Annotated in this window: 34 protein-coding genes (1 of these 34 running past the window's edge); 18 read left to right on the top strand and 16 right to left on the bottom strand. The window is 36.0% G+C overall.

Features of this window, described 5'->3' with window-relative positions:
- The 3 genes from ACQKCJ_RS16785 to ACQKCJ_RS16775 form a co-directional block, all read left to right on the top strand.
- Positions 1–1,394, top strand: the end of a protein-coding gene (locus tag ACQKCJ_RS16785) for a SusC/RagA family TonB-linked outer membrane protein (RefSeq protein WP_271335911.1). It extends 1,711 nt beyond the left edge of the window; 1,394 of the gene's 3,105 nt are visible here — the last part of the coding sequence; the start codon falls outside the window, past its left edge; the stop codon is at positions 1,392–1,394.
- A 21-nt stretch (positions 1,395–1,415) separates the two neighbouring features.
- The gene (locus ACQKCJ_RS16780; protein ID WP_427402486.1) at positions 1,416–3,107 is read left to right on the top strand and encodes a RagB/SusD family nutrient uptake outer membrane protein; all 1,692 of its coding nucleotides are present in this window, start codon (positions 1,416–1,418) and stop codon (positions 3,105–3,107) included.
- A 187-nt stretch (positions 3,108–3,294) separates the two neighbouring features.
- On the top strand, positions 3,295–4,197 hold the full coding sequence (locus ACQKCJ_RS16775; protein ID WP_271335913.1) for a carbohydrate kinase family protein: 903 nt from the start codon (positions 3,295–3,297) through the stop codon (positions 4,195–4,197).
- Between the two features lie 89 nt (positions 4,198–4,286).
- Here the strand turns inward: ACQKCJ_RS16775 and ACQKCJ_RS16770 are convergent, their stop codons facing one another.
- Positions 4,287–4,685, bottom strand: coding sequence for a winged helix-turn-helix transcriptional regulator (locus tag ACQKCJ_RS16770; RefSeq protein WP_271335914.1), 399 nt, complete (start codon positions 4,683–4,685; stop codon positions 4,287–4,289).
- A 207-nt stretch (positions 4,686–4,892) separates the two neighbouring features.
- Between ACQKCJ_RS16770 and ACQKCJ_RS16765 the strand changes: the two genes are divergently transcribed.
- From ACQKCJ_RS16765 to ACQKCJ_RS16715, 11 genes are all read left to right on the top strand, one after another.
- A complete protein-coding gene (locus ACQKCJ_RS16765) occupies positions 4,893–6,080 on the top strand; it encodes an MFS transporter (RefSeq protein ID WP_427402485.1) in 1,188 nt (395 codons plus the stop codon).
- A gap of 402 nt (positions 6,081–6,482) precedes the next feature.
- Positions 6,483–9,038 (top strand): adenosylcobalamin-dependent ribonucleoside-diphosphate reductase, encoded by a 2,556-nt coding sequence (locus ACQKCJ_RS16760; RefSeq protein ID WP_427402484.1) that lies wholly within the window; start codon positions 6,483–6,485, stop codon positions 9,036–9,038.
- Between the two features lie 555 nt (positions 9,039–9,593).
- Positions 9,594–13,637, top strand: a complete 4,044-nt coding sequence (locus tag ACQKCJ_RS16755; RefSeq protein ID WP_427402483.1) for a two-component regulator propeller domain-containing protein — start codon at positions 9,594–9,596, stop codon at positions 13,635–13,637.
- A 1,107-nt stretch (positions 13,638–14,744) separates the two neighbouring features.
- Positions 14,745–16,139, top strand: a complete 1,395-nt coding sequence (locus ACQKCJ_RS16750) for a hypothetical protein (protein ID WP_271335919.1) — start codon at positions 14,745–14,747, stop codon at positions 16,137–16,139.
- A 41-nt stretch (positions 16,140–16,180) separates the two neighbouring features.
- The gene (locus ACQKCJ_RS16745; protein WP_427402482.1) at positions 16,181–19,213 is read left to right on the top strand and encodes a SusC/RagA family TonB-linked outer membrane protein; all 3,033 of its coding nucleotides are present in this window, start codon (positions 16,181–16,183) and stop codon (positions 19,211–19,213) included.
- 11 nt (positions 19,214–19,224) lie between these two features.
- Positions 19,225–20,826 (top strand): RagB/SusD family nutrient uptake outer membrane protein, encoded by a 1,602-nt coding sequence (locus ACQKCJ_RS16740; protein WP_271335921.1) that lies wholly within the window; start codon positions 19,225–19,227, stop codon positions 20,824–20,826.
- A gap of 1 nt (position 20,827) precedes the next feature.
- Complete coding sequence (locus tag ACQKCJ_RS16735) at positions 20,828–22,465, top strand: glycoside hydrolase (protein WP_427402481.1); 1,638 nt, start codon at positions 20,828–20,830, stop codon at positions 22,463–22,465.
- A gap of 119 nt (positions 22,466–22,584) precedes the next feature.
- Positions 22,585–24,171 (top strand): glycoside hydrolase, encoded by a 1,587-nt coding sequence (locus tag ACQKCJ_RS16730; RefSeq protein ID WP_271335923.1) that lies wholly within the window; start codon positions 22,585–22,587, stop codon positions 24,169–24,171.
- Between the two features lie 98 nt (positions 24,172–24,269).
- Positions 24,270–26,690: a sugar-binding domain-containing protein gene (locus ACQKCJ_RS16725; protein WP_427402480.1), complete on the top strand. Its 2,421-nt coding sequence runs from the start codon at positions 24,270–24,272 to the stop codon at positions 26,688–26,690.
- Positions 26,691–26,862: 172 nt separating this feature from the next.
- On the top strand, positions 26,863–28,233 hold the full coding sequence (locus ACQKCJ_RS16720; RefSeq protein ID WP_271335925.1) for a glycoside hydrolase family 27 protein: 1,371 nt from the start codon (positions 26,863–26,865) through the stop codon (positions 28,231–28,233).
- Positions 28,233–30,167, top strand: coding sequence for a family 43 glycosylhydrolase (locus ACQKCJ_RS16715; protein WP_271335926.1), 1,935 nt, complete (start codon positions 28,233–28,235; stop codon positions 30,165–30,167). Before ACQKCJ_RS16720 ends, ACQKCJ_RS16715 begins: the two co-directional genes overlap by 1 nt.
- 72 nt (positions 30,168–30,239) lie before the next feature.
- Here the strand turns inward: ACQKCJ_RS16715 and ACQKCJ_RS16710 are convergent, their stop codons facing one another.
- The gene (locus tag ACQKCJ_RS16710) at positions 30,240–30,572 is read right to left on the bottom strand and encodes a YegP family protein (protein ID WP_271335927.1); all 333 of its coding nucleotides are present in this window, start codon (positions 30,570–30,572) and stop codon (positions 30,240–30,242) included.
- A 249-nt stretch (positions 30,573–30,821) separates the two neighbouring features.
- Here ACQKCJ_RS16710 and ACQKCJ_RS16705 point away from each other — a divergent pair, with 249 nt between their 5' ends.
- Positions 30,822–31,307 (top strand): copper resistance protein NlpE, encoded by a 486-nt coding sequence (locus ACQKCJ_RS16705; protein ID WP_271335928.1) that lies wholly within the window; start codon positions 30,822–30,824, stop codon positions 31,305–31,307.
- 245 nt (positions 31,308–31,552) lie between these two features.
- Positions 31,553–32,005 (top strand): Hsp20/alpha crystallin family protein, encoded by a 453-nt coding sequence (locus ACQKCJ_RS16700; RefSeq protein WP_427402479.1) that lies wholly within the window; start codon positions 31,553–31,555, stop codon positions 32,003–32,005.
- Positions 32,006–32,095: 90 nt separating this feature from the next.
- On the opposite strand, the gene ACQKCJ_RS16695 is transcribed toward ACQKCJ_RS16700, so the two are convergent.
- Positions 32,096–32,851, bottom strand: a complete 756-nt coding sequence (locus tag ACQKCJ_RS16695; RefSeq protein WP_427402478.1) for a DUF1349 domain-containing protein — start codon at positions 32,849–32,851, stop codon at positions 32,096–32,098.
- 104 nt (positions 32,852–32,955) lie between these two features.
- Between ACQKCJ_RS16695 and ACQKCJ_RS16690 the strand changes: the two genes are divergently transcribed.
- Positions 32,956–33,729, top strand: a complete 774-nt coding sequence (locus tag ACQKCJ_RS16690; protein WP_271335931.1) for a response regulator transcription factor — start codon at positions 32,956–32,958, stop codon at positions 33,727–33,729.
- A gap of 86 nt (positions 33,730–33,815) precedes the next feature.
- Here the strand turns inward: ACQKCJ_RS16690 and ACQKCJ_RS16685 are convergent, their stop codons facing one another.
- The 13 genes from ACQKCJ_RS16685 to ACQKCJ_RS16625 all read right to left on the bottom strand — a co-directional run bounded on the left by ACQKCJ_RS16685 (position 33,816) and on the right by ACQKCJ_RS16625 (position 55,908).
- Positions 33,816–34,379 (bottom strand): DUF2911 domain-containing protein, encoded by a 564-nt coding sequence (locus ACQKCJ_RS16685; RefSeq protein ID WP_271335932.1) that lies wholly within the window; start codon positions 34,377–34,379, stop codon positions 33,816–33,818.
- 107 nt (positions 34,380–34,486) lie between these two features.
- Positions 34,487–36,295: a glycoside hydrolase family 2 protein gene (locus ACQKCJ_RS16680; RefSeq protein ID WP_427402477.1), complete on the bottom strand. Its 1,809-nt coding sequence runs from the start codon at positions 36,293–36,295 to the stop codon at positions 34,487–34,489.
- A 40-nt stretch (positions 36,296–36,335) separates the two neighbouring features.
- The gene (locus ACQKCJ_RS16675; protein ID WP_427402476.1) at positions 36,336–37,223 is read right to left on the bottom strand and encodes a T9SS type A sorting domain-containing protein; all 888 of its coding nucleotides are present in this window, start codon (positions 37,221–37,223) and stop codon (positions 36,336–36,338) included.
- A 285-nt stretch (positions 37,224–37,508) separates the two neighbouring features.
- The gene (locus ACQKCJ_RS16670; protein WP_427402475.1) at positions 37,509–39,926 is read right to left on the bottom strand and encodes a glycoside hydrolase family 2 protein; all 2,418 of its coding nucleotides are present in this window, start codon (positions 39,924–39,926) and stop codon (positions 37,509–37,511) included.
- A gap of 96 nt (positions 39,927–40,022) precedes the next feature.
- Positions 40,023–41,201 carry a glycoside hydrolase family 88 protein gene (locus ACQKCJ_RS16665; protein WP_427402474.1) on the bottom strand — a complete coding sequence of 393 codons (1,179 nt, stop codon included), beginning with the start codon at positions 41,199–41,201 and terminating at the stop codon, positions 40,023–40,025.
- Positions 41,202–41,380: 179 nt separating this feature from the next.
- Positions 41,381–42,898, bottom strand: a complete 1,518-nt coding sequence (locus ACQKCJ_RS16660; RefSeq protein ID WP_271335937.1) for a RagB/SusD family nutrient uptake outer membrane protein — start codon at positions 42,896–42,898, stop codon at positions 41,381–41,383.
- Positions 42,899–42,914: 16 nt separating this feature from the next.
- On the bottom strand, positions 42,915–45,917 hold the full coding sequence (locus ACQKCJ_RS16655; protein ID WP_427402473.1) for a SusC/RagA family TonB-linked outer membrane protein: 3,003 nt from the start codon (positions 45,915–45,917) through the stop codon (positions 42,915–42,917).
- Between the two features lie 213 nt (positions 45,918–46,130).
- On the bottom strand, positions 46,131–50,222 hold the full coding sequence (locus ACQKCJ_RS16650; protein WP_427402472.1) for a two-component regulator propeller domain-containing protein: 4,092 nt from the start codon (positions 50,220–50,222) through the stop codon (positions 46,131–46,133).
- A 278-nt stretch (positions 50,223–50,500) separates the two neighbouring features.
- Positions 50,501–52,138, bottom strand: a complete 1,638-nt coding sequence (locus ACQKCJ_RS16645; protein WP_427402471.1) for a hypothetical protein — start codon at positions 52,136–52,138, stop codon at positions 50,501–50,503.
- Between the two features lie 353 nt (positions 52,139–52,491).
- Entirely contained in the window at positions 52,492–53,676 is a 1,185-nt protein-coding gene (uxuA, locus tag ACQKCJ_RS16640; RefSeq protein WP_427402470.1) for a mannonate dehydratase, read from the bottom strand.
- A gap of 179 nt (positions 53,677–53,855) precedes the next feature.
- Entirely contained in the window at positions 53,856–54,668 is an 813-nt protein-coding gene (locus ACQKCJ_RS16635) for an SDR family oxidoreductase (RefSeq protein ID WP_427402469.1), read from the bottom strand.
- 123 nt (positions 54,669–54,791) lie between these two features.
- Positions 54,792–55,454, bottom strand: coding sequence for a bifunctional 4-hydroxy-2-oxoglutarate aldolase/2-dehydro-3-deoxy-phosphogluconate aldolase (locus tag ACQKCJ_RS16630; RefSeq protein WP_271335943.1), 663 nt, complete (start codon positions 55,452–55,454; stop codon positions 54,792–54,794).
- Between the two features lie 4 nt (positions 55,455–55,458).
- Positions 55,459–55,908, bottom strand: coding sequence for a YhcH/YjgK/YiaL family protein (locus ACQKCJ_RS16625; RefSeq protein ID WP_427402468.1), 450 nt, complete (start codon positions 55,906–55,908; stop codon positions 55,459–55,461).
- A gap of 492 nt (positions 55,909–56,400) precedes the next feature.
- Between ACQKCJ_RS16625 and ACQKCJ_RS16620 the strand changes: the two genes are divergently transcribed.
- The gene (locus tag ACQKCJ_RS16620) at positions 56,401–57,495 is read left to right on the top strand and encodes a LacI family DNA-binding transcriptional regulator (protein WP_427402514.1); all 1,095 of its coding nucleotides are present in this window, start codon (positions 56,401–56,403) and stop codon (positions 57,493–57,495) included.
- Positions 57,496–57,671: the final 176 nt, after the last annotated feature.

The following is a 57,671-nucleotide window of genomic DNA, read 5'->3' as shown; positions in this document are numbered from 1 at the left end:
CCTATTCTTTGCTGTCATATTTTGGAAAAGTAGATTATGAGTTTGATAACCGTTATTTACTTTCAGGTACGATTCGTCGTGACGGATCATCCCGTTTTGGAAAAAACAATCAATTTGGAACCTTTCCAGCAGTTTCGGCAGGATGGAGAATCAGCAATGAAAATTTCATTAAAAATAATGCGCCTGTTTTCTCTGATTTAAAACTAAGAGCAGGTTGGGGACAAACCGGAAATCAGGAAATCAGTAATACTGCGGTTTACAGTTTGTATTTGGCAAGTTATGCAGGCGGAAGTCCAACTTGGGCTACTTCTTACGGTACAGCTTATGATATTGCAGGAAACGGAAACGGTTTGCTTCCGTCTGGTTTTATTGCCACTCAGTCAGGAAATGATAATTTAAAATGGGAAACCACTACGCAAACCAACATAGGTTTAGATTTTGGATTATTCAAACAAAAATTAAGCGGTTCTGTAGATTATTACATCAAAAAAACAGATGATATTCTGGTTTTACCACCTTATTTAGGTGTAATTGGCGAAGGCGGAAATCGTTGGGTAAACGGTGCTTCGATGCAGAATGAAGGCTGGGAAGTTAGTTTAGGATACCATGACGAAACCTCATTTGGACTTAAATATGATATTTCGGCGAATGTTTCAGCCAATAAAAACAAGATTACAAAATTGCCTGATGAAGTACGAAATAGCTACGGAGGAGATGGACTTGACGATAATATCTTAGGTCGTCCAATTAACTCAATGTACGGTTATGTAGCTGACGGACTCTTTAAAAGTCAGGGCGAAGTAGATAACTCGGCCACTCAGGAAGGAAAAGGCCTAGGAAGAATTCGTTACAAAGATTTAAACGAAGACGGAGTTATTACAGATAAAGACCGTACCTGGATAGGAAATCCAAATCCGGGATTGACGTATGGTTTTAATTTGGGATTAGGGTATAAAAACTGGGATTTTACCACTTTCTGGGAAGGAGCAAGTGATGTTGATGTCATAAATAATACAAAATACCAAACTGATTTCTGGAGCGTAGATGACGTAGGTTCTAATAAAGGAACACGTTTATTAAACGCCTGGTCTGTTGATAATCCTAATTCTACTATTCCTGCCTTAACTACTGTAGACAGGAATGCAGAATCAAGATTTTCGACTTATTATGTAGAAAACGGAAACTATCTTAAACTTCGTGTCTTGCAGGTAGGATACAGTTTACCAAAAGATCTGTTGAAAAAAATGAATTTCGATAGCTTTAGATTGTACATCAGCGGTCAAAATTTACTGATCATTGATGCCAAAAGTTTTACTGGTGTAGATCCTGAAAATGCAGGATTTGGATATCCGCAGCCAACGACTTTTACGGCTGGTCTTAATTTTACTTTATAATAAAAGCTTAAATCAAAAAACATGAAAAAATTAGTATATATAACTGCTTTTTTAGTACTTGGAATGTTGGGTTCCTGTTCTGATTTTCTGGAGAATGACCCTCGTGGCGTACTTTCAGAAGAAGATATTGTGACACCGCAATCAGTAGAAGGATTTATGAATGCGGCCTATGCACAATTAGGAAATGATCATTATGATTCGCCTTATAGTTTATGGCCTTTTGGGAATGTGCGTTCTGATGATGCTTACAAAGGCGGAAGCGGAACTAATGATCTTCAGGATTTTCACTTTTTCGAAGTGTCTAATAATATCCGACCTGATTTTGGTGAATTAGACAATTTCTGGTACATCAGTTATGTTGGGGTTTCCAGAACGAATAAAGCCTTGAAAGCATTAGAACAAATATCAGAAGCTGATTTTCCGTTGAAAAAAACACGTATGGCTGAAATGCGTTTCTTGAGAGGCCATTTTTATTTTATGCTGAAAATTATGTTCAGGAATGTTCCTTATATTACAGAAGATATTGCGGTCGAAAATTACAAAACGATCTCCAACAAAGCACTTTCAAACGAAGAACTTTGGAACAAAATTGCCGAAGATTTTCAGGCTGCAGCCGACGCTTTGCCGGAAACACAGCCACAAGTAGGTCGTGCGACTCAAAAAGCAGCTTATGCCTATTTAGCCAAAACACGTTTGTATCAGGCGTATACACAAGATGAAACGTATAAAGTTACCGGAATCAACCAACAACATTTACAGGAAGTAATTACAGCTACGGATAAAGTAATTGGAAAAGCAAGTTTAGAACCTGATTTTGCCAATAACTTCTTGCCTGGTAATTTTGAAAACGGAGCAGAATCGATCTTCTCAATTCAGTTTTCAGACAACGACGGAACTTTATACGGAAGATTAAATTTCTCCGATGTACTTTCAACTCCACAAGGTTTAGGATGCTGCGATTTTCATAAGCCAAGTCAAAACTTAGTAAACGCCTTTAAAACCCGAGCAAATGGTTTACCTGAATTTGATACTTATAACGATCAGGATTTTGATTATAAAAACAGAGATGCCAATACGGTTGATCCAAGATTGTATCATACTGTTGCGATGCCGGGATTGCCTTATAAATACGATCCTGAATTTCTTTATGTTGAAGCCTGGGTTAGATCTCCGGGAACGTATGGTTATTTTGCCTCATTAAAAGAAAATGTAGCACCAAGCTGTAGTTGTGTGGTGAATATTGATCCGTTTTATGGAAACTCGAAAAACAGAATTCAGATTCGTTATGCCGATGTGATTTTAATGCGCGCCGAAGCTTTGATTGAATTAGGAAGACAATCAGAAGCCTTGCCATTAATTAATCAGATCAGAGAACGTGCAGCGCAAAGTACAGGACGATTGCCGTATGCAAAAAACTTTAAAATCAATACTTACGTTGACGGAAACAATTGCAACTGGACACAGGATTTTGCCCGAAAAGCATTGCGTTGGGAGCGCCGTTTAGAATTGGCTATGGAAGGAAATCGTTTCTTCGATTTAGTTCGCTGGGGTGTAACTGATGAAGTGATGAATAAATTTTATACCGAAGAAAAAACAAAGCGCACCTATTATCAGGATGCCTTTTTTGATGCGCATAAAGAGGAATATTGCCCAATTCCGTTGAAGCAAATTAATTTTAGCCAGGGAGTATACAAACAAAATCCAGGTTATTAATTTTTTGTGAAACAATAAAGAGGTTGAAAAGTATTATTGTATCTTACAATAACGTAAAAATGAATTTAAAAAATCGCATTTGCGAAAGATACAAAAGTAGATTGTAGTAATCTGAAGGTTAGTTTTTACTGTCTCTAGCCTTGAGATTACACACTCGGAATAACAATAATGTAAAAATAGTTTTAGAATGAATAACGGAAAAAAACTTAAAGCTGTAGCTTATGGAGAAGTACTTTGGGATGTTTTTGATCATGTAAAAAAGATTGGAGGTGCACCATTAAACGTAGCTTTACGAATGAAAACTTTAGGTTGCGAGGTAGCCATGATTAGTTGTGTAGGTAATGATCAAGACGGAGACGCCATAATAGATCAGGTAAAAAGCATGGGACTTGAAACCAATGCGATTATGCAATCAGAAAATTTCCCGACAGGATTAGTAAATGTAACATTAAACGAGCGTGGTTCTGCTACCTATGAAATTGCTTATCCATCTGCCTGGGATAAAATTGTGCTGAATGATTTTGCAAAAAAAGTCGTTGCTGATGCTGATGTTTTAATTTACGGAAGTTTGGTCTGCAGAGACGAAGTCTCCAGGGAATCTCTGGAAGAATTGTTGCAAACAGATGTGTACAAGGTTTTTGATGTGAATTTAAGAAAACCCCATTATTCCTATGAAACCTTAGACCAGTTAATGCATTCGGCTAATTTTATAAAGTTCAATGATGAAGAATTGTTGGAAATAGCCGCAGCTATGCATTCTCCTTTTACCAGTTTGGAAGAGAACATGCATTTTGTTGCAGACAAAACAAAAGCTACTGGGATATGTGTAACCAAAGGAAAACACGGGGCTTTGTTATTGTGGGAAGGTAAACTCTATGATAACGAAGGTTATCCTGTAGAAGTGGCCGATACAGTAGGAGCAGGCGACTCATTTTTGGCGGCATTAACCAGCTGGTTACTTACAGGAAAAGATCCTCAGTCCTCCATTGATTTTGCTTGCGCAATAGGCGCTTTAGTAGCTTCGTCTCCGGGCGCAAATCCGATAATTTCAGCATCTAAAATTGAAGAATTAATGGCTAAAGTTTCATAACTATTTTAGCCTTTATTGCTTTTTGAAGAACAAAGAAGTAAAAGCCACTCTTTTTAGAGTGGTTTTTTTATTATAGAGATTCGCTTCTTTTATTGCTGTTCTATTAAGTTTTCTGCTTCGGCAGTATTTTTTTGAAGCATCGTTTCTCTGTGTTCGGCTCCCCAATTGCTTATTAAGCCCCAGATTGGTACTAGTTTCAGGCTAATTTCAGTAAGTTCGTATTCTACTCTGGGCGGTACTTCGGCATAAACAGTACGTTTTACCATTCCGTCTCGTTCTAATTCGCGCAATTGCAAAGTAAGCATGCGCTCTGTAATGTTGCATATTTGGTTTCTTAATTCTCCAAATCTCAATTTTCCTTTTTCAAGTTTGCATAATATCAACAGTTTCCATCGCCCGCCCACAAGGCAAACTGCATAAGTCAGGTCGCAGGAGGTGATATAGTTTCTGTTCTCTGTATTTGTAGATGTTTCTTTTCTTTTTGCCATTACTTACTTTTTTGTTAGTACCCTACATTGGGATGTATGCGGTACAAAATTAGGCTACTCAATGTAGTTTTGCAACCCTAATCAAAATAGTTACAAATATGTTTAAATACCCGTTCTCTCTTATTATAGTAAAAGCAACAATAGAAATACCCATTCAGCAACAAAAAATCAAAAACGCGATTTATTCATTTCTAAATTCTGGAAGTAATGAAGCTAAATAAAAAAATTGCATACGTGGGTTGCCTTGGGATGATAGGCATCATAACGACTGAATTTGGAATAATTGGAATTTTGCCGCAAATTGCCGTTTATTACGAAATTACAATCGATAAGGCAGCGTATCTGTTAAGTGCTTTTGCACTTGTTATTGCGCTTACCGGTCCGTTTATGACCTTGCTATTTTCGGGTTTTGACAGAAAAAAGATCATGCTCACCACTATTTTTATCTTTTTGCTATCAACTGTCGTTTCTGCGTTTTCACCGCCTTTTTGGCTTTTGATGATTGTTCGAATGTTACCTGCCTTTCTGCAGCCGGTTTATATCGCCACTGCAATTGCCGCCGCCGTAGCGTCTGGAGAAAAAAGCCAGGAGAATCAGTTAATGGGAATTGTTCTTGGCGGAATCGCATTGGCAATGGTTACAACCGTGCCGTTTGCTACCTATCTAGCAAGTATTTTTACGTGGCAGATTTCATTTTTTGTTCAGGCGCTCGTAAGTGTACTAGCATTATTTACAATTTTCAGGATTATGCCTGGGGGAGAAATACCAGAGAAAAAAACATACGGAAGCCAGGTTAAAATTCTAAAAGATAAATCCTTTGTTTTAAGTACTGCAATGAATTTTTTCATGATTGCATCGTGGTTTTCTACTTATAGTTATTTTGCTGATTATTTGATAAAAACCAGAGAAGTAGACATGGCGGCCATTAGTTATCTTTTGCTTTTGTTTGGCGTTGTTGGCGTTTTCTCTAATTGGCTCTCCGGAAAAATGCTAACGAGAAGTATAACAAAAACAGTTGCCTTTTTTCTTTTGGGAACTGTAATTATTCCGGTAATACTTATTTATTCCGCAGACAGCGTCTGGATAACTATACTTGTTGTTGCTCTTTGGGGATTTTTTTATGCGCCATGTTTTTTAAACGCATCGGCTTATATGATTTCGGCGGCACCAAAATCTCTTGAGTTTGCGAATAGTCTGGCAACCTCATTTGGAAATCTCGGTGTATTTCTTGGTACAGCCGTTGGAGGCTGGATTATTTCGAAAAGTACGATTAGTAATATTCCCTGGGCAGGAATGGGGTTCGGTATGATATCATTGTTGATGGTTGCCTTTAGAAGCATTTTAGAAAATCGGAATAAAAAGACAGTACTCATTAATACTGGAAGTAATTTATAAAATACCTTCCGTTACATTTAGAATTACCCTCAAAAAGTTACGTACTATTTGAGGGTATTTTAATTACTTGAAAATGTATAATATGAAAAAAGAAAGGTATGATTTACTAAAACTCTTAATTATAAAACAATGGTTTAAAATAAGTAAGAAATTTTGTCTTTTAATGTTTTTGTTTAACGCATTGATTGCGTTTTTATTATTCAATGATTTTTGTCATATTTTCTGTTAATGTTTTTACATAAATATATTTATTTGTTAACTTTTGTGTGTTTGTAAAATTTTAATTAATTGATATTTAAGGTTTTAATGTATATTTTTTGTAAACTTTTTTTATTTTATTTTTTTTAGAGTTTATTTGGTTTTAAATTTACCACTCATAAAAACTTCAAAAACATCGTAATCATGGATGCATTATTAGCTACAAACAATACAACAACAATTTATACCCAAGATGAAGCCATTCAGGCCTCTTTAGAATACTTTAAAGGAGATAGTCTTGCGGCTACAGTTTGGGTAAGCAAATATGCTCTTAAAGATTCTCAAGGTAATATTTTTGAAAAATCACCTAATGACATGCACCGTCGTATTGCATCAGAAATTGCACGCGTTGAAAATAAATATCCAAATCCGCTAAGTGAAGAAGAAGTTTTCGATCTTATCAAAGATTTTAAATACCTCGTCCCTCAGGGAAGTCCAATGACAGGTATTGGTAATCCGTTTCAGGTTGCATCTTTATCGAATTGTTTTGTGATTGGTAACGATAATTCTGATTCGTATGGCGGAATCATGAAAACAGATCAGGAACAAGTTCAGCTCATGAAACGCAGAGGAGGAGTAGGACATGATTTGTCGCACATTCGCCCAAAAGGTTCACCCGTCAAAAATTCGGCATTGACCTCTACAGGATTAGTCCCTTTTATGGAACGTTACTCAAATTCGACCCGCGAAGTGGCTCAGGACGGCCGTCGTGGAGCGTTAATGCTTTCAGTATCCATAAATCATCCTGATGCTGCGGATTTTATTGATGCCAAAATGGAGCAGGGAAAAGTTACCGGAGCCAATGTATCGGTTCGAATTGACGATTTGTTTATGAAGGCAGTAAAAGCAGATACTTTATACGAACAGAAATATCCCATATTTAGCGATAATCCTTTGTATTCGAAAGAAATTAAAGCAAGAGAACTTTGGAATAAAATTATTCATAACGCCTGGAAATCGGCAGAACCCGGAATTTTATTTTGGGATACGATTATCAACGAATCTTTGCCGGATTGTTATGCTGATCTGGGATATAAAACCTTATCGACAAACCCATGTGGAGAAATCCCGCTTTGTGCTTACGATTCTTGTCGTTTATTGGCCATAAACCTGTTTTCCTATGTTAATGATCCGTTTACTAAAAAAGCATCTTTTGACTTTGAGCTTTTCAAAAAACACGTTGCGGCAGCCCAAAGAATAATGGATGATATTATTGATCTCGAACTGGAAAAGATTGATGCGATTTTAGAAAAAATAAATCAGGATCCGGAAAGTGAAGAAGTAAAATCAGTCGAGAAAAATCTTTGGTTAAACATCAAACATAAAGCAAATGAAGGACGCCGTACCGGAATTGGGATTACTGCCGAAGGAGATATGCTGGCAGCACTAGGTTTGCGTTACGGAAGTGATGAAGGTGTTTTGTTTGCTGAAAAAATACAAAAGACACTCGCAATAGAAGCCTACCGTGGGTCTGTGAATTTGGCTAAACAACGGGGAATGTTTGCTATTTATGATGCTAAAAGAGAAAAAAATAATCCGTTTTTACTTCGATTAAAAGAAGCTGATACTGAGCTGTATAATGAAATGCAGCAGTACGGACGCCGAAATATTGCTTTATTAACAATTGCGCCAACGGGTACAACAAGTTTAATGACCCAGACGACCTCAGGTATAGAACCAGTTTTTCTGCCGGTTTACAAACGCAGAAGAAAAGTAAACCCAAATGATAGAGATGCACGCGTTGATTTTGTAGACGAAGTAGGAGACAGTTGGGAAGAATATGTGGTATTTCATCACAGATTTAAGGAGTGGATGCTTATTAACGGATATGATACTTCGAGAAATTACAGTCAGCAAGAAATTGATGTATTGGTAGAAAAATCACCTTATTATAAAGCAACAAGTAATGATATTGATTGGCTGAGCAAAGTAAGAATGCAGGGCAAAATCCAGAAATGGGTCGATCACTCTATTTCGGTTACTATTAATGTTCCGAATGAAACTCCTGAAGAAATGGTGAATAAGTTGTATATGGAAGCATGGGAGGCAGGATGTAAAGGCGTTACTGTTTATCGTGATGGTTCACGCTCCGGGGTTTTGATTGCCAATACAGAAAAGAAAGAAGAAACTTCAGAAATACAAACAAGTGTTTTTTCTGCCAAGCGTCCTCAGGTATTAGAGGCTGATGTCGTTCGTTTTCAAAATAGTAAAGACAAATGGATCGCTTTTATTGGATTACTGGAAGGCAGGCCTTATGAAATTTTTACAGGTTTGGTAGATGATGAAGACGGTATTTTGATTCCGCGTTGGGTTACTGAGGGACTAATTATCAAGAATAAAAATGAAGACGGAAATACCCGTTACGATTTTCAATATAAAAATACCCGAGGTTATAAAACCACTATCGAAGGGCTTTCTCATAAATTTAATCCGGAATATTGGAATTACGCCAAACTAATATCAAGTACATTACGACACGGAATGCCAATTGATAAAGTGGTGGAGCTAATTGGCAGTTTGCAATTAGACAGTGAATCTATAAATACCTGGAAAAATGGTGTATCACGTGCACTGAAACGCTATATCGTAGACGGAACTGAAGCCCGCGGACAGAAATGCAGCAATTGCAACTCAAGTAATCTTATTTATCAGGAAGGATGTCTTACTTGCAGTGATTGCGGTTCCTCTAAATGTGGTTAAGATTTAACCACTAAGTTTTTTTATTGTTAGGTTTTGCCACGAAGACCCTAAGACACAAAGTTTTTTTACTGCAAGGTTTTGCAACAAAGGCACTAGGACACAAAGTTTTTTTTTCTTGCCACGAAGACGCGAAGGCACAAAGTTTTTTTTACAATCTTTATGATTTAAGACTTTGTGTCTTAGTTCCTTCGTGGTATACTTTTTTTTAGCCAAAGCTAAATAGGGAATCTTTGTGCCTTAGTGCCTTTGTGGCATCTAACCTGTTAAAATTCTTAGTGTCTTAGCGTCTTTGTGGCATTCTTTTTTTGGTGGCAGTTTAGTTTGTATATAGTAATGCTTCGCGTCTTCGTGGCATTCTTTTTAAGTAAATATTTGCGCGTTTGTGGTATTTCTTTTTTTCACGTAGGGATTAGTTTATTAAAAGTAAAGAGCATCGATAAAATCCTATAAGCATTGCGCTGAAAGTATTTTTTGTAGATTGTTTGTTATGAAATATAGATAAAATTAGCTTATAATTGTACTGCTTACGCAAGATCAAAAAAAACAGTTTTTATTTTGAAGTATTTAGTTCCTCTTTTTATACTACTATTTGGTTTTCCTCCATTAAGTTATGCTCAGGATAATCCAGTCAAATTCCTTGATATTTCTGATGGTTTGTCGAACAATTCTATAACTACAATTTTTCAGGACAACAACGGTTATATGTGGTTTGGAACTTATGACGGATTAAATCGTTATGATGGTTATAGTTTTAAAGTTTTTCGTAACCGAATCAATGATAAAAAATCACTGTTCTTTAATACAGTTTATAATATCGAAGGAGATGCTAAAAATAATATATGGGTAGGAGGTTCAAACGGTGTTTGCATTTACAATAAAACTACTGCAACATTTCATCCTGTACAATACACCATTTCTAATAAAAAAGCAGTTATTTTAAAGGATATTATTCATCAGATGCGTGCTGTTTCTGATAATTTGGTTTTGATTGCCTCTCAGAGCTTAGGGTTATTAGCTTTCGAAAATGGTTCTTTTGTCGGGAAACATATTGCGCTAAATATTCCGGGAAATCGCATCACAGTTAATGCTTATGACGCCATAGCGATTCAGGATGATAAAAAAAATAATCATGCCTGGATCTATATTAAAAATGTAGGGGTTTGCAGTTATAACTATAAATCTAAAAATTTGAAAGTCGTTTTTCCGCTTTCTAAAGAAGTAAAAGCAATGAAACTGGCTGCTGATGGGAATTTATTACTGGGAACAGATGAAGGACTTTTTCTGTTTAATACCAAATCAGGAGTGCTTTCTGAGAATTATTTTTCGACAAAATGCAATGTAACAGATCTTCTGGTAGACAGAAAGAAAGAAATCTGGATTGCAACAGACGGTTCAGGAATTTACAAAGTTATTGGTACAAATAAAAAAGCAGTTCCGGCTAATGCGATAAAAGACAACGAGCTTGCAAAAAGCAACTCCGTCTGGAGTTTATACGAAGACAGATCAGGTAATAAATGGTTTGGCTCATTGCGCGGAGGGATAAGTATGCTCAGCAATACGCCTAAATATTTTAAAAATATAAAATACAACTCAAAAGATCAGGTTGAAAACTTTATTTTGTCATTTTGCGAAGACGAAAAAAACAATGTATGGGTGGGTACAGATGGTGCAGGATTAAAATATTGGGACCGAAAAAACAATACATATACCAATTACAGTAATAAGCTCTCCAGTAAATTTATTACCAGCATTGTACGGGATCAAAATAATGATATCTGGGTTTCGACCTGGGCAGGCGGTGTAAATAAAATTAATCCAAAGAACAATTCGGTAACATCATATTCCTGTTATAATCCCACTACAAAACACATAGAGAAAAATATCTGGTTTGTTTACAAAGATTCACAGGCGAATATCTGGGCAAGCGCTACAAATGAGGGGGCCTTATATCTCTTTGACAGGCAAAAAAACAGTTTTACACTTTTTGATCCGTCGGTTACGAATTTGCAATGTATTACTGAAACCAGTGACGGAAAATTGTGGGCAGGAAATTATACTTCATTATTTTCTATCGAAAAAGCAACCCGAAAAATAAGTACAATTTCCATTGGAAATCCTGTAAGATATATTCACGAAGACAGGGATAAAAACCTTTGGCTAGGAACTCAGGAAGGCGGATTATTATTGTTTGACCGAAAAACAACTACTTTCAAAAGGTTAACAATAGACGACGGCTTGCCTTCTAATACAGTATTAAGGTTGCTGGAAGATAAAGAAGGAAATCTCTGGATAAGTACCTACAATGGTATTTGTAGATACGATAAAAAGAGAAAAACATTTCGTAATTTCTCTGTCAACGATGGCTTGCAAAGCAATCAGTTTAGTTTTAACGCCGGACTTAAACTCTCTACAGGAGAATTTTTGTTTGGAGGAATAAATGGTTTTAATGCCTTTTTTCCTGAAGCAATAAAAGGATTCAATCAGAAGAATAATATATTGTTATCTGATTTTTATGTCAACAATCAACCCATAGAAGAAAGCAAAAGTAACTTAGAATGGGATTCGGGTAAAATTAAAAAAGTGAGCCTGCCATATGATCAAACTACATTATCGCTTGAGTTTGTAGCTCTGGACTATAATAATGCCGACAAAATCAATTATGCCTATTACCTAGAAGGCTGGGATGAGCAATGGAATTATGTGGGTCAGGCCCGAAAAGCCAATTATGCCCGATTAACGGAAGGAAAATATACTTTTAAAGTAAAAACAACCAATTTTAAAGGAGGCTGGAACAAAGAAGTCAGCCTCATTACTATTGAAGTTTTACCACCATGGTACAGAACCTGGTGGGCCTATTCTTTGTATTTATTAGCAGGTATAGGAGCCGTTTTTGCATATCTGCAATACAATAAAAACAAAGAAAAACTAAAATACAAAGTTAAAATAGCCGAACTCGAAAGCAAGAAAGAAAAAGAAATTGCAGAGAAACAGTCCTCTATGTTTACCTATATCTCTCATGAGTTTAGAACGCCGCTTTCGTTGATTATAAATCCTTTGAAAAAAGCGGTTCAGAAAGAAAGTGTCGAAAACGGATCTTCGGGAAGTGATTTGGCGATTGCGCATAGAAATGCCAGAAGACTTTTGAGTCTGGTAGATCAGCTATTGCTTTTTAGAAAAGCCGAAAATGATGCAGATTCATTGAGATTATCGCCTATAAATGTTAATAACCTTTGCAATGAAGTGTACCAATGTTTTGTCAATCAGGCAAAAGATAAAAGTATTCGATATCATTTTCTGATTCCGGATCATGAAATTGTGATCATTGGCGATTATGAAAAAATCGAAATTTCGTTGTTCAATTTAATGTCCAATGCTTTTAAGTACACACCAATTGGCGGAGAAATAAATCTTAGACTAACGGAAAACGATCACGAAATTTACTTAGAAATTTCGGATAACGGAGACGGAATCGACCAAAAAGATATTGAGGTAATTTTTGAAAAATTCAAACAAGTAAAATCAAAAGTTTCAATAGGTACAGGTTTTGGAATTGGACTTTATATTGTTAAATATTTTGTAGACAAACACAAAGGAACTGTAAGCTGTAGCAGTGAAATAGGCAAAGGAAGTATTTTTAAACTGACGTTCCTTAAAGGAGACAGTCATTTTGATAATATTGAGATTACAAATGAAGTTCCGCAACGAAGTCAATTATTTGATGAATTAATGATCGATGATTCAGAAGAGAGTATTCAGCTTTCGAATACTTCGATTTCAGAGCAGGATTTCCAGAAAATTATGCTTACTGAAAAACGAACGGTTTTAATTATTGATGATAATGTAGAAATAAGAGCCTATCTTATCAAACTGTTTTCAGATTCTTATATTGTTTACAGTGCTCAGAACGGCGAAGAAGGTTTAAGGCTCACCAAGAAGCACATGCCCGATTTGGTTATTAGCGACATCACAATGGAAGAAATGGACGGCTTGGAATTGTGTCGAAAAATAAAGGAAAATAATGCATTATCCCATATTCCGGTTATTTTATTAACGGTATCAAAAAATCCGGAAACCCATCTTCAGGGAATCAACGACGGGGCTGATGATTATATTACCAAACCTTTTGATGATGATATATTAGTCGCTAGGGTAGAATCATTATTAAGAAACCGAAGCAATTTGCGTACTTATTTCTTAGATAGCATAACGCTTAAAGAAAACACTCAAAAAGTACCACAGGAATATCAGGAAATCCTGAAAAAGTGTATTGATATTGTAGAAGCCAACATTCATAAAAGAGATTTTACGATTAAAAACTTTGCCCTTGAAATGGGCATGAGCCATAGAACGTTATACACAAAAATTAAAATCATCTCCGGACAGACTTTAAATGCTTTTATTCGTTCGGTTAGAATTCGAAGAGCGGCAATGTTAATGCTTACTGAAGATATCAATATTACTCAGGCTAGTGCCGAAGTTGGCTTTGAAGATCCTAAATATTTCAGACAGCAGTTTGTAAAACTCTTTGGAATGACACCTTCAGAATACATAAAAAAATACAAGAGTTCTTTCAACTCGGATCTTAATGTTATTAAATAATAATGTTGTCATTTTTGATAGCGATAATGAAAATCAATTTCTTGTTTTTTTTAAATGAATTAATTCATTCTACGCATTTCAAATACCCAATCTTGTCATTTCGATTTCTATGATAAAACAAAATCTTTTTTTTCAGGAGCTAATCCAGCTATCCGCTCCAATCTTTTGTTCCGAAACCCGGAACAAAAGGATTTCCACTTCTATCGGGGCTAGGGAAATCATGTTCATAAGAATGTTTTCGTTTAATATTTCATTTCGAACAAGATTTGATCACAATCTTGTTCATTTCGACCGAAGAGAGACTCGAGCCGATAGCGAACAGACGAAGTAAATCACACTCGTAATTCCACAAAAACTGACGATTCTCTTTGCTGAATTTGTAATGCGATTTACTTTGTCTGTCCGCTATCGAGTCTCCTTTCGATCGAAGATGACAACAGAACTCTCGGTATGATAAAGAGGTACTTAAAGAAACCGCAAACGTTTTAGAATTGAAGATGCTGTTTTATTTCGTGATTGCATATAATTCAAAAATAAGTAGTTATTTTTTTGTACTCCTTAATTTTTAATCCAAAATAATAGTTAATTACAATTTTGACCTCCTTTTTTTTCCATTTTACCCCTCCTTAAAAGTGTTAATTAGACATTTCTTTGCAGTGATAGTTAATCATTTAAGTGGTTTACTATTCATTAAATAAGTGTTTTTGTTTTAAGATAAGTTTTGTCTTTTTAAGGAATTGAGCCTTCTTTAAAATAGGTTAGTAAGAGTTGGTTTTACCTACATACTTATCAAACCCGCAGTGAAGGCTGCGGGTTTAAAATAAAGAGTTATTCAATTAGATAATTAATGTAGTTGTTCAATTTGTCAATTAAAAAATTAGCACAGTTTTTATTATCAAATTATCTAATTGGCACATTATGACATTATCACATTTACTAATTATAAAACCATTAACCAAACCCAATAATATGAAAAGAATCAGATAATCAATGTTATTCTGTTTTCCCTAAAAGCAGAAGCAATAATAACCACACAAAGTAACCTTCATGACTAATACCACGATCACTTTTAGAATAAACTAACTAACCAACCTTAAAAATCAAAAAATGAAAAAAAATGTATTTTTATTTTTTCTTGCTGTTTTTGCTGTCCTTACTGGATGTCAAAATAATGAATCTGGTTTTCCAAGTTCTGATAATCCTACTGTTGTTGTATCAACAAAGGAAATTTACGGAGCACCAAGTAGAAAATTTGAAATTAAAGCCGCTTTGGCTGATGATTTGGGATTACAAAGCGTGAGAATTCAAATCCCGGAATTAGCATTGGATAAAGTCATTGCTTTTGCAACAGATCCCTTACTGACAAAGTATGATTTGAGCTATTTCTTCGAAGTTCCTGCTAACAAAGGAACCTCAGAAGCTTTCAAAATAAAACTGACTATTACCGATGTGTCAGGTAATGCAATTGATGAAGAGATCAATTTACGTCTTGACGGAGAATTTGCTGCACCATCTATCACCATGATTACTCCAAAAGAAGGAGCCGTAATTTTATTGTCGACCAGTAATAAAATGCCTGTGAATTTTGTTGTAAATGACGATTCAGGAATCGATTATATTCAAATTCAATGTGCTGCTTTAGGTATCGACGAAAAAGTGCAATTAACAGATGCGCCTCAATCGTATAGCTTTAGTAAAATCTACACATTACCTGTAACGGCTGATAATTATGTATTAACCATTACGGCGAAAGACAAATTTGCGATTCCAAATACAGGAACATTAAACGTAAATGTTGTTGCTACAAATGAATATCCGGCAATTTATCTGTGCGATCAGCCAAAAGGCACTAACCTTACTACTGATGCAGTGGGTGTACCCATGTATTTTCATGATAAAAACGGACAAGATTTCGAATTTAAATATTATACGGATAAAGACAATAAGGAAATTTATTTCTTAGGTCAGGAATCTGATTTCGCCCCTCATTGTTTTGGATTAAATCCTTTAGGAGAATTAGTGGATGATGTTGCTTCGACACCAATTATTTTACCAACCAAAGGATATTATGTAATCAAAGTAAATCCGAATACCCTAAAATATACTGCAACCAAATATACGCCTTCAAGCAAAGTCTGGGCTGATGTTGCTAACGGATTATGGCATGACGAAGAAGCAAAAAGAAAACCTTTTGTGAGTGTTTGCGGGGCCGGAATTCAGGGGGCTGACTGGGATACCTGGACAGCATGGGCTCAGACAGGATTACACCTGGCTAATAACCCAAATAACCCGTACCAATTAGTTGGAGAGTATACTTTGACAGGTACTATGGAAGCGACTTTTACCGGTCAATGGTGGAGTCCGTCCTGGAGATTAATCAAAAATGGTATTGCTACAATGTCACCGGGAGAAAACGGAAACGGTAAATATCCGGCAGCTCCGGGAGTTTACAAAGTAGTGTTGGATACGGAATTGGAGAGAGTCTTTATCACAAAAAAATAGTTGTTATAGTGCTATAACATTTAATTAAAAAATATCGTAAGATGAAATATAGATTTATATGGTTATTTATTGTCCTGTTGTGCAGCGTCGCAACATTTGGACAAATAAAAGTAAAAGGAACTGTTAAGGATAAAGGCAATGTGCCAATTCCGGGAGTGAACGTAGCAGTAAAAGGAACTGCTACAACAGGAGCTACAGATTTCGATGGTAATTTCACCATCTCTGTTCCTAGTAATAATGCTCAGATTGAATTTTCTTTTATTGGTTTTGCCAATAAAACAGTTGCTGTTGGGGACAAAACAGTTCTTAATATTACCCTTGAGGAATCCAGTCAGGTTCTTGATGAGATTGTTGTGGTAGGTTATGCTGCCGTAAAAAAGAGCGATGTAACCAGTTCTATTTCTTCGATAAAAGGAAAAGAACTTCAAACGATGACTGTAGGTAATGTTGCCGAATCTTTGCAAGGTAAAGTTGCGGGGGTTCAGGTTACAGGACAAGGTGGTCCGGGAGCGCAGCCAAGAGTTTTAATTCGCGGTATCTCGACTGTAAATCTTAGTACAGATCCGCTTTATGTGATTGATGGAATTCCGATGGGAACAAGCATTAACTTTTTAAGCAACAACGAAATCGAGTCTATGGAGGTTCTAAAAGATGCCTCTGCAAGTGCTATTTACGGTTCACGTGCTTCTAACGGAGTTATTTTGATTACGACCAAAAAAGGTAAAGCAGGAAAAACCAGATTCAATTTTGATATGAGCTCGGGTATGCAAATTATGAACAATCCTTATAATATGGCCAATGCCCAAAGCTACGCTACCATTATGAATAAGGCATATAATAATTCAGGTTATGCTGATTATTTGCCAAACCCGTCTCAGTACAATGGAAAAACGACAGACTGGTGGAAAGCGGGAATCAAGTCCGGTGCACCTGTAACCAATGCTTCGCTTGGAGTTAGCGGGGGTTCTGACACACATACCTATTCGATAAGTTTAAACTATTATAACTCAGAATCTATTTATGAAGTTGGTGGATGGGAAAGAATCACGATGAGAATCAATAATGATTTTAAATTCTCAGATAAATTCTCCGCAGGAATTACCTTAAATCCTCGTTATGAAACTTGGGGTGCTCCTAACAATTGGGCTGATTTTGATAAAATTGATCCAATTACGCCAATTTATAAGCCGGCAGATCAATTAACCGGTTTAGAAAATGAATACAGCATTTATGCACGTTCTCCGTCTTATGTTTGGAATCCGGTTGCAGCCGTAAAACGTTATGATGATTTTACAGATCAGTACAACTTAAATACAAACGGATATTTACAATATCAGCCTATCAAAGGGTTGGTGATTCGTACGCAGGCTTCTATTGAAGTGGGAGATAAAACACAAAGCATTTTCAAACCTGATTTTGTAATTGATGCAGCGCATGAAAAAGCGGAGATTAATAGTGTAGAAAGAACAAACACGACAAATGTAGACTGGACATGGCAAAATACTGCTACTTATACCAGATCATTTGCCGGGAAGCACAATGCCTCTTTGATGATTGGTAACACCATGGAAGAGTACAATGGCAATGATCTTTGGGGATACGGAGAAGGTGTTCCTAACAATTCAGAAGAGATGCGAGAAGTAAATGCTGCTACCAAAAACCGTAATAGTAAGGGAAACAGCTGGTCGAATTCATTGATGTCTTACATTTCGCGTTTTTCTTATAACTATGACAATAAATATTATTTCACAGGGACTTTCAGACGTGATGGTTCTTCTAAATTCATGACCAATAACAAATGGGCAAATTTCCCTTCCGCTTCTGTTTCATGGAGAATTTTAAACGAAGGATTTATGGAACCTGCAAAAGAGGTATTAAGTGATTTAAGATTCAGGGCAGGTTGGGGTAAAGTAGGTAATCAGGGTTTACCTGCAGCGGTTTATCAATCGAATATAGGGCAGGGATTTTATCCAATAGGAGGTATTATTGCAGATACTTCATTCCCGTCCTCAATGGCAAACAAAGACATTAAATGGGAAACTGTTGAAGATATCAGTTTTGGACTTGATTTTGGATTCTGGAAAAACAAACTTTCAGGATCTTTAGAGTACTATCAAAAGAAAACAAATGATATGTTGTTCAAAAAACAATTTCCAACCTATAGTGGTTTTCCTGATTATTCGACAATCTGGACAAACGTAGGTTCAATGCAATCCAGCGGTATCGATTTGTTGGTTTCATATAAAGACAAAAAAGGAGACTTTAGTTATGGAGTAGATGTAACTTTTACCACAGTAAACGTAGAAATGCTTTCATTGTCCTCTGAAGGAGAAAGACTTTACGGAGCAGGAAACAGAACATTGACCGTAAAAGGGGAACAACCAGGATATTTTTACGGATATGTAGCGGACGGATTATTCCAGAATCAAACACAATTGAATGCTCATACAGACGAGCACGGAACAAAATTACAGCCGTATGCTCAGGTTGGGGATATCCGTTTTAAAGATGTGAACGGTGACGGAAAAATAGACGACAAAGACCGTACAAAAATTGGTTCTCCATGGGCAGATTATAATGTTGGTCTAAATCTGACTTTTGCCTACAAGCAATTTGATTTGGTAGCGAATTTCTATTCAAGTATTGGCAATGATATCGTCAACGAAAACATTAAAGATTTATACAACGGTGCAAGCTTAACAAATAAAGTAAGCGGATTAGAGCAAATGGCATGGCATGGCGAAGGAACTTCCAATTACGTTCCGCGTTTGTCTAAAGACGATAACAATGAAAATTTCACAAAATTCTCTTCTTTTTATGTTGAAGATGGATCTTTTGTTCGCATGAAAAATTTACAGTTTGGATTTTCATTCTACAATAAATTTGGTTTAGATAAATTGAGAATCTCATTGTCAGGACAGAACTTATGGACCTGGACAAAATATACCGGAGTAGATCCTGAAGTTGCAGGTGGTGATGAGAAAAAAGATGACAGAGTGAAAGGGTCAGGTTTTGGAGGATGGAATTATCCGGTTCAGCCAACCATTTTGATGGGACTTAATGTAGCATTTTAATAAAAAACAACATGAAAAAAACGATATTATCAATACTAGCTTTTTCTCTAATTGCAGTTTCATGCAGTGATTTTATTGAAAAAGACCAAAGAGGAACTCAAACTTTAGAAAACTACTTTAAGACCGCACAGGAATGTGAAAACTATGCCAATGAATTAACACAAAGATTATTACTGGCAAAGGATTGGTATGCTTTGGTTGCACCAAGAGTGACCAACGAAATGTCTACCGATGATGCCTGGATGGGAAACACAGGACAGGATAATAGTGCACACAGACCAGCTTCGCAATATTTGATTACACCGGATAATATGGGAGATATGAACAGTATTTATACAGCGCATTATTACACCATTCAATCGGCAAATATTGGTTTAGAGAAAATGGCGGTTTCGCCAATTTCTGATGCTCAGAAAAATCAGTATATGGGCGAATCCTTATTTGTTCGTGCGTATTGTTATTATGAATTAGTGAACCTTTTTGGAGCGATTCCTTTGTATACAAAATCACTTGGAACCGCAGATTTAAAACTCCAACGCAGTCCTGCTGTAGAAGTTTACGCTCAAATTGAAGCTGATCTTAAAGAATCTGCTTCAAAATTAGAAAATACTCCCGTAGCAAGAAACGGAAGAATCAATAAATGGGCGGCTTATGCTTTATTGGCACGTGTTTCCTTATTTCAGGAAAAATGGGCAGAAGCCAGATTGTACTCCAACAAAGTAATTACAGAAGGGCCTTTTGCTTTAGAAACGGATTTCATTAATATCTGGAATGTGAACAATCATAACGGTGTTGAATCTATTTTAGAAGCGCAATCTTCATCTGTACAAGACAAAGATTTGGGAGCTGCTTTACCAACTTTGGCAGGGGCCAGAGGAGAAGACAAGAAAAATTTTCCAAGTAATGATACCAAGGATGTTCTTGATGGATGGGGATGGTGTATGCCAACCAGCGATCTTGAAAATGCCTACCTTTCTGAAAATGATATAATTCGCCGCAGAAGTACCATTACAAAATGGGGAGAAGCCGCTTACGGTGATGAGGTTTTAAACCCGACCCATAAATTCAGTTTAAATGATAATAAATCAGGACGTATTATTCGTAAATATTATATCCCTGTAGCTACGCGCCGTGCGTTAGATAAAAAAGACAATCATTTACCATTGAATATTCCGTTGATTCGTTTGGCAGAGATGTATTTAACTAGAGCAGAAGCAAGTTATCATACTGGAGCAGATGCTTTGGGAGATATCAATATTATCAGAGCCCGTGTAAAATTGGATCCTAAAACTGGATTATCAGGACCAACATTACTGCGACAAATCTACAAAGAACGTCGTCTGGAACTGGCTTTCGAAGGATTGCGTTTGTTTGACATCCGTCGTGAAAAAGATCCCAATACAGGAAGACCGGTTATCGAATCCTTAATGGGGCCTAACGGAACTTTTGTACAATACAATCTAAGTTCTACAGATCCTTATGAAACAACCAATTTAAGGGAACCTCAGGATAAAGGAATCAATTTTAATCCTGCAAAACACTTATTGTGGCCAATACCACAGTTAGAAATTGATTTAAGTGGAGGAGTAATAACTCAAAACCCTAATTATTAAAATGAGATTAATAAACAATAATAAAGTAAGTCTGCTATGTGCAGGCTTACTTTTAGCTAACTTATTTTTAGTAAGCTGTGATTCAGAAAACAACGGAAATTCAGATACTGAGAATACTACAGCTGAATTGAGTATTAATCTGGATGCCAATCTTCAAACGATGGAAAGCTTTGGCGCTTCTGATGCGTGGCAATGTAATTTTATTGGTAAAAATTGGCCTTCGGATAAAAAAAATAAAATCGCCGATTTACTATTCAGTAAGGAGCTTGATGCAGAAGGAAATCCAAAAGGAATTGGATTATCATTATGGCGTTTCAATCTTGGTTCAGGAAGTGCAGAACAAGGCGAAGCAAGTGATATTACAGATGAGTGGCGACGTACAGAATGTTTTACCACTGATGGAATTAGCTATAATATGAACAAACAAGCCGGTCAGGTTTGGTTTATGAAAGCAGCCAGAGAACGTGGTTTAGAGAAATTGCTGGCTTTCGCCAACAGTGCGCCGGTGTATTTAACACAAAACGGAAAAGCACATGCATCGATTAAAGAGTTTTATAATCTAAAAGATGGAAAATGGTCAGATTTAGCTGATTTCTGGACCACTTCTTTAGATAAACTAAAATCAGAGCAAGGTTTAACAATCGATTATGTATCTCCGTTTAATGAGCCACAATACGAATGGGACGGTTCAGGACAAGAGGGTTCGCCGGCAACCAATACTAATATCTACAGTTTTGTAAAAGTTTTATCTCCAAAATTACAGTCAAAAGGATTGAGTTCTGAGATTGTAGTAGGAGAAACAGCCGCTTACGAGCATTTATATAAAACCGTTTCAGGTAAAGAAAGCAGATCGAATCAAATCGATTATTTCTTTGGGGTAAATTCGGCTAAAAATATTGCAGGATTACCCAACGTAAAGAAAACCATTTCAGGACACAGCTATTGGCAGGCATGGCCTTTGACAGAATTGGTATATTCAAGACAATTGGCTGGAACAAAAACGCAATCAGTGTCAGGTTTAAGCCTTTGGTCATCAGAGTATTGTGTTTTAGAAACTCCGGGAACAACTGAATTACCGGGTGGAGCAGGTCCGGGAAGGGATCTTGGGATTCAGACCGCACTTTGGACTGCACGTATTATTAGCACTGACATTGCTGTTGGGGGAGTTTCGTCATGGCAATGGTGGACGGCGATTAGCCGTGGAGATTATAAAGACGGATTAATTCATGTTGATGACGGTTCAAGCAACGGAGCAGGAAATGCGGATTATTGCAAAAACGACGGTTATGTCAGAGATGCTAAAACACTTTGGGCTTTAGGAAACTTCTCGTTTTTCGTAAAACCAGGAATGGTAAGAGTTCAGGTTCCAAGCGTAGATAATGCCACTTCGGTAAATGGTGTAATGATAACTGCATACAAAGATGCCGCAACAAAAAAATTAGTAGTTGTAGCAGTTAACGTTGGCAAATCGGGAAAAGCCTATAAAATGAATCTTTCAGGTGGTGCTTTAACAGATAATAAACTAACGCCTTATACAACTTCTGACGCCTTGAGTTTGAAAAAAGGAACTGCTGTAGAGGCTACTAATTTTGAAATTCCGGCCAGGTCAATTGTGACTTATGTGGGGAGTTATAAATAAGAGTAAAAATTAACCGCAAGGACACAAAGAAAGACCGCAAAAGTTCGCAAAACTGATAATAAACTTTGCGAACCTTGCAAAAACTTAGCGCGCTAGCGGTTGAAAAACAAAAAGAATAAATGAGAAAAGTATACATCTCGCTTTTATTGGTCATGGGTTCGCTGTCATATGCACAGCGAACCGTAACCATTAGCACGGATAATGTAGTGCAAACCATGGATGGTTTTGGTGGTTCTGATGCCTGGAGATGCCAGTTTGTAGGTAAAAATTGGCCGGATCAAAAAAAGAATGCTATGGCAGATTTGCTTTTTAGTAAAGAAATTGACGCACAGGGAAATCCTAAAGGAATCGGGCTTTCGATCTGGAGATTTAATCTGGGATCAGGAAGCACAGAACAAGGCGAAAAAAGTAAAGTTTCAGACCAATGGAGAAGAAGTGAATCTTTTCTGCAAGCTGACGGAACTTACGATTTCAATAAACAAGAAGGACAAAGATGGTTTTTGCAAGCGGCGAAAAAACGTGGTGTCGAAAAATTCCTGATTTTTACCAATAGTCCGCCGGTTTATATGACCAGAAACGGATTATCATTTGCAAGTCAAAAGAATAAACTGAATCTAAAAGACGGTGCAATTCCAAAATTTACCGATTTTTTAGTTCAAAGTATTCAGGGTTTGGAAAAGAAAGAAGGAATTAAATTTGACTATATAAGTCCAATTAATGAACCACAATGGGAGTGGATGCCAAAAGACGGCGATACCAATAGCCAGGAAGGAACTCCGGCTACGAATCAGGAAATTTATGATTTGACCAAATCACTTTCAGGAAAACTCAAAGCCAATAAAATGAGTACAGAAATCGTCATTGCTGAAGCCGCCCAAATCGATTATTTATATGAAAATGTAAATAACGAAAACCGCGACAAGCAAATCGATTATTTCTTTGGAAAAACAAAAACAAACGTTTCAAAATTACCGAATGTAAAAACCGTTATTTTAGGACACAGTTATTTTACTACCTGGCCAATCGAGAAACAAGTTTTAAGCCGAAAATTAATTGCAGCGAACATTAAACAAAATCCGGGACTAAAATATTGGCAGTCTGAATATTGTATCTTAGAAAATCCCGGAGAAGCAGAGATTCCGGGAGGCTCAGGAGGAGGCAGGGATTTAGGAATGCAAACCGCTTTGTTTGTAGCACGTTTGATTCATAATGATATTGCCGTTGCCAATGCCGCTTCGTGGCAATGGTGGACATCGATCACCCGAGTAGATTATAAAGACGGTTTGATTTATCTCGACGATGGCAAAAGCAACGGAGGAACAGCGCCGGATTATGTGAAGAATGACGGTGAATTTCACGATTCAAAATTGCTTTGGGCTTTAGGAAATTATTCTTTGTTCGTACGTCCAGGAATGCTGAGAGTCGATATTCCCAACCAAAATGATCTTGAGGCTGCAAAAGATGTAATGTTAACCGCTTACAAAGATGTCGAAAACAAAAAGCTAATCGTAGTTGCCATAAATTGTGGGAAATCAGCCCAAAAATACAAGTTTGACTTATCGAAAGGAGTAATAAAAAATGATGTATTTACGCCTTATACAACTTCTGATACTTCAAATTTAAAAAGAGGAAATAGCCAGAAAATCGATAATCTCGAAATTCCCGCAAAATCGATAGTGACTTTTGTGGGGGAGATGGAGTATTAGTTTTCAGTCATAGTTCAAACTTGAAACTTGAAACTTGAAACAAAAAAATAACAACTAAAAAATAACAAAAGCTTAGCAACTTAGAACCTTAAAAAAAAATGTTTACAAAAAAGATCTTACTACCCGTATTTCTCTTTTCGTGTTTGTCTGCATTCAGTCAGATCTCGTTTGGAGATTCAAAGAAAATCAATAACAACTGGAAGTTCAATCTTCAGGATACTCCGGAGGCTCAAAAACAAGCTTACGACGATAGCAAATGGCAATCAGTAAGTGTACCGCATGACTGGAGCGTAAAAGGACAATTGAGCCCAACTTTGGCAAGTTGTACCGGTTACTTGCCCGGCGGAATTGGCTGGTACCGCAAATCGGTTACGATTCCTCAAAATAAAACAGGCGAAAAAGTATATTTATATTTTGAAGGAGTGTACAACAGAAGCGAAGTTTTTATCAACGGGCATTCATTAGGGAAACGTCCAAATGGTTATATTTCTTTTGCTTATGATGCCACGCCGTATGTAAAATATGGTGGAGAAAACACCATTTCGGTTCGTGTAGATCACAGTCAGAGTGCTGATTCAAGATGGTACACAGGATCAGGAATTTATCGTGATGTCTGGTTGGTATATTCAAATCCGGTTCATATTGCACAATGGGGAGTTTATGCCTATCCTGAAGTAAAAAAAGGAAGAGGAACGTTGAATGTGGAGGTTGAGGTAGAAAATGGTTCAGCTGTAAAATCAACTCTTACCGTTATCAATGAACTGATCTCAAAAGACGGAAAATCTGTTGAAAAATCTTCTACTAAAGTAGACGTTGCTGCGAACAAAAACGGAAAAATCTCGACTAAAATAAATGTAAAAGATCCACAATTATGGGATTTAGAAAATCCGAATTTATATCAGCTTAAAACAACTGTTTTCAAAGACGGAAAACTAATAGATGAAACGGTTACGAAAACAGGTTTCAGAGATTTCAAATTCGATTCCAACAATGGTTTTGCATTAAACGGAAAATGGATGAAGATGAAAGGGGTTTGTTTACACCATGACGCAGGAGTTTTAGGATCTGCAGTACCAAGAGAAGTTTGGGAAACAAGATTGAAAACACTAAAAGAAATAGGTGTAAATGCCATTCGTACGAGCCACAATCCGCAAGCCCCGGTTTTCTACGAACTTTGCGATGAGTTAGGATTATTGGTTTTAAACGAAGCTTATGATGAATGGGAATTCCCAAAACGTAAATGGCTGGAAGGCTGGAATTACGGAACTCCGGGATTCGAAGGCACGTTTGATATTTTTGCAGACTACGGCGAAAAAGATCTTGAAGATTTTGTGCGCCGTGACAGAAACCATCTTTCGGTTTTTGCATGGAGTATTGGTAATGAAGTAGATTATCCAAATGATCCGTATTCTCATCCGGTTCTGGACAAAGGAAAAGAAGGTTTTGGACAAGCGGCTTATGGCGGTTATAAAAAAGATGCTCCGGATGCGATGCGTCTTGGAGTAATTGCAAAACGTTTGGTTGCTGCAGTAAAAAAATACGATGAATCACGTCCAACAACTGCAGGCTTAGCGGGTGTTGCGATGTCGAACGAAACAGAATATCCAGGAGTTTTAGACATTACAGGATACAATTATACCGAAAGTAAATACCAATCAGATCACGAAAAATATCCAAACAGAGTTATTTTTGGAAGTGAAAATGTGCACGATATGGAACCTTGGTTGGCGGTAAAAAACAACAAACATATCTTCGGTCAATTCTTATGGACAGGGATCGATTATTTAGGAGAATCAGGAAGATGGCCTTCAAGAGGATTTTATTCAGGATTGGTTGATTTTGCGGGAGTAATCAAACCTAGAGGATATTTCCGTCAGTCACTTTGGTCAGATAAACCAATGACTTATGTCGGAACTTATCCATTAAAAGATGTAAAAGATATTTCTAAAGATGCATGGGCCATCTGGAATTATACTCAAGGTGAAAAAATCCGAGTAGTAGTGTATACCAATGCAGCAAAAGCCCGTTTAGAATTAAACGGAAAAGTAGTTGGTGAGACAAAAGCATACGACCAAAAAACAGGAATTATCTATTGGGATATTCCATTTGCTGCAGGAAAATTGGAAGCGGTTGGTTTAAGCAAAGATGATAAGGAAGTAAGCAGATATTCGATTACAACAACTCAACAACCTGTTGAATTGGCAATTGCAGATAAAAACATCATCATTACAAAAGACAAAGGAGTTGCTAAAATCATGGTTCAGGTTCAGGATCAAAATGGTTTGCCGGTAATGCTTTCAGACAATGAAGTAACGTGTACTATCACCGGTCCCGGAGTTTTATTAGGACTGGAAGCTGGAAACAACAGCGATATGACGGATTATACTGATAACGTTCAGAGAGTGTATCACGGTCATATTGCAGCCTATATTCAGGCAACCGGAGAAGCGCAGCCGATAAAAGTAACGTTTACAAGTCAATGGTTAAAACCGGTTGAGGTTACGATAAATGTAAAATAAGAAAATGGGAACCGAAGACCTAACAGGTTTTTAAAACCTGTTAGGTCTAATCAATGCAATGTTATAAATAATTAATCTGTTCACATTTTTTGTTAAGCGACAGGTTAATTGTATATACCATTCAAAAGTTTATTATATTTAAAATGTAGTATTCACATTTATTCAGATTGACATGAAAATAAAAAATACAATTGCGCTTGCGATAGGAGTTGTTTTAGTATCGGTTTCAACCCAGGCACAAACGACAACATTCAAAAAAGGCGAATTCAAACAATGGGCACAAACGCCTCCAATGGGTTGGAATAGCTGGGATTGTTATGGTTCGACTGTCGAAGAACACGAAGTAAAAGCCAATGCCGATTATATGGTAAAAAACCTAAAAAAGTTTGGTTGGGAATATGTTGTGGTTGACATCAGATGGTTTGTAGAAAATGACAAAGCAGGAGGATACAACCAGAAAGATCCGCGTTATGTAATGGATCAGTACGGAAGATATCTACCTGCGCTAAATCGTTTTCCATCAGCAAAAGACGGACAAGGATTTAAACCTTTAGCAGATTATATTCACAAGAAAGGATTGAAATTCGGAATTCACATCATGCGTGGAATCCCTAAAAAAGCGGTTGAAGACAAATTGCCAATAAAAGGAGCAAACGGAATCACAGCGGATCAAATCTATACGACAGCCTTGCAGTGCGAATGGTTAAGAGACAATTATACTATTGTAGCCGATAAACCCGGAGCACAGGAATATTATGATTCATTATTTGAATTATATGCACAATGGGGCGTAGATTTTATCAAGATTGATGATTTATCAAGACCATATCACGAAGGAGAAATCAACTTAATCAGAAATGCGATTGACAAATGCGGACGTAAAATCGTACTGAGCACATCACCGGGAGAAACGCCTATAGAAGCCGCTGCGCACGTAACAAATCATGCAAACATGTGGCGTATGGTTGATGATGTTTGGGACACTTGGCCACACATTACACATTTGATGAGTGTTGCTCAAAAATGGTACCCTTATATTGCACCCGGAGCATGGCCGGACTGTGATATGATTCCGTTAGGGCGTATCTCGTTAAGAGGAGAACGTGGAGAAGACAGAATGTCCCGTTTGACCAAAGATGAACAATATACACTGATTACTTTCTTCAATATCTTTAAGTCTCCTTTGTTTTTTGGTGGAGATTTACCAAGCAACGATGCTTTTACCTTATCATTATTAACCAATAAAGAAGTGGTAAAAATGCACAAAGAAAGTACAGATGTACAACAGCTTTTTCAGAAAGATGGAAAAATTGCCGTGATCTCAAAAAATCTTAAAGACGGCAGTGTTTATTTGGCATTATTCAATATCTCAGATACTGCAACAGAAAATATTTCAGTAAATCTTTCTGACCTTGGAATTTCGGGTTCGGTTCAGGTTTCTAATCTATGGACGGGTGAAAAATCAAATATTGCGTCGGCAGCGATTTCAGCAACACTTAAACCGCACAGTTCAGTTTTATACCAATTAAAAAGTAAAAAATAATGAAAAAAATACAGTTTAGCCTCGGATTATTTTTAGTGTTTTTTACTTTATTACAAGCGCAGAATACACCAAAAGGAACACCGCCTGCTATTGCAGATAAAGATTTAACCGCTTACTTGTTCGTTTATTTTACAGGAAATAATGTCGAAGAAGAAGCAGTACATTACGCCGTTAGTGCTGATGGATATCATTATTATCACCTGAACAATAATAAACCTGTTATTGATAGTAAAACGATCAGCTCAACGGGAGGCGTTCGTGATCCTCATATTTTACGTGGCGATGATGGTAAAACTTTTTATATGGTTTTAACTGATATGACTTCGTCAAAAGGCTGGGACAGTAATCGAGCCATGATTTTACTAAAAAGTACAGATCTTGTCAATTGGGAGAGTAGTTTGGTTAACATTCAAACGGCTTTTACGGGAAATGAAAATTTAAAACGAGTTTGGGCACCACAAACCATTTATGATGCAAAAGCAGGAAAGTATCTTGTCTACTTTAGTTTGCAATATGCCGGAGGTCCGGATAAAATTTATTACGCTTATGCAAATAAGGATTTCACAGCATTAGAAAGTGCTCCGAAACTTTTATTTGTACCAAAGTCTGAAAGAGCGTGTATTGACGGAGATATTATTGAAAAAGATGGAGTATATCATCTTTTCTATAAAACCGAAACGGAGAAAGCAGGAATAAAAGTAGCCACAACAACGGATCTAACATCTGGAAAATGGGTTGAAAATGACAATTACCTGCAACAAACAAAAGATGGAGTTGAAGGTTCAAGTGTTTTTAAACTCAATAACTCTGATGATTATATTTTAATGTATGATGTCTATACAAAAGGAAAATATCAGTTTACAAAAACGAAGGATCTTGAAAATTTTACGGTAATTGACAACGATATTTCAATGGATTTTAATCCGCGTCACGGAACAATTTTGCCAATTACCAGATCTGAATTAAAAAAGCTTACTGCGAAATGGAGAATGCCTGAAAAATTTCCAAAATTAAATAATAATCCGGTTTTAGAAGGTTATTATGCAGATCCTGAGATTTTATATTCAAACAAAACGAAGAAATATTATATCTATCCAACAAGTGATGGATTTGATGGATGGTCGGGAAATTATTTCAAAACTTTCTCATCAGATAATTTAACAGATTGGAAAGACGAAGGAATTATCGTGGATCTTAGAAAAGATGTAAGCTGGGCCAATCGAAATGCCTGGGCACCTTGCATTACAGAGAAAAAAATAAAGGGAAAATACAAGTATTTTTATTATTTCACAGCAGCCCAAAAAGTTGGCGTTGCATCATCTGATAATCCAACCGGACCTTTTACAGACAGCGGAAAAGCTTTGGTAAACACCAGGCCTGAAGGGATAAAAGACGGTCAGGAAATTGACCCGGATGTTTTTACAGATCCTAAAACAGGAAAAAGTTATTTGTATTGGGGCAATATGTACATGGCTGTAGCCGAATTGAACCCTGATATGGTTTCGATCAAAAAAGGAAGTACAAAAGTGATCAAAGTAGATAAGACATATCGCGAAGGAACATATGTACTATATAGAAACGGGCAATACTATTTTTTATGGAGTGAAGACGATACCAGAAGCCCAAATTATAAAGTGAGATACGGAATTTCGAAATCGCCTTTGGGACCAATTGAGATTCCGGAAAACAATATCGTCATACAAGGAAATTCAGCTGAGGGTATTTATGCAACAGGACATAACTCAGTTTTGCAATTACCCAATAAAGACGAATGGTATATTGTTTACCATCGATTTTCCTACCCAACGGGAATAAAAATGGGTGATGCCGGAGGTTTTCATCGTGAAGTTTGCATAGACAAACTAGAGTTTAATCAGGATGGAACTATAAAACAAGTGGTTCCGACACATACTGGAGTGAATGCAATAAAATAATTGATTTTGGTCAATAAAAGTAAGGGCTGTTTCTATTCAAAGAAACAGCCCTTTTTTATGCTATAACTTTATTTATACTGTCTGATCGTCTGTAGTGGCATCAGGTGCATTTTTCTTTACAGATTCAATTCCGTTTTCTCTTGCCGAAACACTTTCATACATTTCGCTTGAGCCAATAATCTGACCATTGCTGGCTTTTAAATTAAAATACGGTTTTCCGTTTTTAGCTTCTTTTCTGTCAAAACGACCATCATCCTGAGAGTTGGTTTTTACAGAATCGATTCCGTTTGTACAAGCTGCTTTTGTAGTATAACCTTCGCTGGTTAAAATGGTTTGGCCATTACCTGCTTTCAAATTAAATTGGAATTCGCCATTGGTTCTTTTAGTAATTACAAATTTTCCCATGTAGTTTTATTTTAGTTAATTATAATTTATTTTGCTACAGATAAAAATACAAAACTTCATCATATAAATCATACAGTTTAATGAAATAATGAACTGCTAACCAGATAAGAAAAGGAGATAAGGCACGAAGTACATTTGATTTTGGATTTTGTTTATTTACTTTTATTTTAAATATAAGTATGAAAGAAAAGTTAAAGAGAAGAATTAATACAGGAATATTCTTATATTTATGTTCTAACAGTTTATATCATGAAAAATTTAATATTAGCATTCCTTGTTGCTTTTCAGTTATTATCTTGTAATTCAAAACAAAAGGAAGAAACTCCTGAGCATTCCGCCAATGTTGTAGATAATGATACTACAAATGACGAGAGTAAGGATGAAGTTGCTGTGTACGAAGGATTGTTGCCATGTGCTGATTGCGAGGGAATTGAAACAGTATTAAAAATTTATAGAGGAGATGGTACGATGGAAAGCCATAAATTTGAGTTGTCGACTATTTATAAAGGAAAAGCACCTGAAAAAAAATTAGAAAAAAAAGGCAATTTCAATCTCGAAAGAGGATTAGGAAATGATCCTGACGGAACGATTTATGTGCTGAATTACGATAAACCCCAATCAGAACAAATTTTTTATGGTTACTCTGCTGATAATCCGGATAAGATTTTTTTGCTGAATAGTAAAAGGGAAAAAATAAAATCGAAGTTAGATTATTCATTATCATTAAATGAATAATAGAACTGCTTTTTTAATAAAGTAAAAAGAGTTAAAGTTTTTTAAGCTTTAACTCTTTTTTATACTAAAAATTGAAATATCTGTTTGGTAAATTGTGTTTATTAAAAATGACATTTTTTCATATTTACCTAATCCTTAGAGTGTTGTTTCTGAAGAAATGGCAGTTTTTTTGCTTTGGTATTTGTTTTGTAATAACGTTATCAGGAAAATTAATTTAATGTATAACTGTTTAAAAAGTAGAAATCATGCTTAGTATCAGAAAAAACGGGAACAATACCCCATCACTTCCTGGATTATTCGAAGATTTTTTGAACCGTGAGCTTTTTAATTGGGGAAACAGTAATTTTTCTTCCACAATTACAACCGTACCCTCTATAAATATCAAAGAAACAGATGATAATTACGAGGTTGAGGTTGCTGCTCCGGGACTTGATAAAAAAGACTTTAATGTCTCACTTGATAATAATTTGCTAACGATTTCCTGCACGAAATCAGTTAGTCAAGAAGATAAAGGGGAAAATAATAGCTACAATCGTCGTGAATTTAGTTATCAGTCTTTCCATAGAAGTTTTGAATTGCCAAATGTTGTGAATGAAGATTATATAAATGCCCACTATGAAAATGGGCTTTTAAATCTTACCATTCCTAAAAAGGAACAGGCAAAACAAAAAGAACCAAAATTGATTGAAATAAAGTGATACATTTCAATTTAAATTTTGATGTTTATTAATTTGTTTTATTTAATGTTAGGGGCTGTCTATTTTTAGACAGCCTCTTTTTTATTGGAACTAATTTCCCATTCGAAAATCGGTAACACTTTTTTGGTCCAGAGTAATTTCTTCAAAAATACTTTGACTTCCTTTGTCTACAGGACATTGTGTACTAATTCCCATCCAGATCGTTGCAGGATAGTTGTTTTTATACAAGCGAACCATTTGCCAGTTTTTTTTATCCAGAGAATAATAACTTGCTACAGTACGGGTATCGGAGGATATTTTCATATAGATCGTTGGTTTTTTGACAACATCATGATTGTTATCGTCAGATGTTCCAATCGTACGAACCGTTACAACACGATGATTGCCGCGCTCGTCCTGCTCAAAACAGAATTTCTGATAAAAATTGTCATTCACATAAATATATAAAACACCGGCATTGTACAATCCTTTCTCTGTAAATTCAGGTGTTACTTTAGATATTAAAGTAAAAGGTTTTGTATTATCCACTTTCGACAGTAGGATAGGAGCGCTATTATTGGATAGTTCACCGTTGGGATCAGAAAAATAATCTTTCTTTTCGCCAGCGCGAAATACTACTTTACCATTAGCATCTGCTTTTGCAAGCGTATCTGCACCATTTACTGCTTTTGTAAAATGAATATTAGGAAGTTTAATATCGCAAGGACTGCCATTGACAAAGGCAGAATCTACTTTTGTACTGTTTTGTGAAGTTGGTGATACTGCTTCTTTTTGGTTATTGTTCCCGCAGCTAGGAAACAAAGTTAATCCTGATAAAATGCAGAGACCATAAAATTTTGATTTCATAAAAGGCTTTTTTTTAATAGAAAAATTATATTTTTAGTTTATCAAAAATACTACTGCTTTCCAAAAGCCGCAATACGTAAAATTAACCATTTTAAGTTCCATTTATGTCAAATGTATCCGTCGGGAATCAATTATCAGCTACTTTATTAGAACAAACATTTTCGATCGAAGAATGCGATGATATAGAAAAATTCAAACAATTAGTAGCAGGTTATGTGAGCCTTGATCAGTGTGTGGCAGTATTGTCTGATTTTCAGGCAGATTGCAGTTATATTTATGCAGGTAATTTCGGAAAAGTATTTGGATTGCCTTCTGAAAACTCTGTTATCGATTCTGCTTTTGAAGAGTGTATTTTTACCAAAATTAATCCGTATGATTTAATTGAACGTCACATTTTAGAATTAAATTATTTTCAATACCTCAAAAGTCTGCCTTTTCAGGACAGTCATAAATATAGTACATCAAGCAGGATACGAACTCAAAATACAATCGAGAATTGTGCTTATATCAACCACCGCACAATTTACCTGAAAAGTTTCAGCAACGGGAGCATCTGGCTGGCCTTATGTCTCTATGCCCCGTCAGCAGACACTCAGCCACGCTTGGGAATTGATGGCAAAATAGTAAACATTGAAACCGGTGACGTTATTGCAATCGAAAAATACAAGCATTATGAGCAAACATTACTCACTAAAAGAGAACTTGAAATCCTGAGGCTTGTTGCCAAAGGAAGTAACAGCGAACAAATTGCAGCACAGCTGAATATTTCAGTTTATACCGTGCGCCGTCACAGGCAAAATATAATAGAGAAAATGAAAGTGGCCAACACTACCGAAGCGGTAAAAACGGCAATGGTAATGGGAATTATTTCTATTTAAGGAAATATCTTTTTTAATTGACCAATAAAAAAAGAGACACTAATTTGATTAAGTGTCTCTTGGTATGTATGTTTTATGCTAAACAATTATTTAATTGTGATCGGAACTTCAACTGTTGTTTTATCCCATCCAATTACAAGATTTGTAACAGATCCCTGAGTTGTAAAAGCAATTGATAATGCTTCGATTACTGTTGAAACTGGTTTTACAGGAACTGAAACTCTCAAAAGATCTTTAGTTTCATCGTAGGCATAATTTCCCCATAAATCAAGTTCTTTATTGATAATGATTGTCCATTTGTCTTTTTCAGGAATAGCAAACAAGCTATAGGTTCCAGCCGGAACTTTTTTACCATCAATCGTAACTGCTTTGTAGAATTTGATTTCAGTATTTTCATTGGCACCAACTCTCCAAACTTCACCAAACTTAATTAAGTCACCAAAAATAGTACGCCCTTTTACAGAAGGTCTTGCATAAATAACTTTGATAACAGGATTTGGAGCATCGGTTTTTTTGAACTTTACTGCCTTGTTTGGGAAATAAGAAATATCAACCGGACTTGCATCAAGTGGAGCAAATTTTACCACATCCTGAGCTTGAACTGTAAAGGCAGCAAATAAAGTAACTACCAGTAAACTTAATTTTTTCATATGATTACAATTTTTAGAATAACTACAAAGTAAGTTAATAATGAATAAAAATCATACCATTGCACTTTGTTTTTTGTTAATGAATTGCTAACAGTTCTTAATTTTTATTATTCTTTTTTCTTCTTGGCATACCAATCCTGCATGATATAAAAAGCTTTCTTCTTATTACCATCGTTGGAGATCAGTCCTTTTCTGTTGTATCCGTCCTGAATTCCCGGAAGCAATCGTTTTGGAGATCTGAAATCTACCAGAATCCATGGGCTTAAACCGCTAAGATGAGGTATTTTTTCGATCATTTTCAGATTTTGAATATACAAGTATTCCTGATATTCCTCTGTCCATCGCTCGTTTTTTTCTCCGTGAAATCCTTGTTTGGCATCTCCGCCAAATTCAGAAACAATTACAGGTTTGTTATAAGGTGTATCCCAAAACGTCTTTTCGGCATTTTCTAAATTACCACCATACCAGCCTAAATATTGATTGAAAGCAATAATGTCAAGAGATTTTCCAATCTCGTCATCAATCATTCCAACTCCGTTTACATTGTGCGTCAATAACGCAGCACTAATTAATCGGGTATTGTCCAGTGATTTTGTATGTGTCACTAAATTTTTGATAAAAGTATTTCTGGCATCAGATATTGGAGTTTCATTTGCCATTGACCAGATAATAATGCAAGCTCTGTTTTTGTCTCTCGTTATGGCAGCTGTCAATTGATCCTGTGCATTTTGATATGTTTTTTCGTTGGTAAATTCAACTGTCCAGTACACCGGAATTTCTTCCCAAACCATTAATCCTAATTTATCGGCAAGTCTGATAATGTTTTCATTATGCGGGTAATGGGCCAAACGAACATAATTGCAACCCAATTCCTGAGCCCAGCTTAATAAGCGCAAAGCATCTTCCTCAGAATTGGCACGTCCGCCTTTTGCATTTTCTTCATGAATCGAAATACCGCGTAAAAAGATTTGTTTACCATTCAATAGAATTTTGTCTCCTTGTGTTTCAATTGTTCTAAAACCAATATTATCCTTTAGTTTTTGTCCGTTATAATCAATTATAACTTCATATAATTTTGGATTTTCCGAAGACCATAAGGAAATTTTCTTAGACGGAATTTCAAAATTTACAGTTCCGTCCGCACCAGCTTTTCCTTTGTAATTGATTTTCAATTCAGGAATAGAAACCGTTACCTGATTTTGCGTCGAATTAAAATTATTGATTTTTACGAAACCTGAAATCAAAGCGGTATTTCCTTTTTTAAGCTGAATGTTGTAATCTTCAACAAACGATCCGTTTTCCTCGATAAGAGTTACATCACGCGTGATTCCGCCGTAATTCCACCAGTCGGTATTAATTGTTGGCACATCTTCTTTATGACGGGTATTATCCACTTTAATAACCAGATAATTGTCTTTTGGTTTTACTATTGAAGTTACTTCATAATTAAATGGGGTAAAACCACCTTCGTGAGTTCCTAATTTTTTACCGTTTAAATAAACATCTGCTTTATAATTAATCGCGCCAAAATAGACAAAAAGACGTTTTTTATCCTTCAAATCATAATCAAATGATTTCTTGAACCAAATATTTCCCTCGTAATACTTTAGTTCCGGAACCTGCGAATTCCAGTCGCCAGGAATATTTATTTTAGGCGATTTATCAAAATCATATTCTACCAATTCCTGTTTGTTTACGGCATGATAATTATTGAAAAAAGCACCAGTCGATGGTTTTTCTTGTTTGTCATACTGATCAAGATGAAAGCTGTAGAAGCCCGTTTGATAAGGATCAATAATATAATTCCAAACGCCGTTTAAAGAAGTTGTCGTTCGGTTTGGAACATTTGAAATCAGGTTTTGTGCCTGCCCGATAAAGACAGTTGTTAATAGTAAAAGAGTAATTAATTTTTTCATTGGGTAAATTTTATTTTTTAATATTTTTATGCTTTCAGACCTACTTGTTTTTTTTAGATGAGGCAGCTAATTCCTGTATACTAAAATCCGAAAACCGGATGGTTTCGTCTCTCATATTGGAGATATCTTTCAAACTGCGGTAAATTCCCCATTTAGGTCTTATAAAAGAATTTGCTGTATAGGCAGTTCTCGTTTTCGAAGTATAGGCAGAACGAATCGTTTGAATATCAGAATTGCTATACTCCAATAAAACAGCCCCGTCGCTCACTTTTTTTATGGTTATTGCATATGTTCCTTGCAGACCAACTGTAATAGTTTCTGTAGCTTCAACCCAGACGCCTTCAAAAAGAGACATATCTATAGCTTGATATTTTATCATTTCTGTGGCTTGGTCTTTTACATAAATGAGTTCTAATTTGCTTGAACCATTTGGCATTTTTCTCAAAGTTAGCGTAAACAAAGGATTGCCTTCATCGCCATCTACCGCTTTAATCTGATGAATATGAGTAAAAGCCGAAGTAGGTTTAAATCCTACAGGCACTTTAAAACGCCATTTGTATTGTACTGTTTCGCCCCTTGTTCCCTTTAGATTATCAGGAGAAGGTTCGAATGATTTTATTTCGACACGTTGCCTGTCCGTCTTGCCCTTTACGGGTTCATTGTCGGGAGGTGTGTTGCTCACATGAAGGTTAAATTCGAAAACGTATTTTTTTAGATCGTTATCGAAAACTTCCGTAATATGGCGTCCAAAACTTGGGTGAATAGCATCCGGAGCTTCTACGGCACCGTTTTTTGTTCCTGGTGCTAATGCATTTGTAATTAATTCGTAAGTTCCAACTCCATCAGGACCGTCAGCATTTAGGGTTATTTGTGCGTTGCATGTAAAACTAGCCAATACAGCAATTCCGTAGAAGATGGTATTTTTCATAATTTATAATCTTTATTATTTCGTAGATTTATTCTCATTTTTGTCCTTTCTACGAAGGAGACCCGAGTGATAGCGAATAGGTGAAGCAAATCACACTAGAAATTCCGCAAACTATGTCGCCAATCTTTGTAGAGTTACAAGTGTGATCCTTCGTTCGTCAGGATGACAAGATTGTATATAAATTTTGCGCCTTTGCGCGATTAATCCCATCCGAGCATAAAATAATAAACCTTTGCGTTCCTTGCGTAAACCCTTGCGAACTTAGCGGTTAAACCGTTAAGCAAATCAATTCGCTATTTTCAAATACTCTCCTTTAAAACTCTGATTCAATGCTGTCATTTCAATTGGAATCCCGGGTCCGTCGGGTACTACTTCGATAGAAGCTTTACCGTTTGCCATTTTTATTGATTCGCTTCCCGTTGGAGTTCCCTGACTTTTCATGGTTTTTCCACCTTTTAAACATTGAAAATAAACACTTTCCTCATAATCTAAACAACGCAAATTATTATTATCAATTGCAATTGCAGTTACTAAATAATTACCGTTTTTTAATTTTTCAGATGACAATTGTAAAGATGTTGCCGTGTCATTTTTATTAAAGCGATAATTCACTTTTATAGTATCAGATACTTTTGTACCATTTTTGGTTTCTCCAATAGCAATCAGGATATTTTCACCTTTTAAGAAATTAACATCCCAAGTTAAGCCATTTGCAGGATATAAAGAAAGATTTCTTTGTTTTTGTCCCAACGATTTCCCCTGATGAAATAAAGTTACTTTGTCGCAATTACTGAAAACGCTCAATGTTCTTGGTGTATTTTCAGGTCCCTGACGTTCAGTCCAGGTATGTGATTCGATGTAAGTAAAAGGTTCATTGCTCCAATAACTTTTAAAAACATAATACGCATCTTTTGGATTCCCGTTACGATCTACAAGACCTTTTTGATTCATATACGGGATATCATCTTCAGGACGTAACGGTGTTGCAAAATCCTTAAATGCCCATTGTACATTACCCACGAACATTGGATCATTCTCGGATATATGCAAATGCCAGTCGAATAAATCAACAATATAATTCTCACTCCAATCGCCAATCTGAGCAATATTTGCCACTTTGGTTTGCACAATGGCTTCTTCCCAACCTTCGGCTTTTATGATGTTCTCGCCCGTAATCGGGTTTTCACTGTGACGTCCCACATGACTGTCTCCACCATATTCCGCATGAATAAAATGTTTGTATTCTTTTTTGTAAACGTCAATTGCTTTTTGGTAGTTTTTGTAACTTCCTGAATACCAACCTGACCAGATAGAAGGGGAGAAGACATCGACAATTTGTGAGCCTTCGTAATATTTTCTGATTGCCGTTTTTCGCGTTGGATCCATTTTATGGGCAATGTCGTTCAACTCAGTCAGGAAGACATTTGTTTTTTCAGTATTGTCTCCATCAGGAAAATCAGGTAACCAATTCATTTCATTACCCAAAGACCAGATAATGATACTTGGATGATTGTAGTTTTGATTGATGATTTCGGCCAGCATATTTTTGGTATTCGTTTGCCAGAGTTCACCACCAATGCCACCACGGCACCACGGCAATTCATCCCAAACCAGTAAACCCAATTCATCACAGGCTTTGTAGATTTCAGGATCTTGCGGATAATGCGCGAGACGCACAAAATTAGCGCCCATTTTTTTTATTGATTCCATATCGGCACGATGTTGTGCATTGCTCATCGCAGCACCAACTCCGGCGTGTTCTTCATGACGATGTGTACCGCGAATCAGTAATCGTTTTCCATTCAGATAAAAAGGGCCATGGTCTTTGAATTCAAACCATCTGAAACCTACTTTTTCGTTTACGCTGTCTCTGATTTGGTTTTTCTCAGATAAAAAAGCGGTCACTTTGTATAAATTTGGATTCTCAGTATCCCACAATTCAGGATTTTTCAGATTGTCAAATTTGATAGTGGTTGTTTTATCCAAAACCGGAACCGTTTTACTGGCAATCTTTTTTCCTTTTGGATTTTTAAGAACCACGGTTAACGATAAGGCCGCTGTATTATCAGGATTTACTGTTGAAGCTACAATATTTAAAGAAGCTTTTTTAGCCGAAACTTCAGGAGTTGTAATTTTTAGGTTCTCAATATGATTTTTGTATTTAGACAATAACCAGACATCGCGGGTTATTCCGCCATAAATAAAGAAATCACTTTTTTGAGATGGAATAACTTCAATGTCATAACTGTTATCCACGCGAACAAAAATGTCGTTACTTCCTTCTTTAATGAAATTCGTGATATCAATCGTAAAGCCAATGTAACCCCCAATATGTCCGCCGGCTTCTTTACCATTTACATATACTTTTGTGGTTACATTCGATCCCTCAAAGTACAAGTAATAACATTTGTTCTGATCTATTGGAGCGATGTTCAGCTTTTTTTGATACCAGCTTGCATCACGTCTGTAACCCGGATTGAGATCTGTTGCATCTTCCGCATTCCAGGTGTGTGGTAAATTTAATGGAGTCCAATTGGTAGCTTTTTGCGCTTCGCCAAGATTTGGTGTATGATTTTCCAGATACAGCCAATTTTCATTGATATTCATTTTTGTCTGAGCAAAACTGCTGCTCAGACAAATTTGAAAAAAAACAAAAAGAGCAAAAATAGAAAATGTAGTATTGTGGTACGGTCGATTCTTCATAGATTATTTTTTTTAAGGTTCAAAGTGGCAAAGGCTCAATGGTTTAAAGGCTGAAAACCTTTGTCGCTCTGTAACTCTGTACTTTTGGACCTCATTTTATTTTCTTCTTAATAATGCTTCCAGAAAATAATAGTCGGCATAGATTATAGGTTCGTCGATTTCATCGTGTTTTGGCCAGTTTCCTGTACTATGGCCGAATATAAAAGGCGCGTTTATTTTTGGGTCTAAAATGTATTTATCTGATTCTAAAGTCGCGATTACTTTATCTGCATAAGCCAGATACGTTTTGTTTTTAGTGTAACCGTACAATTCATACAAAGCAGAAGCCATAACGGTTGCAGCAGATACATCACGTGCCGAATTTGGAATAGCAGGATCTCTAAAATCCCAATATGGAATTCCGTCTTCTGGCAAATTTTTGTCTGTTATAAAAAATTGTGCAGTAGCCTCAGCTTGTTTCAAATACGCAGGATCTTTGGTATATCTGTACGACATTGTAAATCCGTAAACTGCCCAACCCTGACCACGTGCCCAAACCGAATCATCATTGTATCCCTGAAGCGTAGTTTTCTTTCTCACGGCTCCGGTTTTAGGATCGTAATCGATCACATGATAGCAGCTGTTATCTTCTCTAAATTGATTTTTCAAAGTGGTGTTGGCGTGCTGAATCGCAATATCCTGATACTTTTTATTACCGGATAGTTTTGTTGCTTCAAAAAGCAATTCGAGATTCATCATGTTATCAATAATTACAGGATAATCCCAAATGTCTTTGTTGAAATCCCAAGAACGGATTGCACCAACTTTTGCATCAAAACGAGTACATAAAGTCTCAGCACCTTTGATGATAACGTCTTTGTATTCTTGTTTGTTTTCTACTTTTAAAGCTTCGCCATAACTGCAATATACTTTGAACCCTACGTCATGAGAATTTTTGTTTGCGCTTTCTTTTTTGCTGAAAGGAGTCCATTTTTCAGCTTGCTTTTTATATTCCGCATTACCTGTTAGTCGGTACAATTGCCAAAGATTTCCGACAAAGAATCCGCTGGTCCAGTCTCTTGAAGGAACTTTTTTGATATCATTTGTTTTGATGGTCATACTTCTTGGCATCGACATCGAATCTACCGGATAATCGAGTAACATTTTGTATCGGGCTTCCAGAAGATCTTGTGCTGTTGCAGATGTATTTTTTGTTGTAGAATTAATCCCGGATTTGCACGCTGTTGCCAGCAGTGCAAACCCAAGAATTAAAGCAAAAAAACTAACTTTATTCATACTTATTAATTGTTTTAATTAAAAATTGAGAATTAAAAATTGACAATTCTTTTGTGATTTCTTCTCCATCAAGATGATAAAAAATGTGGATAAAATGGCATTAAAAATTAAACACATAGTGATTAGAATAATTACGATTTCATTTTTTTTTAATTTTTAATTCTCAATTTTTAATTTATTTAATATCCAGGGTTGTTCGGTTTTAAATTAGGATTGATCGCTAACTCAGTTCCCGGTAATGGGAATAAATAATCTTTTTCAGGATTAAAATTAGCGTGCGGCTCAAAACCATTCGGACCAAAAACCTCAGGACCGTTTTTCAATCTTTTGATATCGTACCATCTCACATATTCGAAAGCCAATTCTAATCTTCTTTCATCAATAACCATTTTTTTGAAATCAGCCTGAGATAATCCCGGTGTTACATTTGCAGGAAAAGAAACCAGTTTTCCGGCTTTGTTTCTGGCTCTTGCACGTACTCGGTTTACATAACTGTCAGCTTCTGTAGTTCCCGGAGTAATTTCGTTTAAGGCCTCAGCAGCAGTTAGCAGAACTTCGGCAAAACGCATGGTAATATAGTTGTGTTGAGAAGTTCTTCCGTTGGCACCTGCTTTTCCCGGAAAACGGAAATACTTTGCAATATGCGGACGTGGCGCTTTCTCGTTATCACTTGACGGGAAAATTTGTAAAGCTCCTCCGGGACCGGTTTTCTTTCTGATGATAGTATCAAAGCTTACCGCTCTTCTGTAATCTCTTTTGTCCCAGTCGTTAAATACTTTTAAAGAAGGAACAGCAACCGAAAATCCTTGTCCGTAACTGTAACTGTCATCTTTTAGGGAACCTGTAAAGAATGCCGTATAATCCTGACCGTAATTTCCTGAAACTAAATTGTTAAAGTCAATTGTAAACAAAGGTTCTTTGAGAGTCGACGCTTTTGTTGCATTGAACAAATCCTGAAAATCAGCATCTAAACCTAAGCCAAATTTGGCTTCGTTTGTAATAACAAATTTAGATTCTTCATACGCTTTTTGGTAATTTCCTAATGTCAGATAAACAGATGCCAAATAACCTGCCGCGGTACCTTTTCCGGGAACAGCTTTTACTTTAGGTTTATCCTCGAGCCATTGTTTTGCAAATTCTAAATCGGCAATGATTTTAGGATATATCTCTGCTTCTTTGGTTCTGCTTAATTTATCGACCTGAGAAACTTCGTTTACGGCGAAATCAATGTAGGGAACATCGCCAAAAATACGTACCAAATGATAGTATGTAAAAGCTCTCGTAAAATAAGCCTGAGCTACAATTGCATTAATTTTTGCAGGATCTCCCGGAGTTTTTTTAGCACCGGCTATTGCCTGATTTGCAGCTGCAATAATGATATACGATTGTGGCCAGAAGTTGGCAACAAGTGCATTGGTATCGTTCATATTCATATCGTTTACATCGATACGTGCAGCCTGAGTAGTTCTGTCGCCAATATCTGCCATGTCATCACGCAGCATTAGAGCGATTGTAAATTCTCTTCCCCAATAATTATTGTGGGCGATGTTGGCAAAACTTCCGTTTACAGCGGCCTGTAAGTCATCAGTATTTTTGAAGAAGTTTTCAGGACGAATAATTCCCACCGGATGTTCTTCTAAATCTGAACATCCAAAAGCGAATATTCCCAAGAAAAGAAAAGCTATATATTTTTTCATAACGTTATTTTTTAAACTAGAATTTTAAATTAAAACCAAAAGTGAAAGTTCTTACATTCGGGTAACTTCCATAATCCAATCCTAAATTGGTATTACTTCTGGAATTAGTATCATTTAAGTAATTTACCTCAGGATCAGAACCCGGATATTTGGTAATGGTCCATATGTTTTGTGCACTGATGTAGAAACGAACTTTACTTAATCCCATTTTTGAAACCACTTTGTCGTCTAAGCTATATCCGATAGAAACGTTTTTTAAACGGATGTAACTTGCATCATAAACAAATCTTGAGGTAACTCTTTTGGTTCTTGCTGCATTTATAGGCACGTTTGTATCTGTGTGAGTTGGTGTCCACGAATCCAGTACTTCTGTAGTGGCATTATTATTTCCTGAAGCCAGTTCCATTAAAGTATAATTTAAAATTTGGTTGCCTTCTGAACCTTGAAAGAAGATATTGACGTCGATGTTTTTATAAGTGAAATCATTATTCAATCCAAAAATGAAATCAGGATTTGGATTTCCGATAATTGTTTTATCGTTTGAATCTAATTTTCCGTCACCATTTACATCTTTGAATTTTTCTCCTCCGGCTATGGTTTCAAAATTCCCCGGAAGAACTGTTTCTCCCTGCTGAATCACACCATCATACACAAACCCGAAGAATGACCCAACTGGTTGTCCTACTCTTAAAATTTGAGAATCTGTAGCAAGGAAATGACCAGGTGTAGAGTTGATTAAAAGATCTTTGTTATCTGCCAATTTCAATATTTTGTTCTTGTTCGAAGAAATATTAAAACTCGTTGACCATGTAAAATCTGCCCCAATAAAGTTCTTGGTATTAATACCCAATTCCCAGCCTTTGTTTTCTAATTCTCCAACGTTTTGAAGCTGAGAAGCAATTCCTGAAACTCCCGGTAAAGGTCTGTTGAACAAAAGATCTTTGGTAATTGTTTTATAATAATCAGCTGTAACGCTGATTCTGTTATCAAATAATCCTAAATCAATTCCGTAATCTTGCTGATAGGATGTTTCCCATTTCAAATTCGGATTGTTTATAGCAGTCAGTTGCACTGCATTTACAATAACGTCACCACTTACATCATACACTTCAGCAAATTTAGAAAGCGTAGAGTAGGCATCAATAGACGGATTTCCTGTTGCACCATAACTCGCTCTTAGTTTAAGATTAGAAACTGTTTTATTGTCTTTTAAGAAGTTTTCTTTGCTAATATTCCATCCAATTGCTCCGGAAGGAAAGGTTCCATATTTGTAGTTTTCACTAAAGCTAGAAGAACCATCACGACGCGCTGTAAATGTAAACAGGTATTTATCATCATAATCAAAATTCAACCTTCCAAAAGCAGAAATCAATTCTGTTTCAGACAAACTTGATTCCGGTTTCAGGTAAACCGTTCCGGCGCCTAAATTATGATAGGAATTACTATTTGTCAAAAATCCTCTTGAAGCAGCATAAGCACGCTCGTTTTTATTTTTTTGATAAGAGTACCCTCCAAGAACCGTAAGGATTCCCTTGTTGATAATTTCACGTTTAAACGTCAAATAATTTTCTGTAAGGAAAGAGGAAAATCTGGTATTGTTTATAGAAGCTTCTCCTTTGATATTTTTTCCTGCTATCAAAGTGGACGGAATATATCTTCCGGTTTGCGAATTATTATCGGTTAAACCTAAAGTAGTTTTAAAATTTAAGTCTTTAGTAATTTGATACGATGCAAAGAAATTACTTCTGTTTACGATTGAAATCGTTTCAAGAATATTTTCCATCGCCGTTGCATACGGGTTGTCAATATCATCACCAATTGGGGCTGTTGTAGTATAACTTCCGTCTGCATTATAAATTCCTTTGTCCGGCATAAATCGGTATGCTGATGCAATTACACCTGCAGCACCTGTTCCTCCGGCACCAGTCTGGCTGATAATCCCTTCTTTGTTTTGTTTGCTTTGAAATAAATTCAGTCCTACTTTAAACTTATCCGTTAAATCAGCTTCAAGGTTACTGACAATCGTATACTTATCGATACCGGAATTGATTACAACACCGTTTTGATTGAAATAGTTTCCGGAAACATAGTACCTGATTTTATCAGAACCTCCTGAGAATGATAATTGTGTGTTCGAAATCATTCCTTCGCGATAAATTACATCTTGCCAGTCTGTGTTAGCACCACCATCTGTATGTGTTGTAAAACTTTTTCTATAGGCTACAAATTGTTCCCCGTTTAATAAGTCTAATTTGTTGTTTACAGATTGTACTGAGGTTGAATTACTGAATTCAATGACCGGTTTTCCTGGTTTACCTTTTTTGGTCGTCACCATAATAACCCCGTTCGATCCTCTGGATCCGTAAATTGCCGTTGCTGATGCATCTTTTAGAACCTCGATAGAAGCAATATCACTTGGTTGCGGCATTGCTACTCCTGCAAAACCGTCAACAACAATAAGAGCGTCTCCGCTTGCGTTAATGGATGTTCCGCCACGAACCCTGATTTTTACAGGAGCTCCCGGTTCGCCACCATTATTTGATTGTACTGAAACACCCGCTGCACGACCTTGTAAAGCCTGCTCAGCACTTAATGTTGGGTATGCCGTTAATTCTTTTGCCGTTACAGAAGATACTGAACCGGTTATATCGCTCTTTTTACGGGTTCCGTAACCTACAACAATTACTTCGTCAAGATTTTTGGTATCCGGTTTTAAACTGACATTGACTACGGTTTTATTTCCCAACGGAATTTCAACTGTTTGAAATCCTACATAATTAAATACCAGGACAGCGTTTTTCTCTGAAACGATGACACTGTAGTTTCCATCCATATCCGCAGATCCTCCAACAGAAGTTCCTTTGATATAAACATTGGCACCAGGAAGTCCCATTAAGTCTTCGCTGGAAGTTACTTTTCCGGTGACTTTTCTCTCCTGTGCATTTACAACAATATTTACCAGTAAAAAAGCTACCAGCAAACACCATTTAAGCGATTTGAAATTTTGGTTTGTGAACATTCATTTTGGTTTTAGGTTAATGTTAGATAAAATAAAAAATCAATAAACTCATTCCTATTATGATTATTACAAATAGAATTTGCAGTAATATGAATTTGGTTTTTTTGACTTTCATAATGGCAAATGTAACAGTCGCAAACGATATAGAAATACAAAAAAGGGTATCTAAAAATACAGATACCCTTTTTTAATCCCTTTAAAATAACGAATTTCCTAAAAAACTACGGAAGATTTGAAAAACTTGTCAGCAAATTGTGTTGGTGTTTCTCCGTACTTTTTCTGGAAACATTTACTGAAGTATTTCGGATTATTGAAACCTACTTTATAACTAATTTCTGAAACGTTTAATTTATTTTGTTCTAATAATTGAGCCGCACGTTTTAATCTTATTTCGTGAATAAATTCGTTTGGCGTATAATTGGTCCAGGCTTTTATTTTTAGAAACAACATGGTACGGCTGACACCTAATTCTGTACAGAAAAGCGGAATATCGAATTGCTCGTTTGAAATATTCTCCTCGACAATTTTAAATGCTTTTTTCAATAGTTCTTCATCTAAAGATGAAACGGTAATTTCTGAAGGAATAAAACTATCCTCACTTGAAAATTTGTTTTTCAAACGTTCACTCGAATTCAGCAGGTTTTTAACGCGAAGTTTAAATTCAGTTAGATTAAAAGGTTTACTGATGTAATCATCGGCACCACTTTCTAATCCTTCAAATTTATAGACTAATGAAGTTCTTGATGTTAATAGAATAACGGGAATATGACTCGTTTTTAAATTTTCCTTGATTTTAGAACAAAGCTCAGTTCCTACCATTTCCGGCATAATAACATCGCTGATAATTAGATTTGGCAAATGCTGTAATGCTTTTTCAAAGGCAATTTTTCCGTTTTCGGCTTCAATAATATTGTAATCTTCTTTGAGTAAATTTTTCATAAAAGATCGCAGCACTTTATGATCTTCGACAATCAGAATGGTTTGCTTTTGGTCGTTTACTACAAAATCACCAATATCTTCCGGTTCCGTTATTACAGTTGTTTCCAATTGTGCGGTATATTGATCGATATCATCACTAATTCTAAAATCGGTAATAATTTCGTTGTCTAAAAGATGCGCTCTGCCTAACGGAAGTATGACTTTAAAAACAACACCTTCAGTTTTTTTATTAGTAACATCAATATCTCCCTTGTGGAGTTTTACGATGTTTTTGACAATCGAAAGTCCAATTCCAGTCCCTTTATTATAATTTTTCTGGACGTTGTTGTGCATTGGGACTTCAAAAAACAGATCGAAAATTTTGTCAATATGTTCCGGTGCAATTCCTACTCCTGAATCTTCTATTACGATGAAAAGATGCTCATTGTCATGCGATATTTTAAGATGGATGTTTCCGCCTTTTGGAGTGTATCTAAAAGCATTTGAAATCAGATTATAAAAAACACGTTCTAATTTATAGCGATCAAAGTACACGAGAATTTCTTCTTCAGAAGATTCGAAAGTATAGTTATAGCCGCCATCTTTGGCATATTCTATAAAAGATAAAAAGATTTCTTTAGTAAATTTCACGATGTTTCCTTCAGCAGATTCCAGTTGTACCTGATGATTTTCGAGTTTTCTGAAATCCATTAAGCGGTTGATCAGACCTAAGAGATGATTGGCACTTCCTTCAATCACCAATAGTTTTTTATACATTTCATTCGTTCCGTTGTATTTGGATAAAATTTGTTGCAAAGGACCTAATATCAACGTTAATGGTGTTCTGAATTCATGAGAAATATTAGTGAAAAAATCCAGTTTAGCGAGATTATTTTCTTCAATTCGTTTGGTTTCCAGATATTCTAATTCCAGTTTTTGTTTCAGTCTGGCTTTTGATTTCATGATCCAGATCAAGCCGTACAATCCTAAACCAATTAGGATTCCGTACAATAAAAACGCCCAGATACTGCGCCAGGGAGCTGGTTTTACGATAACAGTCAATGTTGTTGGTACTTTATTCCAAACGCCGTCATTGTTGGCGCCACGAACTTCAAAAGTATACGTTCCGGGGTTCTGAATGGCAAAAATAGCTTCGGTACTTTTGGTCGTCGTCCAGTTATTCTCTAATCCAACCAAACGATAGCTGTATTGATTGTTTTTGGATCGAATATAATTGGGAATTGCAAAATCTATGGAGAAATTTGCCTTATCATAATCCAATGTAATCGTTTTGGTATACCCAATGCTTTTTTCTAAAATCCCAATCGAATCATTAGGCTGAATGGTTAGGTTTTTAATTTTTAGATTAGTAATTAATACTTGTGGGGCATATCTGTTCAGCGAGATTTTCTTTGCATCGAAATAGGTTGCTCCGGACGGACTTCCGAAATAGAATTTATTCGAATCAAGTTTTAAAGCTGCATTATCATTAAATTCATTACTCGCCAAACCATCTTTTTGATCGTATATCACAACGGTCTTTTGTGTTGTACTGTATTTTATAATTCCCTGATTGGTACTGATCCATAGGTTTTTATCATCATCTTCAAGAATAGAATGTATAGAGGTAATGACTGTGTTTCCTACTTTTAGATTTATTTTGTTGAATTTTTTTCCATCAAAATAATGCAAACCTTTTGCTTTTGTTCCCACCCAGATTTTCTTTTGCGTGTCCTGAAACAATGTCAGAATATCATCTCCTGATAAAGATGCCGAATCAAAGAAGTAATGTTGAATTGCATATTTATCCGGATTAAAATTGTTCAGTGGGATATAATTCAATCCATTTTGTGTTCCTACCCAAATGCCTTTTTTTTGATCGACCAAAATAGTACGGACAATTGTATTACTGAGATAATTGGCTTTTGTATTATCATTTTCGATAGTTTCAAAGGTTTTAGAAAGGGTGTTGTATCGAATAAGTCCTTTGCCAAAAGTACCAATCCAGATGATCTCATTTCCTTCTGCTTTGATAGAATAAACGCCGGATTCTTTTAGCAAAGCATTCAAATCCGGAGTAATTCTATTGTCCTCAATTCTTTTTGTAATGGTATTATAAGCCGATAATCCTTTTAGGAAAGTCCCAATCCATAAAATATCTCCCGAAAGACACATCGATTTAATATCATTTTTAACGGTTTGACCGCTTTTACTGTTGATGTAGCTTATTGCTTCGGTATTCTTATTGTAAATCGTAATTCCGCCACCTTCAGTTCCAAAATAAATATTGTGGTTTTTATCAGCTATAATAGAACTCACAACATCAAAACTCATTGGAATCTTTTTTGAATTCTGATTGTAATTGGAAAAATTCACATTCGAAATATCCCAAATATTAACGCCTTTGTAATAACAGCCAATCCATACAGAACCTTTTCGATCCATATAAACTGATTTTACTTTATCAATTCCGTTGCTGTTGTTGCTATTGTTTATTTTTTGAATGCTATTGTCTTTTCCTAAAATATAGATTCCGTCATAAGCTCCAATCCATAAAGAACCCTGACTGTCAATAGCCAAAGAGCGAATATCTGTATTGATTTCACGGTATTTATCATCAGGCAAAAAAGAAACAAAAGCATTAGATGTTTTGTCGAATTTCAAAAGACCTTTGTTTTTTGTTCCCACCCATAAATTTCCAGAAGCATCTTCAGTAATCGCCTGAACGTTGAGAAGGTCAATATTGTTTAGCGGATAATTTTTAAAGGATAATTTTCCATTTTTTCGATCTGTAAGCTGGCATAAACCTTTGGTTGTACCAATCCAGATTTCTCCTTTTTTGGTTTTTAGAATGGTAATAATATTGTTGCTAGGAACTGTTTTAGTATCTGTATCTGAATGAAATACAGAGGTAAAAAGTTTTGTTTTTTTATTATAAACCGTTAATCCTTTTGAAGTACCAAACCACATTTCATTGCCAATTTCCTTAATCGACCAAATGGCATTGCTGCTTATGGTGTGATTGGTTTTGGTGTGTAGGAATCGGGTAAAATTGTTCGTTACAGGATCATAACAATTAAGTCCGTTGTAGGTCCCAACCCAGATTTTTCCTGTATTATCTTCTTCTATAGATAAAATATCATTGTTGCTGATCGAATGTTTATTGGTAACATCATTTCTGAAAATTGTGAATTTACTTCCGTCATATTTATTAAGTCCATCACGCGTACCAAACCACATCTGACCAAATTTATCCTGATGAATAGCAATGACAGAACTTTGCGAAAGCCCATCTGTAGTAGAGATATTTTTGAGACGATATTTATTTTGGGAAAATATATTTCCGAAAACAGATATGATTAGGAGTAAGGCTATTTTGTATTTCATAGCTTCAAGGTTTTGGCCACAAAGCCGCAAAGGCACAAAATTTTTTAAGTTTTATTTGTCATTTCGATAAAGGAGACCCGAGCGATAGCGAACAGACGCAGTAAATCAAACACGAAACTCCGCATAGAAAATCGCCAATCTTTGTCGAATTCCTATTGTGATTTCTCCTTCGTCGAAATGACAAACACTACGATTAATAGTTACTTACAAAACTTTGCGCCTTCGCGCCTTTGTGCGATTAATTTATTAAAAAAAACTTTGCGCCTTCGTGGCATAAATTACTTCAAGCGCCTTTGCAATTGATAATCATACAACGAAGGAATTTTATCCATTGGTGTATTTAGAAATTCAATATAAGGGTCAGGTTCATATTTCACTTCGAATTTAGCGTTGCCATTCACACCAATTATTCTTGCTAATGGTCCGTCTTTCATTCCATACAATAAAACTGGTTTTGTGATTTCGGCTGGTTTCTCCACCTGAACATTCAGGTTCCAAAATGTGCTGAATGGTCCGTGTGAAGGTTTCCAGTAATCAGCTCCACCACCGCCAAACAGGTAATAACTATTGTTTTTATCAGGTGTTATATGCACCGTTATATGATCGAATAAGTTTTGATGATTCGCCCCAGAATGCTGATCTAAAAGTGCATCAGCAAAAATCTCGCAATCCTGATACACATTTTTAGTAGCAAAAGTGTTGAAACTTAAAGGATGGACTGCTTTGTTATAGATTTTCAAATTTTTTACCAATACGTTATGCACGCCACCCAAAGTAACTGTATAATGTGACATATGAGGCCCATCTGTGGTGATATCCTGAACAGTTACATTTGAGATTTCTTCGCCTAGAATTCCGCTATCAGCGTTGGTGATGGTAACATCCTTGATCCAGCTATTAAAAACACGTGTCAGAAATATGGCATTATTTCCCGGTTCGACATGATGTGCGACCCTTGGAATATCCGGAAAAGTAAAACGAAGATGTTCGATTCCAACTTCAGTCAAATGTTTCCATTCGACCAATTGCGCCTGATAACTTGGTTTTATCGCAATTGTCAAAGGTGTTTTAATCGTTATTTTTGAGTTTGAAATTTTAGTTATTTCAACCTGTTGCCTTACAATAGGCAGTTTTGGAAATTTCCAGTGATGAGAACCCGGTTTTACATTTGCGCCTTGATATAAATCCTTGATGATTTCGCCGTTTTCACCGTCTTTATTGAACAATTGCAATTCGACAATATCGCCAACTTTCAATCCTTTTAGATCAGAAACATTGATGGTATGTTCGCCCATATTTCCCGAGATCACTTTAGCCAAAGGATTTGAAACAGGTTCGTATTTATCAAGATATGATTTTACGCGCTCGCCGGGAATTTGCGTCCAGACGATTCCACCGGACCATGCGTATTGAGAAAAAGGCAAATCGACATTGTTTTCCGGTTCGCGTTGTCTTTTATCAAATGTGGTCAGATATTCCCTAAGTTCTGCTAACGATTCCGGATCTTTGAAATACATCATTGGTCTCGGGCAATAAATTTCTGTTCCTGTTTCGCCAGAACCTGCACCGCGAAGTACAAAATTGCTTCTTTCGATATACAAAAAATCACTCAGAATAATACGTCCGGCGGGTAATTGCAGGATTACATTTCCATCGACAGCATTTGCTGCTCTTACGGCTTTCAATAACGCTTTCGAATCATCAAGACCATCATTTGCTTTTACGCCATAATCTGTTGCGTTGATTATTTTTCCCTGAACTTCAGGAATGTTTTTTTCTCCAAAATGATAACCGGCATAACTAAAATCCGGTAAATAATTAGTTTTCTTGTCTGCTAGTATTTTAGGAGTTTGCTGTCCAAATACAATACTATTTACAAAAAGACTGCAACAGATCAGAATGGTTTGATGCTTCATGGTTTTGTGGTTATTTTGGTTAGTTAGTAGATTTGCGACTAAGACACAAGGTTTTTTTGTTTCACGCAGATGGTGCAGATTTAAGCAGATGCACGCAAATTTATTTACTTATTTTTTAATTAAATCTACCCAATCTGTTTCAATCTGTTTCAATCTGTTTCAATCTTTTTAAATCTGACTTTAGGATAAACCTTTCAACCTTTTAAAAGGGAGTTGCATTTAAAAAACAGCCACGAATTCATGAATTATTCTAATCAATTAAGCGCAATCATTCGTGAATTCGTGGCTAAAAACGTATCATCCGCGTCAAACAAAAACTTCGTGTCTTAGTGTCTTCATGGCAAAAAAAACTATTATAGCGATTTCTTAATTCCCATTTCAAGGCCTCTTAATTCAGCTAAACCTCTTAAACGGCCAATAGCTGAATATCCCGGATTGGTCTTTTTATTCAAATCATCCAGCATTTGGTGTCCGTGATCAGGGCGCATTGGCAAATGGCTGTTATTTCTTTTTTCGACTTCAATAATTGCTTTCACCACTTCGTACATGTCAACATCGCCTTCAAGGTGATTGGCTTCGTAAAAGCTTCCTTCTGCATCTCTTTCGGTACTTCTTAGGTGAATAAAGTTCATTTTATCACCGTGACGCCTTACGATTCCCGGTAAATCATTATCAACTCTTACACCATAAGAACCAGTACACATTGTGAATCCGTTTGATTGTGATTCAGCGGCAGCCATTAGTTCAATTAAATCTTCTTCGGTACTTACAACTCTTGGCAAACCTAAAATAGGGTAGGGAGGATCGTCAGGATGAATCGCCATCAGAACTCCTTTACTCTCGGCAACGGGAATAATTTCTTTTAGAAAGAAGAATAGATTTTCCTTCAGTGCTTTTCTGTCAATATGATTGTAGCCGCTTAAAGTAATCAGGAATTCTTCTACAGAATACGCCTCTTCAGCACCTGGAAGTCCAGCCAGAATGTTTTGCTGTAATTTTACTTTATCAGCAGCTGTCATGGCTTCGAAATAGGTTTTTGCTTTCTGAATTTGTGTTTCAGAATATTCTTTTTCTGCTCCCGGTCTTTTTAAAATATACAATTCAAAAGCCGCAAAAGCATTAATATCAAAACGAAGGGCTTTTGATCCGTCTGCTGTTTCATAAGCCAGATCAGTTCTGGACCAATCTAAGACCGGCATGAAATTATAACAAATGCATTTTATACCGCATAAAGCCAGATTCCGAATACTTTCTTTGTAGTTCTCAATATATTGAAGGTAATTTCCGGTTTGTTTCTTAATGTCTTCATGAACGGGAATACTTTCTACAACTGACCATGTTAAGCCTGATGCACCTTTTTTAGGATCGCCATTTTCATGTTCGATTTCAACTTTTCGTTTTATAATCTCTTGGATATCCCAAACTTGCCCGTTCGGAATGTGGTGTAATGCGGTTACAATTCCGGTTGCTCCGGTTTGCTTAATATCTTGTAAAGAAACCGGATCGTTTGGGCCGAACCATCTTAACGTTTGTTCCATTTTTATTTATTTTTTTATTTACCTGTAAGATTTTTACAACCCTACGGATATTATTATTAGTTAATGTTTAGGAGCTGTTTCCCGCTATCTGTTTCAAACGGAGTTTACTGAACTCCACTCAGCCTGATAATACAATATGAGCCATCAAAGAATTGAAATGTCTCTGTAAAATAGAATCTTTAAATACTTGTAGCGGCAAATCCTCCGTCTACTTTTAAGATAGTTCCTGTAACAAATTTTGACATGTCGCTGCATAAAAATAAAAGCGCTCCATCGATATCTTCCGGTGTTCCAAATCTTCCCATTGGCGTATGCTCGATGATTTTTTCGCCTCTTGGTGTAAGTTTTCCTTCCGGAGTCAGCAATAAAGCACGGTTTTGCTCTCCTATAAAAAATCCCGGAGAAATAGCATTTACACGAATTCCTTCGCCATATTTAGAAGCCAGTTCAACAGAGAGCCATTGTGTGAAATTATCAATTGCAGCTTTAGAAGCTGAATATCCCACAACTCTTGTTAAAGGCCGTTGTGCTGATGCTGATGATATGTTGATAATGTTTCCTGATTTTTGTTTGGCAAAAAGTTCCGCAAATACTTGCGATGGCAACATTGTACCTATAATATTCAAGTCGACTACTTTTTGTAAATCATCCACTTTCATATCATAAATTGCCTGATCCGGACTAATTGTCGCTCCAGGCATATTTCCGCCCGCGGCATTGATTAAAATATCCAGACGGCCGTATTTTTCTACGATAAAATCTTTTGCTTTTTCCAGTTCTTCTTTGTTCAGGACATTTGCCTGAATCGCAAAAGCTTTTCCGCCATTTTTTTCTATTGTTTCGACCGTTTTATTGGCTTTTTCAATCGATTGAGAAACAATGCCAATAGTAACGCCTTGTTTTGCCAAAACGTTTGCAAAGTTTCTTCCTAATACACCTGCACCACCTGTAATGAGTGCAATTTTTCCTTTTAGATTAAATATTGAATCCATATTGAATTTTATGATTATTATAATTTTCTAACAGATAAAGAGATTATTTTAAATCTTAAAAAGATAAGATTGATATAAAAACAATGCTTGTATGTGCAGAATTTAAATTTTACTCAGAGTTAATTACTTTCTTATTGTCCCGACAATTTCCAGCATTTTTTTAGTTTCATTTTCGATTATGTCGTAATCCTGTTCATCCATGCGCTTTTTACTAATTAGTTTGCTTCCTAATCCAACAGCAGAAGCTCCGGCAGAAAACCAACTCTCAATGCTTGCATGCGTAGTTTCTACACCGCCGGTTGTCATAAAAACCAATGATGGGAAGATATCTTTTATACTGCTTAAAAATTCCGTGCCTAAAATATTTCCAGGAAAAAGCTTGACAAGTTTTATTCCGGTATTTTCGGCTGCGATGATTTCTGTAGGCGTCATGCAACCGGGAGCATACAGCACTTCTTTACTCTTTAAGAAATCAGCTACTTCAGGTACAAGACCCGGGCTGATAAAAAAGTCAGCTTCTGCGGCATGAAATTCCCTGGCCTGTTCCAGATTTTTAATAGTTCCGATGCCTAATAGCATGCCCGGAAGTTCAGTATTTCGGGCCTTAACCATTTTTTTGAAGTTGGATAAAGCTTCAGAACCTCTGTTGGTATATTCTACAGCTCTGATTCCTGCTTTGTAAAGCGTTTTTAAAACCTCAATACTAATGTTTTCGTCTGTGTTAAAATACAACGGAAGTATTCCTTGTTTTGCAATAACATCAATACTGTTTTGAATACTGCTCATAACTTTAGATTTTTACTTTAATAACAATTTTTTTGATTGTTCCTTCGCCTATCATGGCAGCATGAACATCATCGGGAAATAAAATGGCAAACTGTTTTTCCTGTAACTCAAAAAACATATCAGGTTTGTCGTAAAAAAAACGAACATCTCTTTCGTCGCTGTAATCCCCGTTGGGACTGATACATTTTTCTCTAGGTTTCCAGGCAAAAGTTTCCGGTCCTATTATCGAAATCTGAATGTCAATATTTTTATCATGACATTCAAAACCCTTTATGCTTTCTTCCTTAGTTGCGCCTTCGCCAACAATTACAATTACTTTTAATCCTTCTGCAATTTCAAAAGCTCCTTCTTCGAGAGTACTAATATCAGTTTGCTGAACATAATCAAATGCTTTTTTGAAATTAGGATGAAGGCTGAAATATTTTGCAGCGTTTTGTAATGAATCCACAATCATTATATTTGGTTTTATGTTTTTATTCTTTTGTGTTTTTTATGCGCTAAAATTTGTTTTTATCTTATAAATCTGTAGGGATAATGATCCTCTAAAATTACTTTGTCTTCAATTAAAAATATTTAAGTATTAATTTATATAACGTATGTCAACTATCTGGTGTTTAAATATAAATAGGTATAATGTCAGTACGATTCAAAAATTAAATCATTTTCGTTTTTATAGTACTGAGAATGTTTGTTTTGTATATTTTATTATAATTATATAATCTCTTTATATAAGTAGTTTCAACTCGCTGTTAAATAACTGTTTGATTTGTATTTTTGTACTATTTATTGCTTTCTTTTTTTTATTTCAAATGCATATAAATCCCTTAAAAGCGAAAAACTAAATAATTTTTCTTTTAAGTTGTGATTTTTTAGCACACATGTGTATATTTGCGTGTACGCACACGGGATTTTACAAATGTATATAAAAAGTTAGGTAAAACAACTTATATTTGATAAAAAAAATAATAATTTCGAGAGGTTTAAAGAATCATTTAACTTAAAAATAATCAATATCATAACGATAAAAAAAATTGCCGAACTTGCTAAGGTTTCTCCGGGAACAGTTGACAGAATTATCCATAATCGCGGGCAGGTTGCTCAGGAAAATGTACATAAGGTAAATGCTATTATAGAAGAATACGGTTACAAACGAAATATCCTGGCAAGCAATCTTGCGTTGAACAAAAAGTTTCATTTTGCAGTATTTCTACCGCAATATGAAAATCTGGAATATTGGAAAAGTCAAATTGCAGGAATAGAAAAAGCCGCAATTGAATTTAGTAAATTTGGAGTTGTACTGGATTATTTCTTTTATGATTTTAATATTGTTTCGTTTAAGGAGTCTGTTCTCAAAGTATTAGAATTTGAATGCGACGGATTATTGTTTGCGCCTATTTTTTATGAAGAATCGGTTCGTTTTCTAAAGGAATATGAAAAGAAAAATATTCCGGTTGTCATGATCGATTCGAATATTTCTAATAATGATGAACATGCCTATGTTGGTCAGGATGCTTTTCAGAGTGGTTATCTGGCGGGAAGACTTATTAGTTTTGCGGTAAAGAATGAAAGGCAAATTTTGATTTTTAAAATTACCAGAGAAATAGAAAGTACTTCAGTCTATTTGCAGCGCATTGATGGGTTTTATTCGTTTTTTAAGGATCACGAAGAACTTCAAAATTTTAAATTCTCAGAAGTTACCATAAAAGATTCCGGAATCGATCAATTGAATCTGGAAATGTTTTCCGGAATAAATAGCGTTTTTGTTCCTAATTCGCGGGCATATATTGTCGCCAGATTTTTAGAACAAAATAACATAAAAGGCGTCCGGATTATTGGTTATGATTTATTAATAGAGAATATTGAATATCTTAATAAAGGTGTAATTGATTTCTTAATTAATCAACGACCGGAAGAGCAGGGGTATATGGGAATTAATCATTTGTATAAAAAATTGGTCTTGCAGGAAGCTGTAGACAATACACATTATATTCCGCTGGAAATTATTTTGAAAGAGAATTATTTTCCTGCGCGAAAATCTTAATAGTTGGCCTACGGATTTGCGCGGATTTTTTATCATTATTATAATAGTAAACCCGACAGGTTTTTAAACCTGTCGGGTTTGTTTGTTGTGTGCCCAGCATGGGCGATAACTCTAGGGTGTAAGTCCCGAACACGCCTTTACAGTGGGAAGTGTTAGCTGAATGCAAGGGTGTCCAT

Source organism: Flavobacterium sp. NPDC079362, from assembly GCF_050267765.1.
Classification (GTDB): Bacteria; Bacteroidota; Bacteroidia; order Flavobacteriales; family Flavobacteriaceae; genus Flavobacterium; species Flavobacterium azizsancarii.
Note: the sequence above shows the minus strand (reverse complement) of the source record. Positions and strands in the feature narration are given on the sequence as shown.

What these genes read in the sequence shown, in the direction of transcription:
- ACQKCJ_RS16650 (WP_427402472.1), bottom strand. Translation starts at nt 50,222, where the DNA reads ATGAAATACAAAATAGCCTTACTCCTAATCATATCTGTTTTCGGAAAT.
- ACQKCJ_RS16660 (WP_271335937.1), bottom strand. Translation starts at nt 42,898, where the DNA reads ATGAAAAAATATATAGCTTTTCTTTTCTTGGGAATATTCGCTTTTGGA.
- ACQKCJ_RS16705 (WP_271335928.1), top strand. Translation starts at nt 30,822, where the DNA reads ATGAAAAATTTAATATTAGCATTCCTTGTTGCTTTTCAGTTATTATCT.
- ACQKCJ_RS16695 (WP_427402478.1), bottom strand. Translation starts at nt 32,851, where the DNA reads ATGAAATCAAAATTTTATGGTCTCTGCATTTTATCAGGATTAACTTTG.
- ACQKCJ_RS16690 (WP_271335931.1), top strand. Translation starts at nt 32,956, where the DNA reads ATGTCAAATGTATCCGTCGGGAATCAATTATCAGCTACTTTATTAGAA.
- ACQKCJ_RS16750 (WP_271335919.1), top strand. Translation starts at nt 14,745, where the DNA reads ATGAAAAAAAATGTATTTTTATTTTTTCTTGCTGTTTTTGCTGTCCTT.
- ACQKCJ_RS16720 (WP_271335925.1), top strand. Translation starts at nt 26,863, where the DNA reads ATGAAAATAAAAAATACAATTGCGCTTGCGATAGGAGTTGTTTTAGTA.
- ACQKCJ_RS16645 (WP_427402471.1), bottom strand. Translation starts at nt 52,138, where the DNA reads ATGAAGCATCAAACCATTCTGATCTGTTGCAGTCTTTTTGTAAATAGT.
- ACQKCJ_RS16635 (WP_427402469.1), bottom strand. Translation starts at nt 54,668, where the DNA reads ATGGATTCAATATTTAATCTAAAAGGAAAAATTGCACTCATTACAGGT.
- ACQKCJ_RS16765 (WP_427402485.1), top strand. Translation starts at nt 4,893, where the DNA reads ATGAAGCTAAATAAAAAAATTGCATACGTGGGTTGCCTTGGGATGATA.
- ACQKCJ_RS16675 (WP_427402476.1), bottom strand. Translation starts at nt 37,223, where the DNA reads ATGAAAAATACCATCTTCTACGGAATTGCTGTATTGGCTAGTTTTACA.
- ACQKCJ_RS16665 (WP_427402474.1), bottom strand. Translation starts at nt 41,201, where the DNA reads ATGAATAAAGTTAGTTTTTTTGCTTTAATTCTTGGGTTTGCACTGCTG.
- ACQKCJ_RS16715 (WP_271335926.1), top strand. Translation starts at nt 28,233, where the DNA reads ATGAAAAAAATACAGTTTAGCCTCGGATTATTTTTAGTGTTTTTTACT.
- ACQKCJ_RS16770 (WP_271335914.1), bottom strand. Translation starts at nt 4,685, where the DNA reads ATGGCAAAAAGAAAAGAAACATCTACAAATACAGAGAACAGAAACTAT.
- ACQKCJ_RS16655 (WP_427402473.1), bottom strand. Translation starts at nt 45,917, where the DNA reads ATGTTCACAAACCAAAATTTCAAATCGCTTAAATGGTGTTTGCTGGTA.
- ACQKCJ_RS16745 (WP_427402482.1), top strand. Translation starts at nt 16,181, where the DNA reads ATGAAATATAGATTTATATGGTTATTTATTGTCCTGTTGTGCAGCGTC.
- ACQKCJ_RS16710 (WP_271335927.1), bottom strand. Translation starts at nt 30,572, where the DNA reads ATGGGAAAATTTGTAATTACTAAAAGAACCAATGGCGAATTCCAATTT.
- ACQKCJ_RS16700 (WP_427402479.1), top strand. Translation starts at nt 31,553, where the DNA reads ATGCTTAGTATCAGAAAAAACGGGAACAATACCCCATCACTTCCTGGA.
- ACQKCJ_RS16730 (WP_271335923.1), top strand. Translation starts at nt 22,585, where the DNA reads ATGAGAAAAGTATACATCTCGCTTTTATTGGTCATGGGTTCGCTGTCA.
- ACQKCJ_RS16735 (WP_427402481.1), top strand. Translation starts at nt 20,828, where the DNA reads ATGAGATTAATAAACAATAATAAAGTAAGTCTGCTATGTGCAGGCTTA.
- ACQKCJ_RS16775 (WP_271335913.1), top strand. Translation starts at nt 3,295, where the DNA reads ATGAATAACGGAAAAAAACTTAAAGCTGTAGCTTATGGAGAAGTACTT.
- ACQKCJ_RS16685 (WP_271335932.1), bottom strand. Translation starts at nt 34,379, where the DNA reads ATGAAAAAATTAAGTTTACTGGTAGTTACTTTATTTGCTGCCTTTACA.
- ACQKCJ_RS16740 (WP_271335921.1), top strand. Translation starts at nt 19,225, where the DNA reads ATGAAAAAAACGATATTATCAATACTAGCTTTTTCTCTAATTGCAGTT.
- ACQKCJ_RS16760 (WP_427402484.1), top strand. Translation starts at nt 6,483, where the DNA reads ATGGATGCATTATTAGCTACAAACAATACAACAACAATTTATACCCAA.
- ACQKCJ_RS16780 (WP_427402486.1), top strand. Translation starts at nt 1,416, where the DNA reads ATGAAAAAATTAGTATATATAACTGCTTTTTTAGTACTTGGAATGTTG.
- ACQKCJ_RS16670 (WP_427402475.1), bottom strand. Translation starts at nt 39,926, where the DNA reads ATGAAGAATCGACCGTACCACAATACTACATTTTCTATTTTTGCTCTT.
- ACQKCJ_RS16680 (WP_427402477.1), bottom strand. Translation starts at nt 36,295, where the DNA reads ATGAAAAAATTAATTACTCTTTTACTATTAACAACTGTCTTTATCGGG.
- ACQKCJ_RS16625 (WP_427402468.1), bottom strand. Translation starts at nt 55,908, where the DNA reads ATGATTGTGGATTCATTACAAAACGCTGCAAAATATTTCAGCCTTCAT.
- ACQKCJ_RS16630 (WP_271335943.1), bottom strand. Translation starts at nt 55,454, where the DNA reads ATGAGCAGTATTCAAAACAGTATTGATGTTATTGCAAAACAAGGAATA.
- uxuA (WP_427402470.1), bottom strand. Translation starts at nt 53,676, where the DNA reads ATGGAACAAACGTTAAGATGGTTCGGCCCAAACGATCCGGTTTCTTTA.
- ACQKCJ_RS16725 (WP_427402480.1), top strand. Translation starts at nt 24,270, where the DNA reads ATGTTTACAAAAAAGATCTTACTACCCGTATTTCTCTTTTCGTGTTTG.